This is a genomic window from Ectopseudomonas chengduensis, assembly GCF_900102635.1.
GTDB classification, from domain to species: Bacteria; Pseudomonadota; Gammaproteobacteria; order Pseudomonadales; family Pseudomonadaceae; genus Aquipseudomonas; species Aquipseudomonas chengduensis.
In genome coordinates, this window is sequence record NZ_FMZQ01000018.1 from 1 (window position 1) to 57,311 (window position 57,311).

The following is a 57,311-nucleotide window of genomic DNA, read 5'->3' on the forward strand; positions in this document are numbered from 1 at the left end:
ACTCGCCCGTAAGGGGCGAAACCCATCAGGCCAGGCGGCGTGCTAATGGAGAGTGCCAGGTCATCGACAGCTAACACTTAATTGCCAGTCCGGTGCCAACCCGCACTTTCCACAAACTATGCGAAGAACTTTTTATTGCCTGTTCCGGGCGCTGGCTGGCAGCACCCGGTAATAGCTCAATCCTGACTCACCGCGCCGATCTTGTGGATCGACAGGTCGGCGCCGTTGTATTCCTCTTCCTGACTCAGGCGAATGCCCAGCGACGCCTTGAGCAGGCCGTACACCACGAAGCCACCGACCAGCGCGACCACCACGCCCAGCGCAGTGCCGATCACCTGGCTGGCCAGGCTGACGCCACCCAGGCCACCGAATGCTTCGAGGCCGAAGATGCCGCAGGCGATGCCACCCCATATGCCGCACAGGCCATGCAGCGGCCAGACGCCGAGCACGTCATCGATCTTCCACTTCACCTGGGTCGCGGTGAATGCCCAGACGAATAGCGCACCGGCAATCGCGCCAGTGACCAGGGCACCAATCGGATGCATCAGGTCCGAGCCGGCGCATATCGCTACTAGGCCAGCGAGCGGGCCGTTATGCAGAAAGCCTGGGTCATTGCGCCCCACCAGCAGCGCGGCGACGGTGCCACCGACCATGGCCATCAGCGAGTTGACCGCCACCAGGCCACTGACGCCCTCGAGCGTCTGCGCACTCATTACGTTGAAGCCGAACCAGCCGATGATCAGGATCCACGAGCCCAGTGCCAGGAATGGAATGTTCGACGGCGCCATGGCCACCAGCTTGCCGTCGCGATAGCGACCATTGCGGCGCCCCAGCAGCAGCACCGCGCCGAATGCCAACCAGCCGCCCATCGCATGCACCACCACCGAACCGGCGAAGTCATGAAAGCCCGCGCCGAAACGAGTCTCGAGCCAGGCCTGGAAGCCGTAGTTGCCGTTCCAGATCATGCCTTCGAAGAAGGGATAGACGAACGCCACGATCAATGCAGTGGCGCATAGCTGCGGGCCGAACTTGGCGCGCTCAGCGATACCACCGGAGATGATTGCCGGAATCGCCGCGGCGAAGGTCAGCAGGAAGAAGAACTTCACCAGACCGTACCCGTGGTTCTCCGTCAGCACCGCCGCCGGCTCGAAGAAGTTGATGCCATAGGCGATCCAGTAGCCGATGAAGAAATACGCCAGGGCGGAAATGGCGAAATCCGAAAGAATCTTCGATAGCGCATTGACCTGGTTTTTCTGCCGCACCGTTCCCACTTCGAGGAAGGCAAACCCGGCATGCATGGCCAGGACCATGATTGCACCCAGCAGGATGAACAGGGTATTGGAGCCATGGATCAGCGTGGCCACGGCACTGTTGATGTTTTCCATCGAGAAAGAAAACTCCGGAGGCAGAAGAAAAAGCACCAAACAAAGGCACAAAACCGAAAATACGCACCACAATGCAGCCAGCACATGCAGCGCGCCCTCGAAAAGTGCCGTTTGGCGGCCCCAAAATGGCGCCACCAAAGATCGACTGATCGATGCTTATTTCTTGTTAATCAAATGGTTATTCGCGAAATTGACCATCCTGAGCCGCATCGAGAAGGCCCCATCACAGGGCATTTCGCGACCTTCGCGCACCAGCAAAATGCAATCGCTATACCAAACACCAAACCGGTCACTTCACGACTATTCTTGCGGAACCCTCACGCTGCAGAGCACTCGTAAACAGTACATACCCAACGCAGAGGACTGCTCACCATGCCACGCAAAGCCGCTACTCCAAGCACCAAGGACGCCCTGCTGGATGAATTCCAGGCTCTGGTCAGCGACACCGAGAAGCTCCTGCAACATTCCGCCAGCCTGGCTGGTGAACAGGCCGAAGCGCTGCGCGATGACATTCGCAGCAGTCTTGACCGTGCCCGTGACACCTTGCACAAAGCCGAGTCCGGCCTGCGCGAACAGGGCAAGATCGCCGTCGACGCCACCGAGGATTACGTGCACAAACACCCGTGGCAGGCGCTCGGCCTGTCGGCCGCTATCGGCCTGGTGCTCGGCCTGCTGATCAGCCGCCGTTGACAGCGCCCATGTCCAACGGCCCCTCGCCACGGCGCCTGGGAGCAGCCCTGCTGGGCCTGCTCCAGGGCCACGTGGCGCTGCTGGCGCATGAACTCGAAGACCAACGCGACCAGGCACTGCGTGCGCTGCTCCTTGGTGGTCTGTGCCTGGCCTTCGCCCTGCTCCTGCTGATAGGTCTGTCCGCTCTGCTGCTGATCGTTTACTGGGATACGCACCGCCTGGCAGTCGCCACCGGCCTGTGCCTGTTCTACGCTTTTGGCCTGCTCGGTTGCGGCGCCTGGCTGCTGACCAGTCTGCGCAACGCCGAGCCGCCGTTCAGCGCCAGCCTTGAAGAACTGCAACGTGACCGCGAGCAACTGCTGCCATGACGCCGACCCTGCCTCCAGGCGCCTCGCGCCGTGAACTTCGTAAAGCCGTGCTGCGCATGCGCCTGGAAATGCATCGCCAGGAACTGCGTCATGAAATCCTGCAGATCACTCATCCACTGCAACAGGTACGCGAGTACGGGCAGCGGCTGCGCAAAGGCAACGCACCATTTTTGCTCACTGGCGGGGTGCTGGCTCTGGCCGGGCTGCTTGGCCGCAAACGCGGCTGGCGCCGCTGGCTGCGCCTGGCGTTGATCGTCATGCCGCTGCTGCGGCGCGCGCAACATGGTACGCGCGGGCGTTCACCTTTGGTCTAGACCTGGGCTGGCCGCGATCTTGCTAGGTTGAGCCACTCTGCCACCATCTGGTGGCTCAACCGCTGAGCGCTAAGGAAATCCCAGGTGATCGACGGACTGCCTTTTGCCGTCTTCCAACCCTTTATCGACACCGCCACTGGCCGGATCGCGGGCGTCGAGGCCTTGGCGCGACTACGCGATGCCGAGGGCCAGGTGCGCTCGGCCGGGCCGCTGTTCGCCGACCCGAAAACACCGCCTGCAGCCCTGCGCCGCCTCGACCGACAGGTACGCGAGGATGCCCTGCAGCGCTTCCACCAGGCTCCGGCGGACTGGTTCCTGAGCCTGAACATTTCACCACGCTGGATCAGCCGCCTGCGCCCGGCACAGCCACTGCCCAGCCTGATTCAACTGCAGCGCAGCGGTATCGACCCTGCGCGCATCGTCTTCGAGATCACCGAGCTGGGCGGTGCCAGCCAGCGCTTACCCGACGTGGTGGCGCGCTACCGCGACGCCGGCGCGCGCATCGCTATCGACGATTTCGGCGCTGGCTATTCGCAGCTCGACCGCGTGCTGGCGCTGCAACCGGACATCCTCAAGCTGGACATGCGCCTGTTCCAGGAAGCCGCTCGCGGCGGCCCTAGCGGCGAAGTGGTCAAGGCGCTGGCCCAGATGGCCGAAAAGACCGGTTGCTGGATCATCGCCGAAGGTGTGGAAACCGAAGCCGAGTTGAACTTCGCCCTGGAGTGCGGCGCCCGTTACGTCCAGGGATTCCTGTTCGCCAGGCCGGAGGAGGAACTGTTCGCCAGCGACGCCTTCGTCGGCCGTTTCGCACGTCTGCGTGACAGCTACGTACAGCAGAAACTCGCCGAGCGCGCGCGCCTGGTCAGCCTGCGCCAGCAACTGGCCGAATTGATGTCCGAACTCCGCTTCTGGGCCGAAAGCGGCGCCCCGGCAACGAGCCTTAACGCGCCGGACAACTATCCCTGGCTGTTGCGCATCTATCAGTGCGACCGCCACGGCACCCAGCTCACACCCAACCTGCAGTGGCGCCAGAACATCTGGCAGGCCGATGACCGCTACCTTGGGCATAACTGGTCATGGCGCCCCTACTTCTATCAACTGCTGGCCGAAGGCTGGGAAGAGCGGCGCCTGACGCTCTCCACCACCTACCGCGACGCCACCACCAACCAGTACTGCCTGACCGCCGGGCAGTTCATCGACAATGGTCGTCGCCTGCTGCTGGTGGACATCGACGCCGCCGGTTTCTGAGTACGCAGCTAGGCTTAGCAACAGGCTATTGGACTTCTCTCGGTACAGTCGAACAAGGCGCGCCTCGAGCCAGGCGCTTCTCGGATACATCCGTGCCCACAGAAGCCTCGCGCCGAACGGCTGAATGATCTGCCCCAGTCTTCGAGGCTGCGCTTATGCTCTGGCTAGCCCTGCGCCTGTTCATCCCGCTGCTGCTCAGCGCCAGTGTGCTGGCCGCCGCATCCCCGACCTACCACGACGACATCGCTCCGCTACTGGCCAACCGCTGCCTGGTTTGCCACAGCGGCGCGCAGGCCCCGCTGGGCCTGCGCCTGGACAGCCTGGAGAATCTGTTGCGCGGCAGCCAGCGCGGGCCGGTGGTCCACGCTGGCGATGCTGCCGGCAGCGAGTTGCTGCGTCGCCTGACGGGCAGCAGCCAACTGCGTATGCCGCTGAGCGGCCCACCCTTTCTCGAAGCCGCCGAGATCGCCATGGTAGAACGCTGGATAAATGCCGGCCTACCAGCAGGCCGCGAAAGCGCAACCCAGCCTACCGCCGCCGTCTCAAGCCTCAACGGGGTGGTCGACTACCGCCACGTCGAAGCCATCTTGCTGCGCCGCTGCGCTACCTGCCATTCCGCCAGCGGCCTGATGGGTCCGGCTCCCGAGGGTTATCTGCTGTCGAGTTACGCCGCGACCCTGGCCAGCGGCGAACGCGCCCGCGTGGTGCCCGGCAACCCTGCAGCCAGCGAGCTGGTGCGGCGCATTCGTGGCCAGGCGCGCCCCCGCATGCCGTACGACGGTCCGCCCTATCTCACGGATGCGGAAATCGACCTGATCGTGGCCTGGATCGAACAAGGCGCACGCGATGCTGCCGGACAACCAGCCCCCGTGCCGGTGGGCGCCCGAGTACGTCTGCATGGCCGCCTAGATGATGCCGGCAGGCTGGACGGTCTGGCGCTACTGATCGACGCACGCACACGCCTGGATGATGCGCCGCATCCCGGCGCCTACGTGCAGGTACGCGGCCGCCTCGATGCCAGCGGCCGCGTGCAGGTAGAACGTCTACGCCTGCGCTAACTGCTCGGCAGGCGCCTCACTCGGGCGATAGGCGGTGTGCACCACCTTGCTATCGACATGATTGATGGTAGACAGGATCTGCGCGGCATCGGTCAGCGACGGCGCCATCGTCCAGCGATCCAGTGCAGCGTTGCCGATGCGCAGCATGCCGGTATGGCTCAGATCGTTGAGGTCCACCACCGGGTCGACGTCGTAGAAACCCAGGGCGCGGCGCAGTTGTTCGATATCGGCGCGCGCGCCGGTGAGAAACTGCCAGCCGGGACCGATATGGTGGCGCTCGACGTACTCGCGCAAACGCTCGGGGCTGTCCAGCTCCGGCTGCAGCGTCAGCGAATACAGGTGCACATCGCGCCCGGCGCGCTCGCCGAGCATCTCCTGCACCAGACGCAGGTTGGCAGTGGTAGCCGGACAACTGTTGCTGCACTGGGCATACATCATGTTGATCGCCACCACCTTGCCACGCACCAGGTCGTCATAGAAGCGCACTTCACGACCCTCGTGGGTCAGCAGCGGGACATTGGGAAAACGTGCACCGCCCACCCCGGCCAGCGGCGCAGCCGGTTGCTGCAGGCTGCTGCCCGAGCGCCAGGCGGCCCAGCCGAACGCAGCGACGCCCAGCCCTGCCAGTACCTTTCTTCGCGTATTCATGGCAAACCTCCGGCTGGCTCAGACGATGTCAAAACGCAGCATCATGGCGTGGTCTTCGTGGATCAGGTTGTGGCAGTGCATCACGTACTTGCCCTTGTAGTCGCGAAAACGCATCAGCACGCGAAGGACAGTACGATCAGTGATATTGAATACGTCCTTGCGTCCCTTCTCATGCGCAGCAATCGCCACATTCCTGCCATCGGTGGTCTTGCTCAGCAGACGGCCCTCCTCGAAATGGATATGAACGGGGTGATCCCAGCCGTCATCGACGCTGTACAGCTCCCAGATCTCCATGGCCCCCATGGGCACCAGGGCGCGCGGAGTATTGAGATTGATGAACTGACCGTTGATTGCCCACATGTTCTGTCGGCGCTCGAAGAGGAACTTGCGCACCGGCAGCGCCGCCAGCTGGGCGGTCGTCGGCAGCGGCGGCAGCGGCCGCAGATTGGCCGGCACCTGGCTCAGGTCCTGCTCCGGCGGCTCGCGGTCGACCACTATCTTCAGCACCCATTCGCCGGGTGCCACCACCTGATAGGGGCGACGGGTGTCCTCAGGGCGATGGGTCAGGCGGTTGGCCAGATACAGCTCGGTGCCCACCGGGTAGCGCGAAAAATCCACCACGATATCGGCCCGCTCGGCCACACCCAGGCGCACGTTGGTCTGATTGAGCAGCGGTTTGTCCAGCAGGTTGCCGTCGTTGGCGATGTAGGTGAAGGGCTGGATCACGTTGTTCGGCCGCACCAGGTAGAACTGGTAGAAGCGGCTCGGCCCACCGTTAAGCAGACGCAGGCGGTACTTGCGCCGAGCCACCCGAAGCACCGGCTGGATTTTGCCGTTGACTATGGTCTTGTCGCCGAGGATGCCCTCGGGGCTGACCTGGTCGTAGTAAAGGATGCCGTTGGGGTCGAAACGCCGGTCGCAGAAGCTCAGCGGGTAATCATAGGGGTGACTGGGCAGACGCAGGGCAGCCGGGTTGGGGTCCTTCTCATTGCCTGAGTCGAGATGATCGAACAGCAGGAAGAAACCCATCAGCCCGCGGACGATGTTGGGCGCGGTGAAGTCCAGGGTGTGGTCATGGTAGAACAGGGTGCCAAGAGCTTCGCGGTAGTCGCCGATGCCGTTCTGCAGCTCGTCGTAGCCAGCGTAGATATTGGAGTAAAGGTGGTCCTTGAAACCGCCTGGCGCGGTCAGGCTGGGCCCGGCCTTGGTGGGGCTGTAGTAGTCGCCGGGAAAGCCATCACTCTCCGACCCGACGTGAGCGTTGTGCAGGTGGGTACTGATCTCTGGCGTACCAAAACCGGTGTGGTTGGCCGGCAGGTCATTGTAGATGCGGCAGATCATCGGATGGCCGTAGTGCGAGTGCACCACCGGACTGAGCACGGACAGATCCGCAACGGCGGCCTGGAAGGTCCATACCGGTTGTGGTGGATAGGCTGGGTTGAACACCCAACCCTCGCGCTGCGCCGCATGCAACTCGTAGTGCTCGGCCTGCGGGCCGAACTCGGCCCAGCGCTGATGCGCCGGCCGCCCGGCCTCGCCGGCGGCGGTGTTGGCCAGCTCGGTAGGCGGCGGATTGAGCGTGCTGCCGTAAAGCAGCGCCGGCTCATTGGGCAGAAATTCCTGCCAGGCAATGGTTGGCGGGCTAGGCGGTACAACTGCCTCGCTGCGACTGGGCGCCAGGATCAGCGGCGCCGCGGCCAGCGCAGCACTACCTTGAAGAAAACTGCGTCGTGATAGCTGCCCAGGCGGCGCAAGCTCTCCATCAGCGGGGCACACAGTGCCCTGTGCCTCGTTCGGGCCCGAACTGGGTGATAAAGGTTTCATACTGCATCTCCCCGACGCCCGACTGTCGATCCTGCGTGTACGCGTTAAGCCGCACACGGGCGATATACGCACGTCGTCTGAAAAACGGTCGACTCGACTGAGGCCTCCAGGCCGAGACAACTACCAACGACCAGACAGCCCATAGGGGCAGCACGCCAGAGCGAGTCGACTCGGCTCCAGCAAGGTCGGTGCACGGGAAATAGGCAGATGAACAATGAAGGCGTGGCAACTGCGCCTCGCTGATACGGGGTGCATGGTCCGGCACAACGGCAAGCTGTCCATGACGTTCTCCCTAGCAACCTCTACTACCGGTATGCGGAGCCCTCTCCTTCACCACACACCGTCAAATAACAAGCAACCACAGATGTCACTTAAGCTCGCCAATCACAAAAAGTCAAATACACGTCACTTTATATAAATGACTCCAATATGCTCGATAAGTATATGCATAAAAGCCAATTTATTGACCAACCCATTATTCATCATCCTTGCCTCGGGTTGCGCAGCGCTGCGCGAACGCCGAAGCTAGGAGACTTGGATCAACTTGGCGAGGATCGGCCTTGGATTGGCACACCCTGCTCACCCGCGAACGTCTCGGTAAACCTGCGCCCAGCTCTGCAGAGCTGGGACGCAGTCCCTTCCACAAGGATCATGACCGCATCATCTTCTCCGGTGCCTTCCGCCGCCTGGGACGCAAGACCCAGGTGCACCCGGTGTCGAGCAACGACCATATTCACACCCGCCTGACCCACTCCCTGGAAGTCAGCTGCGTCGGCCGTTCGCTGGCCATGCGCGTTGGCGAGATGTTGCGTGACGACCTGCCCCACTGGTGCACGCCGAGCGACCTGGGCATGGTGGTGCAGTCCGCCTGCCTGGCCCATGACATAGGCAACCCGCCGTTCGGCCACTCCGGCGAAGACGCCATTCGCCACTGGTTTCAGCAAGCCGCCGGACGCGGCTGGCTGGATGCGATGAGCGATGCCGAACGCGGCGATTTTCTCAATTTCGAAGGTAACGCCCAGGGTTTTCGCGTGCTCACCCAGCTGGAGTACCACCAGTTCGACGGCGGCACACGGCTGACCTACGCCACCCTCGGCACCTACCTCAAGTACCCCTGGACGGCCCGCCACGCGGACGCACAGGGCTACAAGAAACACAAGTTCGGCTGCTACCAGAGCGAGCTGCCACTGCTCGAACAGATCGCCGCCAAGCTCGAACTGCCGCAACTGGAAACGCAGCGCTGGGCGCGTCACCCGCTGGTCTATCTGATGGAAGCGGCGGACGACATCTGCTACGGCCTGATCGACCTGGAAGACGGCGTGGAAATGGAGCTGCTCGACTACACCGAAGTCGAGGCGCTGCTGCTCGATCTGGTAGGCGATGACCTGCCGGAGACCTATCGCCAGCTCGGCCCCAAGGACTCGCGCCGGCGCAAACTGGCGATCCTGCGCGGCAAGGCCATCGAACACCTGACCAACGCGGCTGCCAGTGCCTTCGTCGAACAGCAGCAGGCCCTGCTGGACGGCGGCCTGCAGGGCGATCTGGTCGAACACATGCATGGCGCCGCCAAGCACTGTGTGCAGAGCGCAAAGTCACTGGCGCGCGAGAAGATCTTCCACGACAAGCGCAAGACGTTGCATGAGATCGGCGCCTATACCACGCTGGAAATCCTCCTCAACGCCTTCTGCGGTGCGGCACTGGAGCTGCACAGTGGGCGTGCGCTGTCGTTCAAGCACCGGCGTATTCTCGATCTGCTCAGCTACTACGCGCCTGAACCGGGTTGGCCCCTGTATCGCTCGTTCATGCGGGTGATCGACTTCATCGCTGGCATGACGGACAGCTACGCTACGGAAATGGCGAGGGAAATGACGGGCCGTTCGAGCCCGCTCTGACGAAAAGAGCGCATGAAGAACCTGATTCGCAACAGTTTCACCTGGCATGCCGGCCCGCCGGCCTGGGGGCCGGCCGTGGTCGCTGGGCTGGGCTGCGCTTTGCCGCTGGTGCTCGGCCTGTTCACCGCTCACAGTGGTTTTCTCTGGGCATCGGCCGGTGCCTTTCAGGCCGCACAGGCGAACCCGCTGCACCGCTTCGGCATGCTGCGCATGCTGCTGCTCACCGGCCTCGGTGCCTGCAGCGCCGGCCTGGGTTTCTGGGCCGCCAGCCACCCGCTGATCAGCCTGGGCATTTTCGCTGCTTTCGGCCTGCTGCTGGCCTGGCTGCAACGCTTCGGCAGCGAAGCCGGCAAGCTGGGTATCGGTCTGTGCATCTGCCTGTGCCTCGGCCAGGGACAATTCGGCATCGGCAACCTGCACAACCCTTATGCGGTGGCCATGCTGTTCATACTCGGCGGGCTCTGGGTGATGCTGCTGGCCTTCGGCCTGCGCGGCCTGCACGGCCTGCGCATGTGGCCGTACATGCCGCGCTTCCTGGCCATTCTCAAGGTACTCAAGCGCCACGCGCAGCGCCTGCCTCGCCAGCAATGGCGTCTGCATGCGCTGGCCTGCATGCTGGCGTTTGCCGCGTCAGGGCTGATCGTCAATCTGGCCGGCCTGTCGCGCGGTTACTGGCTGACGCTGACCGTCATCACCACGCTACAGCTGGAATTCCAGGGCAGCCTGGTGCGAGCGCTGCAGGCGAGCCTGGCCAGCCTCGCTGCCGCCGGCCTGCTAATCGTCTTCGGTCACAGCCTGCAAAGCCCCCCGACGATGGTCATGACCTTGCTGGTGCTGGTGATTCTCAGCCGCGCGCTGCAGGCCAATCACTACGGCTTGTTCGTGCTGCAGACCAGCCTGTGCTTTGTGCTCCTGGCCGAGAGCCTTGCTCAGGACTGGCACCTGGCGGAGGTGCGCCTGCTCAACGCGCTGATCGGCGTGGCCTTGAGCCTGACCGTGGCGCTTCTGGTCCATGGCCTGCGCCTGCAACTGAACAAACCGAGCAAAGCCGCGGACAATTCTCGGCAGCCTTTATAACGTTTCGGCAGATTCGCCCACTCTTCACTATGCTGTGGAAGCCTGCAGCGCCCGCAAGGAGTGAAGTGCGATGCTCAATACCGCCGTTCCCGGAGAACGCCGTTTCCCCCTGCACGTTCATATCAGTGTCCTGTTCACGCTTCTGCTGCTGTTCACCGGTGTCGTGCTGGGGTTGTTCAATTACCAGCAGACCAGCCGGCTGATCTTCTCCAGCAGTTCGACACTCTTCGAGCGCATCCAGCACGACGTACAGAGAGATCTGGACAATACCTACCGCCCCATACGCCACCTGCTCAGCCTGCTGGCGCTGCACCCGGCCACAGAGGCCGACACGCTCGATGAACGCCTGGAAATGCTGCCGCTGTTCGTTCAGGCCCTGCGCGACAACCCCAAACTGGCCTCGATCTATCTTGGCTATGAGGATGGCGACTTCTTCATGGTCAGACCGCTGCGCAGCGACATGCTCAAGCAGCGTTTCGACGCGCCGAACAAAGCGGCTTATCAGGTCTGGGCCATCGACCGCAGCAGCGCCGGGACCGACAGCGATTACCTGTTCTATGACGGCTCACTGAACCAGCTCAGCCGCCGGCAGAAACTCAGCGAACCTTACGATCCCAGGCAGCGCGACTGGTTCAAGCGCGCGCGCGGCGATGGCGGACAGATCACCACCGCGCCCTATCTGTTCTTCTCCACCCAGGAAATCGGCACCACATTGGCCAGGCGCAGCGGCCTGACCACCGTGATTGGCGCCGACCTGACGCTCGACGATCTCTCGGCCACCTTGGCCAGCCACCGCGTCACCCCCAACAGCCAGGTGGTACTCGCCGACAACGATGGCAATGCCGTGGCCTACCCCGAGAGCAGCCGCCTGCTCAAGGAGGTCGATGGCAAGGTATCGCTGGTCAAGGTCAGTGAACTCAATCCGGCTCTGGGTGAACTGCTGTCCGGCCAACTGAACGAACGAGACGAGGGCATCGTCGAACTGGCCAAGCAGCGTTGGGCCATGGCTCACCGGCACATTCAGGAGGGCGGCCCACAGGGGTTGCATCTGGCCCTGCTGGTGCCCGAGCAAGAGCTGCTGGCAGAGGCTTATCGCATCCGCTGGCAGGGCGCGCTGATCACTCTCACCACCCTGCTGCTGTGCCTGCCGCTGGGCTGGCTGACTTCACGTCTGGTGGTCAAACCGCTGCGCAGCCTGGTGCAGGAGGCGCAGGCCATCCGCCGTTTCGACTTCGCCCATCCGGCCAGCGGTCGCTCGCCGATTCTCGAGGTCGACCAGCTAGCGGTGTCGATGAGCAGCATGAAGGACACCCTGTCGAGCTTTCTCGACATCGCTGCCAGCCTCTCGGCGGAAACCCAATTCGACGCGCTGATCAAGCGCGTGATGGACGCCACCGTCTCCATCAGCGCGGCCCAGGGCGGCCTGCTTTATCTGCTGGACAATGACAGCGGCCGCCTGGAGCCACAGGGGTTGGTGATCGACGGCCAGAGCCGCAGCCTCGCCGATCTGGGCATCCACGGACTGGCCCATGATGACCCAACCTTACCCAGCTGGCTGCAGCGTCCGGCCAGCGGCGGCGACAGTGTCGCCACCTCCATCGGCTTCGATCAGGCGGGTAAATTTCAAGGGCTGCTGTCGGCCATGGACAGTCCGCGCCTGCACTTGATCGCTGCCGGCCTGCATAACCGTCAGGGCGACACCGTTGGCGTGCTAGTACTGTTGCAACGCGATACCGGCGAGGATAACGAAAGCATGCTCAGCCCGGATCGCGTCGCCTTCGTCGACGCCGTCTCAGGCAGTGCAGCCCTGTGCATCGAGAGCCAACGCCTGCTGGCCAGGCAGAAGCAGTTGCTCGATGCCTTCATCCAGCTGATCGCCGGCGCCATCGACGCCAAGAGTCCCTATACCGGCGGCCACTGTCAGCGCGTACCGGAAATCACCCTGATGCTGGCCCGTGCTGCAGCCGAGAGCGACGCCCCCGAGTTTCGTGACTACAACCCCAGCGACGAGGAGTGGGAGGCGCTGCATATCGCCGCCTGGCTGCACGATTGCGGCAAGGTCACCACACCCGAGTACGTGGTGGACAAGGCGACCAAGCTGGAAACCCTGTACGACCGCATCCACGAAATACGCATGCGCTTCGAGGTACTCAAGCGCGATGCCTGGGTCGCCTATTGGCGTGGTCGTGCCGAAGGTGGTGAGGAAAGCGCACTGGCGGCTCTGCGCGACCAGCTGCTGAGCGATCTGGACGACGAATTCGCCTTCATCGCGCGCATCAATCTGGGTGGCGAGGCCATGGCCGATGACGACCAGGCTCGCCTCAAGCAGATCGCCGAACGACGCTGGCTACGCACACTGGACAATCGCCTGGGCGTTTCCTGGGAGGAAGCCAAGCGCCTGGAACACTCGGCCCCCAGCAGCCTGCCGGTGGAGGAGCCGCTGCTCGCTGACCGCCTCGACCATCTGATCGAGCGCGCCGACCAGGAGGTGATCGCGCCAGACAATCGCTGGGGCTTCAAGCTGGAAGTGCCGCAGTACAAATTCAACCGTGGCGAACTGCACAACCTGAGCATCGCCCGCGGCACGCTGACGGCCGAAGAGCGCTACATCATCAACCACCACATCGTGCAGACCATCCTGATGCTCGACCGCCTGCCCTTCCCCAAGCATCTGCAGAATGTCACCGAGATCGCCGGTGGGCACCACGAGAAGATGGACGGCACGGGCTATCCCAAACGCCTGACGCGCGAACAGATGAGCCTGCCGGCACGCATGATGGCGATCGCCGATATCTTCGAAGCCCTGACGGCAGTGGATCGCCCCTACAAGAAGGGCAAGACGCTGTCGGAGGCACTGAACATCATGGTCGGCATGTGCAAGGGTGCGCACATCGACCCGCAGCTGTTCGCTCTGTTCATTCGCGCAGGCATCTACCGGCGCTACGCCGAGCGTTTCATGCAGGCCGAACAGATCGATAAGGTAGACGAACAAGCGCTGCTGGAAAAAGCTGGAGCTCTGTAGGGGCGCTCCGCGCACCGAGCTTCGATATCAGGTCAAACGCTGGGTGCGCGCGGCGCACCCTACCTGATGACTGGCGCCAGAGAACCCGGCGCCGAGTAGCGATCAAGCCTGGTTGATCGGGTTTTCCGGGTACCAGACGTCCTGCAACGGGCTGAGTTCGAACTTCTCCAGTTCGTCGCGGCCTTTCAGCCAGGCCTCGACGGCAGCACGCTGCTCCTCGTTGACCGAGCCACGCTTGGCCAGGCAGACCAGACCGAAGTCTTCGCCACCTACGTAATCCAGACCATTGCCGGCGATGGCCTGATCGAGGAACTGATCGACGAAATCGTCGAGGGTCTGGTCGCTCAAGTCGGCCTTGAAGTTCAGGGTCAGCTCGAAGCCCAGCTCCTGGAATTCATCGACACAGAGCTTCTTGCGCAGACGGCGGGAACGGTTGGTCGCCATGAAACAATCCTCAAAGGTAATAACGCGCGGCACTCTAGCAGTTTCGCCGCCAGAGCGCCCGTTTTGTATCGTCCTGCCGGCCCTTCGAACATGTTGAACGCCAGCTGTTTGCAGTGACTGTTTTTAACCCGGCGGGGCCGACTGCGAGCAGAATCTTGCGGCATAATGCCGGCAACTTTTCCCCGAGTCGGACTGTCGTTTGTCTGTCTCCCACGTCACTCCCGCCTGACTGCGGAAGGTTCCTGTCGATGATTCAGCGGTTTCGCCAACTGGCGCTGAGCGCCCTGCTTCTCCCCCTCGCCCTGTCCTGCCACGCTGCCAGCGCCGCACTCCCTGCCAAGGTCGAGCAGGCGCTGAAGGCCAACAAGATTTCCAACAACTCGCTGTCGGTAATGACCGTGCCTCTGGGCGGGCAGGCTGGCGGCCTGCAGTTCAATGCCGATATCTCGGTCAACCCGGCCTCCACCATGAAGCTGGTGACCACCTACGCCGCCCTGGAATTGCTGGGGCCCAACCATCAATGGAAGACCGAGTTCTATGCCGATGGCCCGCTGAAGGATGGTGTGCTGCATGGCAACCTCTACCTCAAGGGTGGCGGCGACCCGAAACTGAACATGGAGAAACTCTGGCTGCTGCTGCGCGATCTGCGCATCAACGGCGTGCGCCAGGTTCAAGGCGATCTGGTGCTCGATCGCAGCTTCTTCGTTGCCCCGCAGTTACCGGCGTTCAATGATGACGGTGGCGATGCCAACAAACCCTTCCTGGTCAAACCCGACTCCCTGCTGGTCAACCTCAAGGCGCAGCGTTTCATCACCCGCGCCGAAGGCGGCAAGGCGCATATCGCCATGGACCCACCAATCGCCACTGTCCGTATCGACAATCAGGTTCGCGTGCTCAAGGCTGCAACCTGTCCGGCCTGGCCCGATATCCGCTACAACGCGGTGGAGCAGTACGACGGCACGACCCTGATCGTCAGCGGCCAACTGGCTGAAGGCTGCAGTGCGCAGACCTACCTGTCGCTGCTCGACCATCCCAGCTACGCCGCCGGCGCGGTACGCGGTATCTGGCAGGAGCTGGGCGGCAAGATTCTTGGCAAGGACCGTCTGGGCCCTGTTCCGGAAAAAGCCCGCATGCTGGTGCGCGCCTTCTCCCCGGATGTGGTGGAGATCGTCCGCGACATCAACAAGTACAGCAACAACACCATGGCTCGGCAGCTGTTTCTCAGCATCGGCGCACAGTTCCGTACGGAAGCCGACAAGGATGACGCCATGGCCGCGCAGCGTGTCATTCGCAGCTGGCTGGCGCGCAAGGGCATCACGGCGCCGCATCTGGTGATGGAGAATGGCTCCGGCCTGTCGCGCGCCGAACGCATCAGCGCACGGGAAATGGCGCTGATCCTCCAGGCGGCCTGGCGCAGCCCTTACGCTGCCGAGTTCCGCAGCTCGATGCCACTGGTGGCAATGGACGGCACCATGCGCCGGCGCCTGCAGCGCACGCCGCTGGTGGGTGAGGCACACATCAAGACCGGCACCCTGAACAATGTGCGCGCCATTGCCGGCTACAGCCGCGACAGCAACGGCCAGGACTGGGCCGTGGTGGCCATCCTCAACGACCCGAAACCCTGGGGCGCCACCTCGATCCTCGATCAGGTGCTGCTGGAAACCTACAAGCAGCCCAAACGCTGACCACGCTGTAGCCCGGATGCAATCCGGGGCTTAGGTTCAAAAGAGCCCCCGGATTACATCCGGGCTACGCTATCAGCGTGCAGTGAAACGCCAGGCGCGGTGGATCTTCGGGTTGCGGACGAAGTCCGGGTCCAGCGTCTGCGCGCTGATCTCTTCGACCTGATAGCGCGCCACCAGGCTTTCATCGAGCTGGAACTTGCGGAAGTTGTTGGAGAAATACAACACACCGCCACGGGCCAGACGCGCCATGGCCAGATCGAGCAGTTCGACGTGGTCACGCTGCACATCGAACACGCCTTCCATGCGCTTGGAATTGGAGAAGGTCGGCGGGTCGATGAAGATCAGCTCGTACTCACCGCGATCCTCTGCCAACCAGGTCATCACATCGCCCTGCTCCAGACGGTGCTTGTCGGAAAAACCGTTGAGCGCGAGATTACGCCGCGCCCAGTCCAGGTAAGTTTTCGACAGATCCACGCTGGTGGTGCTGCGCGCGCCACCCTTGGCCGCATGCACGGTAGCCGTCGCGGTGTAACAGAACAGGTTGAGGAAGCGCTTGCCAGCGGCCTCGCGCTGCAGACGCAGGCGCAACGGACGGTGATCGAGGAACAGCCCGGTGTCCAGATAGTCGGTGAGGTTGACCAGCAGTTTGACCCCGCCTTCATTCACCTCCATGAACTCGCCCTGTGCGGCCTGACGCTGATACTGCTTGGTACCCGCCTGACGCTCACGACGCTTGATCACCACGCGGCTCTGCGCCACGCCCAGCGCCTGCGGGATCGCGGCCAAGGCATCGAGCAGGCGCGCCTGAGCCTTGTCCGGATCGATTGAGCGCGGCGCGGCATATTCCTGAACATGTACGTAGTCGCGGTACAGATCGACTGCCACGGCATACTCGGGCATGTCGGCATCGTACAGCCGATAGCACTCGACGCCTTCGCGGCGTGCCCACTTGCCCAACTGCTTGAGGTTCTTCTGCAGGCGGTTGGCGAACATCTGCCCGCCTTCGGACAAACGTGCCTGTTGCGGCGCATCCTGCGCTGGCTCTTGATCGTCCTCGCGCGCACGCCGCTCACCGGTAACGAACTGCTCGGTCTGCACCCTGATCAACAGCAGTTTGCAGGGCAGTGCGCCGTTCCAGAAGGCGTATTGCTTGTGGCTGCGCAGGCCCATGCGCTTGCCCAGTTCCGGCGCGCCGGTGAATACCGCTGCCTCCCAGCCCAGGCAGGTCTGACGCAGACGCTCACCGAGGTTCTGGTAGAGGTACAACAGGCTGGCTTCGTCGCCCAGGCGTTCGCCGTATGGCGGGTTGCTGATCACCAGGCCCTTCTGATTCTGGTCCGGGCGCGGCTCGAAACTGCCCAGCTCGCCCTGATAGATCTTCACCCAGTCGGACAGGCCGGCGCGCTCGACGTTATTGCGCCCAGGCTGGATCAGGCGCGGGTCGGCTTCATAACCACGAATCCACAGCGGCGGCTTGGCCAACCCCACCGCGGCACGCTGCTCGGCCTCGGCATGCAGCTTCTTCCAGATTGCCGGCACATGGCCCAGCCAATTGGAGAAGCCCCAACGCTCACGCTTGAGGTTGGGGGCGATATCGGCAGCCATCAGCGCTGCCTCCACCAGGAAAGTACCCACACCGCACATCGGGTCGGCCAATGCACCGCCCTCGGCAGCAATGCGCGGCCAACCGGCACGGATCAGCACTGCCGCCGCCAGGTTCTCTTTCAGCGGCGCCGCTCCCTGCTGCAGGCGGTAACCACGCTGGTGCAGGCTGTGGCCGGAGAGGTCCAAAGAAAGCACCGCCTCACCGCGATCCAGACGCAGATGCACGCGCAGGTCCGGGTTGAGCTTGTCGATGCTGGGACGCTCGCCGCCGGCCGTACGCAACCGGTCGACAATCGCATCCTTGACCTTGAGTGCACCGAAGTGGGTGTTGTCGATGCCCGAACCGTTGCCGCTGAATTCCACTGCCAGGCTGCCGGACGGCTCCAGATGGTCGCGCCAGTCCACTGCCTGCACGCCGTCATAAAGCTCGTCGGCGTTGTTCATGGCAAAGCGCGACAGCACCAGCAGCACGCGGTTGGCCAGGCGCGACCACAGGCACAGTCGATAGGCCACCTCGATTTCGGCATGACCGCGAACCGCGGCCGTTTGCTCGCGCGCATCTTCCAGCCCAAGCCCCCGGGCCTCTTCCAGCAACAGGCCCTCGAGCCCCTTGGGGCAGGTCAGCACGATTTCGTAACGATCAGACATGGATGTTCCACTGCCTATGGCAATCAGGGAGGTGCAGCGGCGCACCTCGACTCAAAATAAGTGACAAAAGGTCACAACGCGACCCTTCGTCGGAATAAGCAAGCACTCTCATTTGCACTAGCAAAATGACGGTATCGGCTCGCATAGCCAGATACGACGGCGTCTGGCTGAAAGGTGCTGGACGTATCTCCAGCGTCCTTATGGCCTCACCTGCATTTAGGTTACGCCCTTATGACAAATCGATCATTCACAGGCCCCAGTGCATTCGTTAGAACACTACTTAAGGCTTTCGCCGCAACGGCGCAGGCACAGAAAGTTCGCCACGCCGGCAGCGGACTTTCGTAGGCAGAAGATTTCTGCCCGGCCTTGCCACAAGGCCAACGGGACATAACAGTCAACAGTGAGGGCAACACCCTATGAGAAGACTTAAGCGTGATCCGTTAGAAAGAGCTTTTTTGCGCGGCTATCAGTACGGCATCAATGGTAAATCCCGCGAACTTTGCCCCTTTACCCTACCTTCGGTTCGTCAGGCCTGGCTCAATGGCTGGCGTGAGGGCCGTGGCGATAACTGGGATGGGCTGACCGGCACGGCCGGTATTCATCGACTCAACGAACTTCACGCTGTCGGCTGATCAGGATCACACCCGACTTCACCATGCCGACCCCCTCCGGGCGGCGGGCGCAAGCCCAGGGGCTCCTTCGGGAGCCCTATTTATTTATGCGGCTTATTTACGCAGCGCGGCAATCGCATCCACCGCCTCGCGAATCAGCGCCGGCCCCTTGTAGATGAAACCCGAATAGATCTGGACCAGGCTCGCACCCGCGGCGATCTTCTCGGCCGCATGCTTGCCCTCGGTAATACCGCCCACCGCAATGATCGGCAGACGACCCGACAGTTCACCCGCCAGCACCTTGACGATATGCGTACTCTTGTCGCGTACCGGAGCGCCCGACAAGCCGCCGGCCTCATCCCCATGGGCCAGACCTTCGACACCTTCACGGCTGAGCGTGGTATTGGTGGCGATCACCGCATCCATATCGGCGCCCAGCAGCGCTGATGCCACCAGCGCGGTTTCTTCGTCACTCATGTCCGGGGCGATCTTGATCGCCAATGGCACGCGCTTACCGTGCTCCTGAGCCAGATCCTCCTGACGACGACGCAGCGCCTCGAGCAACTCCTTCAGCGAATCGCCGAACTGCAGACTGCGCAGCCCCGGTGTATTGGGTGAGCTGACGTTGACCGTGACGTAGCTGGCGTGGGCGTATACCTTGTCCAGGCAGGCCAAGTAATCGTCTACCGCCCGCTCGACTGGCGTATCGAAGTTCTTGCCGATATTGATACCCAGCACACCCTTGAACTTCGCTGCCTTGACCCGCTCGAGCAGGTGATCGACACCATGGTTGTTGAAACCCATGCGGTTGATCACCGCCTCGGCCTCCGGCAGACGAAACAGGCGCGGTTTGGGGTTGCCCGGCTGCGGACGCGGGGTAACGGTGCCGATCTCGACGAAACCGAAGCCGAGCTGGGCGAAGCCATCGATGGCATCGCCGTTCTTGTCCAGCCCTGCCGCCAGACCGACCGGATTGGCGAACTGCAAACCCATCACGTTTACTGGCAGGCTGGTCGGCGCCTTGGTCAGCAAGCCATTGAGCCCCAGCCGGCCACCTGCACCGATCAGATCGATGGACAGCTCATGAGAGGTTTCCGGGGACAGTTTGAACAGCAGCTCGCGGGCCAGGGAGTACATGATCAGGCTCAGCTCGACAGGTAGAGGGTTGGCAGCCGGCGATTATAGCCGCGCAGGCGTCGTCGGCGCGAGGCAAGCGCGCCAGATCAGTCCAAAGGGCGTAAACTCAGCAGCTCGCCGGAGTTACTGAATTCCAGTACGAAGGAACCAAAGATACCGGCGTGAGTCAGATACGGCCGCAGATGGTGGGCCGGCAAACTGACGCGGCGCCCATCCCGGCTTTGCGCCATAATCCGGTTGGCCTGGCCACGATAGATGGCCTGCAATCGTTCGGCCGATAACGCAATATCCAGCACCAAGCTGGGCATGGAGGCACCCTCGCAAATGAATGCGGCTATTTTGCCACAGACCCGCAACGCGACAGGCACTCCCGCGCCGCGCTACGCTATATGGGCAATAGCCATCCGCGTCTGCCACACTGCAGCAGACGCTTCAGGAGCGATCTGCCGGCCATGAGCCTGTCCGAATCCTCAACTCTCAGCAGCCGCCTGGCAGCCCTGGCCCAGCGCATGGGTCTGCTCGGCCGTAGCTCACGACAGATATTCGCCAGAGCCAGCGCCCTGCGCCTGCCATTCAAACCGTTGCCTACAGCGGTCGAAAGTATTGGTTGGCATGACGGCCCGCAATTGCAGCTTCTGCTCAACCTGCCTCGCGGTGCGCTCTCCGGCCCGGTACAGGAAGACAAAGCACAGGCCCATTGCGCACTGACTCAAGTAGTGGAAGCGCAAATGCAGCAACTGCAGTCTTTCGATCTGCGCCTGATCGACGGCTTCGCCTACCCTTGCCCTGCGCCAGGCTACGTGAGCTTCGAAGACTACGCAGCAAGCGAACATTGCAAGCAGGTGCGCATCATCAGCTACAAGGATTTCGTCAAAACCATCGGCCTGGCGTTGCCGCGTTTTCTCGCTGGCGAACCGATCGAGCTGCGTCAGGCCAACTGGCGCGGCTCGCGCACCTTCTGGTCAGGGGATGTGCAAGGCGAAGCCTTCGCTGGAGCAATCGCCTATGCGCGCAGACGCGAACTGGAAGTGCTACTGCCAGCCAATCTGGCTCGCTATCGCTTGAATGAAGCGGGCCTGGACAACCTGCAAAAGCGCTATCACGTACTGGCCATGCCAGAAGCGGCTTGGAGCGACCCCAGCTTCATGGGGCTGCTACTGGACAACGGCATACCCTATGCACGCCTGTCACTACTGAAGAAAGCCGGCACCCCAGAGTTCCTCCTCCTGCCCAAAGAGCATCAGGAAGCCACTGCGCTTGGCGAGGGACTGCGCCTGGCCGGCGCACCAGACGTGCCGAGCCATCTACGTCAGCTGGCCGTCCAGCCAGTCTGAGCAGACTGACGAGCTATTCGTCGCAACCGCGCAACAGACGCCCAATCATATCCAGCGAATAGCCACGGTAGGCCAGGAACCGGCCTTGTTGAGCACGCTCACGAGCATCACCCGGAAGCCGACCGGCAAACTTGCGCTGCCAGGTTTCACGCAACTGCTCGAACCAGTCGATACCGCTTTCACGCAGAGCCTGATCAATATCACCACGCGCGAGCCCACGCTGGCCGAGTTCCTCGCGAATACGCAGCGGACCGTAACCAGCACGCGCACGATAAGCGACGAAGCTTTCCAGATAGCGGGCCTCGGATAGCAAGCCCTCCTCTGACAGCCGCTGCAAGGCCACGTCGATCATGTCTTCGGGGGCGCCACGCTTGCGCAACTTGCGCGTAAGCTCGACACGCCCATGCTCACGTCGCGCCAGCAGATCCATGGCCGCCCGCCTGACGGCGAGCGGGTTATCCAGTACGACGGTCATGCTCTAATAGCTTAGAAGTCTACTTCAGCATCAGCCAGATCGGCAGCCGGAGCCTTTGCCGGAGCGCTGCTGACCAGCAACTTCTCGCGAATCAGACCTTCGATTTCGCGCGCCACTTCCTGGTTGTCTTCCAGGTACTTGGCTGCATTGGCCTTGCCTTGACCGATCTTGTTGCCCTTGTAGCTGTACCAGGCACCCGACTTCTCGACCAGGCCCTGCTGCACGCCGAGATCGATGATCTCGCCATTACGGTAGATGCCCTTGCCATACAGAATCTGGAACTCGGCCTGGCGGAACGGTGGCGCGACCTTGTTCTTGACGATCTTCACTCGGGTTTCGCTACCCACGACCTCTTCGCCTTCCTTCACCGCGCCGGTACGACGGATGTCCAGGCGAACCGAGGCATAGAACTTCAGCGCGTTACCACCGGTGGTGGTTTCCGGGCTACCGAACATCACACCGATCTTCATACGAATCTGGTTGATGAAGATCACCAGGCAGTTGGCGTTCTTGATGTTACCGGTGATCTTGCGCAGCGCCTGGCTCATCAGGCGCGCCTGCAGACCGACGTGCATGTCACCCATTTCGCCTTCGATTTCCGCCTTGGGCACCAGAGCCGCCACGGAGTCGACGATGATCACGTCAATGGCATTGGAGCGCACCAGCATGTCGGTGATTTCCAGCGCTTGCTCACCGGTGTCCGGTTGCGATACCAGCAGGTCATCGACGTTGACGCCGAGCTTGCCGGCATAATCCGGATCCAGTGCGTGCTCGGCATCGACGAAGGCACAGGTGGCGCCAAGCTTCTGCGCTTCGGCGATCACCGATAGGGTCAGCGTGGTCTTACCGGAGGATTCCGGGCCGTAGATCTCGACGATACGGCCTTTTGGCAAACCGCCGATGCCCAGCGCAATATCCAGCCCCAGCGAACCGGTGGAGATGGCCGGAATGGCCTGACGCTCATGGTCGCCCATGCGCATGACCGCACCCTTGCCGAACTGCTTCTCGATCTGACCCAGGGCAGCCGCCAAAGCGCGCTTCTTGTTCTCGTCCATTACCATCCTCACGTATTAACAAGGGCCTCGAGGGCCGCCAACAACTGTATAAGTAGCCAGTATTATTCCACAGGGCAAGTCGCCCGCCTACCCCACAAGCGGATTTTCCTCCGCCAACAGGCGCAGAAGCCCCGCCAGAGCGGCCTCGACCGTTTGTCGGCGCACCTCATCGCGGTTACCAGCGAACTGCTTGCGCATACTGAAAAGACGCTCGCCATCGCCCCAGGCCAACCAGACGGTACCGACCGGTTTCTCCACGGAGCCACCGTCCGGCCCTGCCACCCCACTGACAGCCACTGCATAGCGCGCCCCGCTATTGGCCTGAGCGCCACGCACCATCGCCTCGACCACCTCTCGGCTAACGGCGCCCACACTGGTGAAAAAGTCGGCACATACAGCCAACTGCTTGGTTTTCTGGACGTTGGAGTACGTCACATAGCCAGCCTCGAACCAGGCCGAGCTGCCGGGGATACGAGTGATCGCCTCGGCGATACCGCCGCCTGTACAAGACTCTGCAGTGGTGACCTGGGCAGCTTGCGCCTGCAATGCTGCACCCAGTTGTTCGGCCAGTTGGCTGATTCTGTCCATATCCACTCCTCACTCATCGAACGGCAAACCCTACACAGCTTGCCTGCCAGTGGAAACGGCAAAGTTCGTCTACTGTTATCACGGGCTAGGGTGCAATAGGAGGCACTGCGATGTGGCTTTCACGGAACAAGGAACACAAGGACGCGCAGGATCAGGGAGCGGCAGAGCTACAGGCCATTCGCCAATCGATGGCGATGATCGAGTTCACCCCGGACGGCATCATCCTCGACGCCAACCCAGCCTTCCTCGGCATGGTGAATTACCGCCTGGAAGAGATCGTCGGCAAGCACCATCGTCTGTTCTGCTCCCGCAACCTGAGCGAGAGCCTCGCCTATCAACAGTTCTGGCAGCGCCTGCGCCAAGGCGAGCACTTCAGCGATCGCTTTCCAAGGCTGACGCAAGACGGCAAGGAGGTCTGGCTGGAAGCGACCTACATGCCAATCCGGGATGATCATGGCTCGGTGACCAAGGTAATGAAGATCGCCACCGACATCACCCGCCAGGTAGCGGCCGAACATATGCACGAGAGCTACATCAAGGCCATCGACCGCTCCATGGCGGTGATCGAGTTCAACCTCGAGGGTGAGGTAGTGAGTGCCAACCAGAACTTCCTCGATCTGATGGGCTATCGCCGCGACGATGTGATCGGCCAGCATCACCGGCTCTTCTGCCTGGCCGAGGACAGCCGCAGCGATGACTACCGTCAGTTCTGGGCTCGCTTGAACAAAGGCGAGTTCATGTCCGATCGTTTTCGCCGCGTGACCAAACAAGGCCAGCAGGTCTGGCTGCGTGCCACCTACAACCCCCTTTACGACGCCAACGGCCGCGTCTATGGCGTAGTGAAATTCGCCAGCGACATCACCGCCCAGGTCGAGCGCCGCGACTCGGAGGCTGCCGCTGCCCAGCTGGCTCATGACATCGCCAAGGAGACCGATGTTTCCGCCGATCACGGCACGCGCACAGTGGCCCAGACCGTTGCGGTGGTCGCCGATATTGCCAGTGAACTGGCTCATGTGGCCGAACAGATAGAAGGCCTTAACAAACAATCCGAGCAGATCACCAGCATCGTTCAGGTAATTCGCAGTATTGCCGACCAGACCAATCTGCTGGCACTCAACGCAGCCATCGAAGCGGCGCGTGCCGGTGAACAGGGTCGCGGCTTCGCCGTAGTGGCCGATGAAGTGCGTCAACTGGCCTCGCGAACCAGCCAGGCCACCCAGGAGATCAATGGCGTCGTTCAGCAGAACCAGAATCTTACGCGCAACGCAGTGGCCAGCATGGCAACCACGCGAGAGCGTGCACGTACCGGCGTAGACCTGGCCAACCAGGCTGGTGAAGTGATCCGCGAGATACGCAGCGAATCGCAGCGCGTGGTCGAGGCGGTGGCTCAGTTCTCGGTGACCTTCACCGACTGAAGAGTAATTGCGTCAGATTCGCAGCCCACGCGAGGGACGAAGTATGGGAAAATTCCCGGCTTCGTCACACCCACCGCACGTAAGGCCCGGCATGACCGATCTCTCCGCTCACACCCCGATGATGCAGCAGTACTGGAAGCTGAAGAACCAGCACCCGGATCAGTTGATGTTCTATCGCATGGGTGACTTCTACGAGATTTTCTACGAAGACGCGAAGAAAGCAGCCAAGCTGCTCGACATCACCCTGACCGCACGCGGCCAGTCGGCCGGCCAATCGATCCCCATGTGCGGCATTCCTTTCCATTCGCTCGAGGGCTACCTGGCCAAGCTGGTCAAGCTCGGCGAATCGGTGGTGATCTGCGAACAGATCGGCGACCCGGCCACCAGCAAGGGGCCGGTGGAGCGTCAGGTGGTGCGTATCATCACCCCCGGCACCATCAGCGACGAAGCCCTGCTCGATGAGCACCGCGACAACCTGCTTGCTGCAGTCCTCGGTGATGAGCGCCTGTTTGGTCTGGCCGTGCTGGACATCACCAGCGGCCGCTTCAGCGTGCAGGAGATCAAGGGCTGGGAAAATCTGCTGGCCGAACTGGAGCGCCTCAGCCCCGCCGAACTGCTGATCCCGGACGACTGGCCGCAGGGCCTGCCCGCCGAGAAGCGCAAGGGCTCGCGCCGCCGCGCCCCCTGGGATTTCGACCGCGACAGCGCCTTCAAGAGCCTGTGCCAGCAATTCAGCACCCAGGATCTGAAAGGCTTCGGCTGCGAGAACCTGACCCTGGCCATCGGCGCCGCCGGCTGCCTGCTCAGCTATGCCAAGGAAACCCAGCGCACCGCCCTGCCCCACCTGCGCAGCCTGCGTCACGAGCGCCTGGACGACACGGTGATCCTCGATGGTGCCAGCCGCCGCAACCTGGAGCTGGACATCAACCTCGCCGGCGGCCGCGACAACACCCTGCAATCGGTGATGGATCGCTGCCAGACCGCCATGGCCAGCCGCCTGCTGGGCCGTTGGCTGAACCGTCCGTTGCGTGACCGCGCGGTGCTGGAGGCACGCCAGGACGCCATCGCCCGCCTGCTCGATGGCTATCGCTTCGAAACGCTGCAGCCGCAGCTCAAGGAAATCGGCGACCTGGAGCGCATCCTCGCCCGTATCGGCCTGCGCAACGCCCGCCCACGCGACCTTGCCCGCCTGCGCGACGCCCTGGCGGCACTGCCCGAGCTGCAGCTGGCGATGACCTCGCTGGATACCCCGCACCTGCAACAGCTGGCCAGCAGCATCTCCACCTACCCGGAGCTGGCCGACCTGCTGGCCCGCGCCATCATCGACAACCCGCCGGCGGTGATCCGTGACGGCGGCGTGCTGAAGACCGGCTATGACGCCGAGCTGGACGAACTGCAGGCCATGAGCGAGAACGCCGGACAGTTCCTCATGGATCTGGAAGCACGGGAGAAGGAGCGCACCGGCCTAGCCAACCTCAAGGTCGGCTACAACCGCGTGCACGGCTACTTCATCGAACTGCCGACCAAGCAGGCCGAGTCGGCGCCGGCTGACTACATCCGCCGGCAGACACTCAAAGGTGCCGAGCGCTTCATCACCCCCGAACTGAAAGAGTTCGAGGACAAAGCGCTGTCGGCCAAGAGCCGCGCCCTGGCCCGCGAAAAGATGCTCTACGACGAGTTGCTCGAGCGCCTGATCGGCCATCTGGCGCCGCTGCAGGACAGTGCCGCAGCCCTCGCCGAACTGGACGTGCTGAGCAACCTGGCAGAGCGCGCGCTGAATCTCGACCTGAACCGCCCACGCTTCGTCGACGAACCGTGCATGCGCATCGACCAGGGCCGTCACCCGGTGGTCGAGCAGGTGCTAACCACGCCCTTCGTGGCCAACGACCTGGATCTCGACGACAACCGGCGCATGCTGGTCATCACCGGGCCGAACATGGGTGGTAAATCCACCTACATGCGCCAGACCGCACTGATCGTGCTGCTGGCCCATATCGGCAGCTTCGTGCCGGCGGCGGCCTGCGAACTGTCGCTGGTCGACCGCATCTTCACCCGTATCGGCTCCAGCGATGACCTGGCCGGCGGCCGCTCCACCTTCATGGTGGAGATGAGCGAAACAGCCAATATTCTGCACAACGCCAGCGAGCGTAGCCTGGTACTGATGGACGAGGTCGGACGTGGCACCAGCACCTTCGACGGCCTGTCGCTGGCCTGGTCGGCGGCCGAGCACCTGGCGCGCCTGCGCGCCTTCACCCTGTTCGCCACCCACTATTTCGAGCTGACCGTGCTGCCGGAAAGCGAGCCGGTGGTAGCCAACGTGCACCTCTCGGCCACCGAGCACAACGAGCGTATCGTCTTCCTCCACCACGTTCAGCCAGGCCCCGCGAGCCAGAGCTACGGCCTGGCCGTAGCGCAACTGGCTGGTGTACCCGGCACGGTGATCAGCCGCGCACGCGAGCACCTGGCGCGCCTGGAGGCCACCAGCCTGCCGCACGATCTGCCACGCCAGGCGCCCGGCCAGCCGCAAGCGCCGATGCAGAGTGACCTGTTCGCCAGCGTGCCGCACCCACTGCTGGAGCAATTGCACAAGATCAACCCGGATGATCTGACTCCGCGCAAGGCGCTGGAGCTGTTATATACATGGAAGACGCAGATCTAACGTTCAATACAACAAACTGCTAGAATCGCGCGCAATTTTACGACCGCCCGGTTTACAGCCTGAGCCGCGGCCACATACAGAGCGCCTGGCAGCCCTTCATAGAAAGGGCCCAAGCCGCCGCCCGAGGAGAGAATCAGACATGACCTTCGTCGTCACCGACAACTGCATCAAGTGCAAATACACCGACTGTGTGGAAGTCTGCCCGGTCGACTGCTTTTACGAAGGCCCGAACTTCCTGGTCATTCACCCGGATGAGTGCATTGATTGCGCCCTGTGCGAGCCGGAGTGCCCTGCGCAGGCGATCTTCTCGGAAGACGAGGTACCAGAGGATCAGCAGGAGTTCATCGAACTGAACGCCGATCTGGCCGAAGTGTGGCCGAACATCACCGAGAAGAAAGATGCACTGCCGGACGCCGAAGAGTGGGATGGCGTGAAGGACAAGCTGCAACACCTGGAGCGCTGAGTTCGCCCTGAAACACAAAGACCCGCCAAGTGCGGGTCTTTTACTTTCAGGCTCCGGGCCGACTGCCCGCCAGGCTGGCGCCACAAACAGCACGCGCAAAAAAGGGGCGGCTTGCGCCGCCCACTTTTATTCCCTAATCCCTTTATTTCCCAACTCATCATCCTGATGAATCGCTTCTTGCGATGTTCCTGATCATCATCCTGATGATCTGTGCTTGTCCCTGAGCACGGGTGTGATATTAGCTGTTACGGGCAGCGGCACAACCCGGCCAAAATTTATACCGCCTGTTCACTTATCTTATAAAAACCTTATAAAACAATAATTTAAAAACAAATTCAGTAAAAGAGCTGGGTTTTCAACACAAACACTGACAACACCTGTAAGCGATGACTTACATGGGTTCGCATAAAAAACCCGGCCGGAGCCGGGTTCATGATCGAAGCGAAACCTCACTGGAACAAGGCGTCGCTGGACAAGCCGTTCTTCTCCAGGATTTCCCGCAGACGCTTGAGCGCCTCAACCTGAATCTGCCGCACCCGCTCGCGGGTCAGGCCGATCTCCTGCCCCACTTCTTCAAGGGTACAACTTTCATGGCCGCGCAGACCGAAGCGACGCACAACAACTTCCCGTTGTTTGTCGGTCAGGTCGGAGAGCCACTGATCAATGCTCTGCGACAGATCATCGTCCTGCAACAGTTCGCAGGGATCGGTCGGGCGATCATCGGTCAGGGTGTCGAGCAGCGTCTTGTCCGAATCCGGACCAAGCGAGACGTCCACCGAGGACACTCGTTCGTTGAGGCCGAGCATGCGCTTGACCTCGCCCACCGGTTTTTCCAGCAGGTTGGCAATTTCTTCCGCAGAAGGCTCATGGTCAAGCTTCTGGGTCAGTTCACGAGCTGCACGCAGGTATACGTTGAGCTCCTTGACCACATGAATCGGCAAACGGATGGTTCGCGTCTGGTTCATGATGGCGCGTTCGATGGTCTGGCGGATCCACCAGGTTGCATAGGTCGAGAAACGGAACCCCCGCTCCGGATCGAATTTTTCCACGGCGCGAATCAAGCCGAGGTTGCCCTCCTCGATCAGATCGAGCAGAGAGAGACCACGGTTGACGTAACGCCGAGCGATCTTCACGACCAGGCGCAGGTTGCTCTCGATCATGCGTTTGCGCCCGGCAGGATCGCCCTTCTGCGCCAGACGCGCGAAGTGCACTTCCTCTTCGGGAGTGAGCAAGGGAGAGAAACCGATTTCGTTGAGGTAAAGCTGAGTGGCGTCTAGCGCCCGGGTGTAGTCGATGTATTTGTGCTGCTTGGAGGGGGTGGCGTTCTTGGCCTTGGTACGTGCGACCGGTGCTTCCACCTCATCGCCCTGAACCTCGCCGAAAACGATGCCTGGCTCCATGAGGAGCAGTTCATCGTCGACGTCAAACTCCGGCGCTTCTTTTTTGATGAGAGCCATTGTTGTTGTCCCTAGCTGAGTTCGACAACAGACTCTGGCGGAACCGTCCTGGCCACACCTGAGCCCGTCCCTCCTACGTGATGGAACGGGTCAGCGACGGATCAACGACGTGGCAGATATTGCAGCGGATCGACAGGTTTACCTTGGCGGCGAATCTCGAAGTGCAGCTTCACCCGGTCGGCCCCTGTGGACCCCATTTCGGCAATACTTTGCCCGGCTTTGACCTGCTGCCCCTCCCGTACCAACAACCTGCGGTTATGACCGTAAGCACTTACGTAGGTATCGCTGTGTTTGATGATGATCAACTCGCCGTAGCCCCGCAAACCACTCCCGGCGTACACCACTGATCCATCAGACGCAGCTAAAACAGGCTGGCCTAATTGCCCTGCGATATCAATGCCTTTATTCAAACTACCGTTTGAGGAAAAACGACTGATCACTGTGCCCTCGGTTGGCCAGGACCAACCACTGGCCGAGCGACTCACTGGTGTTACTGGCGTAGTCGCTGGCGTGTTGGCTACCGGCGGGCGGGCGGGCTGAGTTGCAGGCGGCGCAGTCACGGCAACCGGCGGACGACTGGGCACTGGCTGAGTGACAACGGGCGAGGTGGCCGCAGGCGGTGCCGAAACGACCGGCTGACTGCTGCCCACCGGGCGGTTGTCGAAACGGATCGTCTGACCCACGCGGATCAGATAGGGATCGCGCAAACCGTTATGAGCAGCGAGTGCCTTCCAATCCCAGCCGAAACGAAAGGCGATCGAATAGAGGGTATCGCCACGCTGCACCACATAGTGGCCATCACGTACGGGCTGACGCTGAACCACCGGGGCACGCCCCTGATTCTGGCCACGGTCGACCACCTGTACGCCACCCGGTGGCGAGCTGACGCAACCGGCCAACGCGGAGGCGGCAAGCATGGCGAGCGGCAGGCGAAACGCTGCAACTGCGCGGACTAGCACGTGAAGGACGGTGAAACTCACCCAACTGCTCCCTGAATGATTCCGAGTACGGCGCCCATTGTGCCGTATTTATTCGGTGCGACCAGTATCGAGCGCCTGACGACCAGCCAGCCACTCCAGGCCAAGCACCAAGGCGATACCGCCGATTGCCAATACCACGGCAAGCAAGAGCTGTGGGTCCTGGCCACTGATTTCTGCAAAATGCCCCGGTAGCAGATTGCTCTGCAGCAGCGGCACCTGCTCACCTTTACTGTCGATACGCCAGCTCAGGGTCTCCTTCCAGGGCCAGACCTTGTTCAGCGAACCCAGCATCAGGCCGACCAGAAACGCCAGACTGAGGTCACGCCAACGTGACAGCAGCCAACTGAGCAGACGCGCGAAACTGAGAATGCCAACCAGGCAGCCGCTGGCGAACACCGCCATGACCAGCAGATCGAGGTCCTTGACCGCACCCAGCACCACCGAATAGAGGCCGAGCAGAAGCAGGATGAAGCTGCCCGAGATACCCGGCAGAATCATCGCGCAGATGGCGATGGCACCGGCCAGGAACAGGGTTGGCAGATCACTACCCCACTGCATCGGAGCGGCAACGGTGATCCAGTAGGCGAAAGCCAGGCCAAGCAGAAAACTCACCGCCCGGCTCCAGTTCCAGCGAATGATCTCTCGCCCGACCATATAGGTAGACACCAGAATCAGGCCGAAGAAGAACGACCATACCGGAATCGGATGGTACTCAAGCAGATAGGTGATCAGCCGCGCGAGTGTGAGAATGCTGGTCAGGATGCCGCACAGCAGCACCAGCAGGAACGTCGCGTTGGCCATCTGCCAGGCATCCTTGATGCGGCCCCGCAGCAGCAGCAGGAACGCTTCGGGAATGCTGGCGATGGAGCGCAGCAGCTCGTCATAGATACCACTGATAAAAGCGATGGTGCCGCCGGAAACGCCGGGCACGACATCTGCAGCGCCCATCGCCAAGCCCTTGGCATAGAGCAGAAAATATTTCTTCATGGATCCTTCCGCTGCGAAAAAGCGATCAAGCCAGCGGCCCGTTGAGTAGCGGCACGAAGCGCACCGCATCGAGCACGTGACGGGAAAAACCACCCTCTTCACGCACGATCAGCAGCAGTTGCTGCACATCGCCACTGCCGACCGGAATGACCAGACGTCCGCCTGGAGCCAGTTGATCGAGCAAGGCCTGCGGCACTTGCGCGGCGGCGGCGGTGACAATGATGCCGTTGTACGGACCGAGCGCGTTCCAACCTTCCCAGCCATCACCCCAGCGAAAGACCACGTTGCGCAGCTTGAGTTCGGCCAGACGCTCCTTGGCACGGTCCTGCAGCACCTGAATACGCTCGACCGAAAACACTCGCTCGACCAATTGCGCCAGCACGGCGGTCTGGTAACCAGAACCGGTACCGATTTCCAGCACCTTGTCCAGCGGGCCCGCCGCCAACAGCAGCTCGGTCATGCGCCCAACCATGTATGGCTGGGAAATGGTCTGGTTATGGCCGATGGGCAGCGCGGTGTCTTCATAGGCGCGGTGCGCCAGGGCTTCGTCGACGAACAGATGACGCGGCGTACGGCGGATCACTTCCAGTACCCGCGCGTTGGACAGCCCTTCCTCATAGAGACGCTGGATCAATCGTTCGCGGGTGCGCTGCGAGGTCATGCCGATCCCGCTGCGCTGCATCTCGTCCTGTCCGCGCATCAGAAGATGCCCTCCAGCCAGCCATCCATAGTTTCGAGGGCCTCATTGAACGTGCGATCGAGCCGTAGCGGCGTGATCGATACATAACCTTGCATCACGGCATGAAAATCGGTGCCCTGACTGCCATCCTCGACATCACCGGCGGCGGAAATCCAGTAACCTTCCTTGCCACGCGGGTTGACCACCTTGACCGGCGCCGCCGCACGCGCGCGATGACCGAGTCGGGTCAGCTGCACACCACGGATATGTTCCAGCGGCAGGTTCGGCACGTTGACGTTGAGTACGGTACGCGGTGGCAGTTCGAGTCGCTCGTGCGCCTCCACCAGTTTGCGGGCGAAGTAGGCCGCAGTCGGCAGATTGTCGGACAGGCGCGAAAGCAGCGAAAAGGCGAACGCCGGCTTGCTCAGGAAACGTCCCTCGAGCGCGGCGGCGACGGTACCGGAATAGAGTACGTCATCGCCCAGATTAGCGCCCAGGTTGATGCCGGAGACGACCATATCCGGCGTCTGCTCGAGCAGACCGTTGAGCCCCAGGTGCACGCAATCGGTCGGTGTGCCATTGAGGCTGATGTAGCCATTGGCCAAAGCCATGGGATGCAGCGGACGATCGAGCGTCAGCGCACTGCTGGCACCGCTCCTGTCTTCGGCAGGGGCGATCACCACGCACTCGGCATAGTCGGCCAGCGCTTGGTGCAACGCAGCGATACCGGGCGCGTTCACCCCGTCGTCGTTGGAAATCAGAATTCGCATGGAGTATCCGTCTGCCCTGCTGGCACCAAATCGAGCAATTCGCGCACCACCACGGTGGCGAAACACCCGGCCGGCAGGACGAATGCAAGTTGCAGAATATCGGGTTCGGGATAATGCCATGACAGGCCGCCGATGGGGAGGCGCAGAATTCGCCGTTCGTGCGCCATGTCCGCCTTGATCAGCCATTGCACCAGTTGCGCAGCCTCATCGGCTACTTCCTGCTCCAGCTGTCGGGTCTCACCAGCGGTCGGCAAAGGCCCGTCGCCCCACAGCGGCCCGGTGGGATGCAGGTCAAGAATGGCCAGGCGCGGGTCAATGCACTCGGTCTCACCGGCCATGAAGAAGCTGCGGCTGGCAGTGAAGGCCAGCAAGTCACCGATCTGCGCCTGGTTCCAGGTACCAGCGGCCACGCGCTTGGCCAACACTTGATTGAACAGATAGCTGCGTGCCGAAGAGAGCAGTCGCGAGCGCAGGTTGCGCTGCACCGGCAACTCCAGGCGCGCGGCAAAATCGCGGGCCTGCTCGACATTGCCGCCATCGAAGCCAAAACGCTGCAAGCCGAAGTAATTGGGCACGCCTTGCGCGGCGATACGTTGTAGACGCTGCTCCAGCGCATCGCGATCCGCTTCGAGGGCAGTCAGGCGCAAGGTGAAACCATTGGCGGCATGGGCGCCACGCTGCAATTTGCGGTTGTGCCGCTGGCTGCGCTGGATGACCAGATCATCGCCCTGCGCAGCCGCCAGATCGGGATCGGCCTTGCCCGGCAGGTGCAGGCTGAACCACTGGCGGGTCAGCGCCTGACGATCCTTGAGTCCCGCGTAACTGACCGCCTTGAGCGGCAGGCCGGCAGCGCGGGCGATACGCCGAGCGGCCTCCTCGGTATTCAGGCCGCGTTTTTCCACCCATAGCCAGAGGTGCTCACCCTGGCCAGTGAGCGGGATGTCGAGCACCTCGTCGACCTGGAAGTCCTCGGCCGTGGCCTTGAGCACCGCGCGCCCACAGGCCTCGCCGTGGGCGCGCGGCCCGAGCAGTTGCAGCTCGTTCATGCCTTGACCAGCAGGGCCACGGCGTGCACCGCGATACCTTCCTCACGCCCGGTGAAACCCAGCTTCTCGGTGGTGGTGGCCTTGACGTTGACCTGATCCAGCTCGATGCCCAGATCCTCGGCAATGCGCTCGCGCATGCTCTGAATGTGCGGAGCCATCTTCGGCGCCTGGGCGATGATAGTGGCGTCGACGTTACCCACCGCGTAGCCCTTGCCCCGCACCAGGCCCATCACATGGCGCAGCAGGGCGCGGCTGTCAGCGCCCTTGAGGGTCGGATCGGTATCGGGGAAGTGCTTGCCGATATCGCCCAGCGCCACGGCGCCAAGCAGCGCATCACTCAGGGCGTGCAGCAGCACGTCACCGTCGGAGTGAGCGACAAGACCGAATTTATGGGGAATCCGTACGCCGCCGAGGGTGATGAAATCGCCTTCGCCGAAGCGGTGTACGTCATAGCCATGACCGATACGCATAAAGAACAACGCCCTGAAAAAGTCAGGGCGTGATTCTAACCGCATTGCCCCGTAGCCCGGATGAAATCCGGGGAGCGAATTTCTCGGATTTCATCCGGGCTACGACTACCGCAAAGCGGCAGCGTGATGACGCAGGTGATCGTCGATGAAGCTGGCGATGAAGTAGTAGCTGTGGTCATAGCCCGGCTGCATGCGCAGCGTCAGCGGATGAGCGGCCGTCTTGGCAGCAGCCTGCAACGCCTGCGGCTTGAGCTGGCCTTCGAGAAAATCGTCACGATCGCCCTGATCGACCAGGATCGGCAGTTTCTCGCTGGCTTCGGCGATCAGCACGCTGGCATCCCACTCACGCCAACGCGAACGCTCCTCGCCCAGGTACAGGGAAAAGGCCTTCTCGCCCCACGGGCAGTTCATCGGATTGCTGATCGGTGAGAACGCCGATACCGACTGATAACGCCCCGGATTCTTCAGCGCACAGATCAACGCACCGTGACCGCCCATGGAATGGCCGGCGATGCCGCGCTTGTCCGAGACGGGGAAGTTGGCCTCGATCAGCGCTGGCAACTCCTGCACCACGTAGTCGTACATGCGGTAGTGCCGCGCGAAGGGCTCCTGGGTGGCATTGACATAGAAGCCTGCACCCAGACCGAAGTCATAGGCGCCGTTGGCGTCATCGGCCACGCCCTCGCCACGCGGGCTGGTGTCCGGCGCGATGATGATCAACCCCAGTTCGGCTGCCATGCGCTGAGCGCCAGCCTTCTGCATGAAGTTCTCGTCGGTGCAGGTCAACCCGCTCAGCCAGTACAGCACCGGCAGCTTGGCACCCTGCTCGGCCTGAGGCGGCAGATAGACGGCGAACACCATGTCGCAGTTGAGGCTGCTGGAGCGATGGCGGTAGCGCTTGTGCCAGCCGCCGAAACTCTTGTTGCTGGAAACGATTTCGAGGGTCATGACCACTCCTTAGGGTGCGCCATGCGCACCAAGAGTTAGCGGTGCGTGCAGCCCAGGCGGCCCGCGCACCCTACGAAAGAATCCGCACGACCATCAGCCGTGCGGCGCGCCATCAAAAATGGATGACGGTACGGATGCTCTTGCCCTCGTGCATCAGCTCGAACGCTTCGTTGATCTCGTCCAGCCCCATGTTGTGGGTGATGAAGGTGTCCAGCGGAATCTCGCCGCTCTGCGCCTTCTCGACATAGCTCGGCAGCTCGGTACGACCCTTGACGCCACCGAAGGCACTGCCGCGCCAGACGCGGCCGGTCACCAGTTGGAATGGGCGGGTGCTGATCTCGGCACCGGCCGGCGCAACGCCAATGATGGTCGACTCGCCCCAGCCCTTGTGGCAGCACTCCAGCGCGGCGCGCATCAGTTGCACGTTGCCGATGCACTCGAAGCTGTAGTCGACGCCACCGTCGGTCATCTCGACGATGACTTCCTGGATCGGCTTGCTGTGATCCTTCGGATTGACGAAGTCGGTGATGCCCAGCTCACGTGCCACGGCTTCCTTGGCCGGATTGATATCGATGCCGATGATGCGCGAAGCCTTGGCCATCTTGGCGCCGATGATCGCCGCCAGTCCGATACCGCCCAGGCCGAAGATGGCCACAGTGGAGCCCTCGGTGACCTTGGCGGTGTTGAGCACGGCACCAATACCGGTGGTCACGCCACAACCGAGCAGGCAGACCTTCTCCAGCGGCGCCTCCTTGGGGATCTTGGCCAGGGAGACTTCCGGCAGCACGGTGTACTCGGAGAAGGTCGAGCAGCCCATGTAGTGATAGATCGGCTCGCCGTTGTAGGAGAAGCGGCTGGTACCGTCAGGCATCAGACCCTTGCCCTGGGTGGCGCGCACCGAGCTGCACAGGTTGGTCTTGTTGGATTTGCAGAATTTGCACTCGCCGCACTCGGCGGTGTACAGCGGGATCACGTGGTCGCCGACCGTCAGCGAGGTGACCCCCTCGCCCACCGCCTCGACGATGCCACCACCTTCGTGACCGAGAATGCAGGGGAACACGCCCTCGCTGTCCTGGCCGGACAGGGTGTAGGCGTCGGTGTGGCAGACGCCGGTCGCGACGATACGCACCAGCACCTCGCCGGCCTTGGGCGGCGCCACATCGACTTCGACGATTTTCAGGGGTTCATTCGGGGCGAAGGCGACGGCGGCACGAGACTTGATCATGACAGTTCTCTCAGGGGAGCGTGGACAGTGGTCGGCAGTCTAGTTCATGTCCAATACGAGATAATCAGCAGAAGAGCAAAACATTATTGCTGTACAGGGATAATATTGGGTCTCCTTACATTGCCCGCAAGCGGGCTCCTACAGGGGCAGCCGGATGCAATCGGCAGCACAGGAGAAGAAGCATCGATGAATCGCTGGGAAGGACTCGACGAATTCGTTGCCGTCGCCGAATGCGGGCAATTCAGTGCCGCCGCCGAGCGCCTGGGATTGTCCACCTCGCAGGTCAGCCGCCAGGTCGCACGCCTGGAAGAGCGCCTGCAGAGCCGCCTGTTCTACCGCAGCACCAGACGGGTCGCGCTGACCGAGGCCGGCCAGTTGTTTCTACAACACTGCCAGCGCCTGCAGGATGCCCGCGAAGAAGCGCTGCGAGCAGTCGGTGATCTCGGCGCTGAACCCAAGGGGCTGTTGCGCATGACCTGTGCGGTGGCTTACGGCGAGCGCTTCATCGTACCGCTGGTCAACGACTTCATGGCGCGGCATCCGCAATTGCGCGTGGAGATCGAACTGTCCAACCGTCAGCTCGACATGCTGCACGAAGGCCTGGACCTGGCCATCCGCCTGGGGCGCCTGCAGGACTCGCGTCTGATGGCCGCACGCCTGGCACCTCGCGAAATGTACCTGTGCGCAGCCCCCGACTATCTGCAGCGCTACGGGCGTCCGCACTCGTTATCCGAGCTAGCCCGACACAACTGCCTGGTAGGTAGCAGCGACCACTGGAGCTTTGCCCAGAACGGCCGTGAAACCCAGGTGCGCATACAGGGTAACTGGCGTTGCAATAGCGGCCAGGCCGTGCTCGACGCAGCGCTGCGCGGTTTTGGGCTGTGTCAGTTGCCGGACTATTACGTATTGGAACACCTGCGCAGCGGCCGGCTGATCTCCCTGCTGGAGCAGCACCGCCCACCCAACACAGCCGTCTGGGCACTCTATCCGCAGCAGCGACATCTCTCGCCCAAGGTACGTCAGTTGATCGACTCGCTGCGCCAGGGACTTGGCCAACGCGCCGAATACCTCGATCACTCCTGAGGTTCTGCAACAACCTTGTCACCCAGCTGAACGGTCATGGAATGTCACAAGCCGGGGCGAAACTTGAGCGAGACGACCGCGTCACAACCCATGCACCCCGCCCAAACGGGGCCTCACGAACTCAGCTACATGAGGACATGGTTATGCAGGTTCTGGTCAACAGTGGTAAGCACGTCACCTCCTCGATGGACTTCAAGGACGACATTCGCAGTCGCATCCGGGACAAGCTCCAGCGCTACGAGGACCACCTCACCCGGATCGAAATTCATCTCTCCGACGAGAACGCGCTCAAGAGTGGCCCACAGGACAAGCGCTGCAAGGTCGAGGCACGAATGAAAGGACGCGATCCACTGACGGTCTCCCACGATGCCAGCGAACTGCAGCAGGCGATCGACGGCGCCATGAACAAGCTGACCAACGCGCTGGATCGCAACCTGGGCAAAGATGCCAAGCGCTGGACACACTGATGCGACAGTTCTAGTTCAACGGCCTTGCGACCATACGGACTGTAGATAATGCAAATCTTCCGGGCGGGTAACCTTGAGGTTGTCCGCCCGGCCTTCGATGAGCCGGGGCGACTGCCCTGCCCACTCCATGGCCGAGGCTTCATCGGTCACTGCCACACCTTCTTCCAGCGCTTGCGCCAGTGACTCGCGTAACGCCCCCAGGCGGAACATCTGCGGTGTGTAGGCCTGCCAGATCACGCTACGATCCACGGTCTCCAACACTCGACCATCGCTGCCGACACGCTTGAGCGTATCGCGCACCGGCACCGCCAGCAGGCCGCCGACCGGATCATCGGTCAGACTGTCTAGTAGGCGATCCAGGTCCGCAGGGGTGAGATTGGGACGCGCGGCGTCGTGCACCAGCACCCAATCATCGCTATCGGCACCACCGGCCAGTAACGAGTCCAGCCCGGCCAGCACCGAGTCGGCGCGCTCACGCCCGCCAGGCGCACGGCGGATGCGCAGATCACGCGCCAGTGGCAACTGCGGCCAGAACGGGTCATCCACGGCAACGCATACCACCGCGCCCAACAGGCCGGGATGATCGAGAAAACAATGCAGGGTATGTTCGAGAATGCAGCGGCCGGCGATCTGCAGGTACTGCTTGGGGCGGTCGGCGGCCATCCGCGCGCCGACGCCAGCGGCCGGGATCACCAGCCAGAATTTCGTGGTCATTCGGTCAGCAGATAGAGGGTTTCACCCTCTTTGAGCATGCCCAACTCGTGACGCGCGCGCTCTTCCACGGTTTCCATACCGCGCTTGAGCTCCATCACCTCGGCCTCGAGAATACGATTGCGCTCCAGCAACCGCTCGTTCTCGCCCTCCTGTTCGGCGATCTGCTGTTGCAGACGGCTGGCAGCAGCCAGGCTGCCGTCGCCAATCCACAGTCGATACTGCAGACCGACCAGCAACAGGATCAGCACGATAAACAGCCAATACGGACTACGCATGGAGCGGCTCGCAGATTGAGTCATCGGCATGGTAGGGGCTGCGTTCATGCTTGAAAAGAAGCCGTCTGATGAGTGACATGGGGTTTCGGTACCTGCATCCGTGCATTGGTTCCCTGGGATCGACGAAGCGTCCACGAAAAAGGCCATGCCCGCAATGACGCAGCCTTTGTAGGAGCGGCTTCAGCCGCGAAAATTCGCGGATAAATCCGCTCCTACAGCATGCAGCACCAACGCTGGGATAACCACGAAAAAGGGCGACTTGCGTCGCCCTTTTCAGTCTACACGACGGTTAACCGCGGAACTCGGCACGGCCCTTGTATGGGGCTTTGGCGCCCAGCTGCTCTTCGATACGCAGCAGCTGGTTGTACTTGGAAACGCGGTCGGAACGGCACAGCGAACCGGTCTTGATCTGACCGGCGGCAGTACCCACGGCCAGGTCGGCGATGGTGCTGTCCTCGGTTTCGCCACTGCGGTGCGAGATCACGGCGGTGAAGCCAGCAGCCTTGGCCATCTGGATGGCTTCCAGGGTCTCGGTCAGCGAGCCGATCTGGTTGAACTTGATCAGGATCGAGTTGCCGATCTTCTCGTCGATGCCGCGCTTGAGGATCTTGGTGTTGGTGACGAACAGGTCGTCGCCAACCAGCTGTACCTTGGCACCGATCTTGTCGGTCAGGACTTTCCAGCTGGCCCAGTCGGACTCGTCCATGCCGTCTTCGATGGAGATGATCGGATAACGCTCGGTCAGGCCCGCCAGGTAGTCGGCGAAACCTTCACCGCTGAATACCTTGCCTTCGCCGGCCAGGTCGTATTGACCGTCCTTGTAGAACTCGCTCGATGCACAGTCCAGCGCCAGGGTCACGTCGTCACCCAGCTTGTAGCCGGCGTTGGCAACGGCTTCAGCGATGGCGGCCAGAGCGTCTTCGTTGGAGGCCAGGTTCGGTGCGAAGCCGCCTTCGTCACCTACAGCGGTGTTCAGGCCACGGGCCTTGAGCACGGCCTTGAGGTGATGGAAGATCTCGGCGCCCATGCGCAGCGCCTCGGCGAAGCTCGATGCGCCAACCGGCTGCACCATGAACTCCTGGATGTCGACGTTGTTGTCGGCGTGCTCGCCGCCATTGATGATGTTCATCATCGGCACCGGCATGGAGTAGACGCCCGGGGTGCCGTTCAGATCAGCGATGTGCGCGTACAGCGGCACGCCCTTGGCCTGAGCAGCGGCCTTGGCGGCAGCCAGGGACACGGCGAGGATGGCGTTGGCGCCCAGCTTGGCCTTGTTCTCGGTACCGTCGAGTTCGATCATCGCGCGGTCCAGGGCCTGTTGATCGGTCGCGTCCTTGCCCAGCAGCAGGTCACGGATAGGGCCGTTGATGTTGGCGACGGCTTTCAGCACGCCCTTGCCCAGGTAACGGCTCTTGTCGCCGTCACGCAGCTCCAGCGCTTCGCGCGAGCCGGTGGAAGCGCCGGACGGAGCGCACGCGCTGCCGACGATACCGCCTTCCAGAATTACATCCGCTTCCACGGTGGGGTTGCCGCGGGAGTCGAGAACCTCACGACCCTTGATGTCGACGATCTTTGCCATTCTTGATAACGCTCCAAAGGTTGACGATAAGACGGCAGCAGCAGGCTGCACTGGGCCGTCGCTGCCGGAGGGCAGATCGACGGCTCACTCTGACTCACGGGTCAGGGGGATTTTTCTCGGGCGGCACTTTACCGGATTACGACCGGCTCAGGCAGTCTCGATCGGCGGAAAACTCTTGATCAGGTCATCCAGCTGCTTGAGCTGAGTGAGGAACGGCTCCAGCTTGTTCAGGCGCAGGGCGCATGGACCGTCGCACTTGGCGTTTTCCGGATCCGGATGGGCTTCGAGGAACAGGCCTGCCAGGCCCTGGCTCATGCCGGCTTTGGCCAGATCGGTAACCTGGGCGCGGCGACCGCCAGCAGAGTCAGCGCGGCCACCCGGCATCTGCAGAGCGTGGGTCACGTCGAAAAACACCGGGTACTCGAACTGCTTCATGATGCCGAAGCCGAGCATGTCCACCACCAGGTTGTTGTAACCGAAGGAGCTGCCGCGCTCGCAAAGGATCAACTGATCATTACCAGCCTCTTCACACTTGGTGAGGATGTGCTTCATTTCCTGCGGAGCGAGGAACTGCGCCTTCTTGATGTTGATCACCGCGCCGGTTTTGGCCATGGCCACCACCAGATCGGTCTGCCGCGAGAGGAAGGCCGGCAACTGGATGATGTCGCACACCTCGGCCACTGCAGCCGCCTGGTGCGGTTCGTGAACGTCGGTGATCACCGGCACGCCGAAGGTCTTCTTCACTTCCTCGAAGATCTTCATGCCCTCTTCCAGGCCCGGGCCGCGGAAGGAGGTGATGGAAGAGCGATTGGCCTTGTCGAAGCTGGCCTTGAACACGTAGGGGATGCCGAGCTTCTCGGTCACCCGCACGTATTCCTCGCAAGCCTGCATGGCCAGGTCGCGCGACTCGAGCACGTTAATGCCACCGAACAGCACGAACGGCTTGTCGTTGGCGATCTCGATGCCGCGAACCTTGATGATCTTCTGTGCCATGCGTTAAGCCTTCTTCGCTTTCTGCGCCAGAGCGGCGTTGACGAAACCGCTGAACAGCGGGTGACCGTCACGCGGCGTTGAAGTGAATTCCGGGTGGAACTGGCAAGCGACGAACCACGGATGATCCGGCGCCTCGACCACTTCCACCAGCGCGCCGTCGCCGGAACGACCGGTGACCTTCAGGCCAGCCTCGGTCAGTTTCGGCAGCAGGTTGTTGTTCACCTCGTAACGGTGACGGTGACGCTCGACGATCACGTCCTTGCCGTAGCAGTCATGCACCAGCGAACCGGCCTGCAGCTGGCAATCCTGCGCCCCCAGGCGCATGGTGCCGCCCAGATCGGAGCTCTCGCTACGCTGCTCGACGCTGCCTGCGGCATCCTGCCACTCGGTAATCAGACCCACTACCGGGTGAGCGCTGGCCATGTCGAATTCGGAAGAGTTGGCGTCGGTCCAGCCCACCACATTGCGGGCGTACTCGATCACTGCCACCTGCATGCCGAGACAGATACCCAGGTAAGGGATCTTGTTCTCGCGGGCGTACTGCACGGTCTTGATCTTGCCTTCCACGCCACGCAGACCGAAGCCGCCCGGCACTAGGATGGCATCGACACCTTCGAGCAGCGCGGTGCCCTGGTTCTCGATGTCTTCGGAGTCGATATAACGCAGGTTGACCTTGGTACGGTTCTGGATGCCGGCATGGCTCATCGCTTCGATCAGCGACTTGTACGCATCGAGCAGCTCCATGTACTTGCCGACCATGGCGATGGTGACTTCTTTTTCCGGGTTGAGCTTGGCATCGACCACGCGATCCCACTCGGAAAGATCGGCGCCGCCACACTCCAGGCCGAAACGCTCGACGACGAAGTCGTCCAGACCCTGGGCATGCAGCACACCCGGAATCTTGTAGATGGTGTCGACGTCTTCCAGGCTGATCACCGCACGCTCTTCGACGTTGGTGAACAGGGCGATCTTGCGCCGCGAGGACACATCGATCGGATGGTCGGAACGGCACACCAGCACGTCCGGCTGCAGGCCGATGGAGCGCAGCTCCTTGACCGAATGCTGGGTCGGCTTGGTCTTGGTCTCGCCGGCGGTGGCGATATACGGCACCAGAGTCAGGTGCATCAGCATGGCGCGCTTGGCGCCCACTTCCACACGCAGTTGGCGAATGGCTTCGAGGAACGGCTGCGACTCGATATCGCCGACGGTGCCACCAATTTCCACCAGGGCCACGTCGGCATCGCCGGCACCCTTGATGATGCGACGCTTGATCTCGTCGGTGATGTGCGGAATGACCTGAATGGTCGCGCCCAGGTAATCACCACGGCGCTCCTTGCGCAGCACATCTTCGTACACCCGACCGGTGGTGAAGTTGTTGCTCTTGCTCATCGTGGTACGGATGAAGCGCTCGTAGTGGCCCAGGTCGAGGTCGGTCTCGGCGCCGTCGTGGGTGACGAACACCTCACCGTGCTGGAACGGGCTCATGGTGCCCGGATCGACGTTGATGTAAGGGTCCAGCTTGAGCATGGTGACCTTCAGGCCCCGCGCCTCCAGGATGGCCGCCAGTGAAGCCGAGGCGATGCCTTTCCCCAATGAAGAAACAACACCACCCGTGACGAAGATGTAGCGCGTCATGAAAAACCCTAGAAGTCTGCGTTTAAGCGGTCAGTGCCGCCGGGGAAAGCGAAGGAGCGCCATCAGTACGAACAATGGCAAGCTCGCCAAGCTCCCTGAGGGAGTCGGCAAAAGCTGTAGTAAGACGGGAGCGTAGTCTACCGGAAAGGCCTTACCAGCTCAAACCTTGCGCGCCGATCGGCGGCGACCAGTGCAGACGCACCCCGCTGGCCTGGATTTCTGACGACTGCGACAGGTTCGCCACCGCCATCAGCTCATCACCAGCGAACAGCAGGGGTAGCCGTGGGCGCACGAATGCCGGCACGCGCAGTTCGTTGAGCAGACGCTTGAGATCGCGCCTGCCACGCCCCGGCAACTGCAGCGACTCACCGCCCTGGCGGTAACGCAAATGCCAGCGACCTTGCGGCAACTTGCCCTGTAGATGCACATGACCATTGTCGGGAAGTTCGACCGATTCGGAAAACGAGTCGCAGGCTAGATCGAGTGGATCGAGCGGCCGCAGCCACTCGCCACTGAGCCACCAAAGCCGACCATCGGCACGGTGCAACTCGCCATCGGTCAGCTTCCAGATAGGCGCCGCATCCGTGGCGGCATCACGCAGGTCACACCAGCCGGCCCAGTGGTCGCTATCGGGCAGGCGCGTCAGCGGCGCCAGCCAGTGGCGCAGCAGATTACGCTGACGTGCATTGCTCAGAGCGCTCACTGCCGACAGGTCCAGAGACGGTAGAGTCAGCCAGGGGCATGCCGAAACGCCATGAACAGTCGCCAGGTCCATCTCGGCCAGCTCACCCAGCAATTGCTGAGCTTCGCCCAGATACCTGGCGCTACGCGCGATATTTGCCGTGACCTGCGGCCAGCGCTCGGCCAGCAGCGGCAACACCCGCCTGCGCAGGAAATTGCGACTGAAACGTTCGTCGGCATTGCTCGGGTCCTCGATCCAGGCAAGGCCATGACTCTGCGCATATTCACGCAACTCAGCTCGAGAGCTGTCGAGCAACGGCCGAAACAGACCGCCCCGCCCCAACGGCCGACTGGCCGGCATAGCCGCCAGCCCACGCACGCCGGCACCGCGCAACAGACGAAACAGCAGCGTTTCGGCTTGATCGTCGCGATGCTGGGCACTTAGCAACACTTCGCCCGGTCTCAGCCGCTCGCAGAAAGCTTGGTAACGCGCGCTTCGTGCAGCCTGTTCAAGGCTGGCACCTGGCGTGACCTGAACCCTGACGACTTCGAGAGCAATGCCCAACTGCTCGCAGACACGTGCGCAATGTTCCGGCCAGGCGTCGCCGGCCGACTGCAGCCCATGATGGACATGAATGGCGTAAAGCGGCGGCAGCTCCTCGTGCCGCGCCCAGTCGGCGAGCAGATGCAGCAGCACACTGGAATCCAGGCCACCGGAGAAGGCAATACGCCAGGCAGGGGCCGCACGCCAGGGCTGCAGGGCCTGGCGCAGGCGAAGTTCGAGAGCAGTCATCATTCAAGCTTAAACAACAACGGGCCCGAAGGCCCGTTGATATATGCGTAGAAAAGACTCAGGCGATGCCGTAGCTCATCAGACGGTCATAACGACGCTTGAGCAGCGTCTCGGTGTCATGCTTCTGCAGGCTGGCCAGTTGCTTGGTCAGCTCCTGGCGGATCGACTCGGAAGCCGCCGCCGGGTCGCGGTGCGCGCCGCCCAGTGGCTCGGCGATGACCTGATCGACGATGCCCAGATCCTTCAGGCGCTCGGCGGTGATGCCCATGGCCTCGGCAGCGTCCGGCGCCTTCTCGGCAGTACGCCAGAGAATCGAGGCGCAGCCTTCCGGCGAGATCACCGAATAGGTGGAGTACTGCAGCATGTTCAGCTGGTCGCAGACACCGATAGCCAGTGCACCACCGGAACCACCTTCACCGATGACGGTGGCGATGATCGGGGTTTTCAGGCGCGCCATCACGCGCAGGTTCCAGGCAATTGCCTCGCTCTGGCCGCGCTCCTCGGCATCGATACCTGGGTAGGCACCGGGGGTGTCGATGAAGGTGAGAATCGGCATCTTGAAGCGTTCGGCCATTTCCATCAGGCGGCAGGCCTTGCGGTAGCCTTCCGGGCGCGGCATGCCAAAATTGCGGCGCACCTTCTCGCGCACCTCACGGCCTTTCTGGTGGCCGATGATCATCACCGGCTGGTCGCCCAGACGGGCAATGCCACCGACGATAGCGGCGTCGTCGGAGAAATGACGATCACCATGCAGTTCGTCGAACTCGGTGAAGATGTGCTGGATGTAATCCAGGGTATACGGGCGGCGCGGATGGCGTGCCAACTGGGCGATCTGCCAACTGGTCAGGTTGCCGAAGATGCTTTCGGTCAGGGTGCTGCTCTTGTCCTGCAGGCGGGCAATCTCATCGCCGATATTCAGCGAGTTGTCGTTACCAACCAGGCGTAGCTCTTCGATCTTGGCTTGCAGGTCGGCGATCGGCTGTTCGAAATCGAGGAAATTCGGGTTCATAGTCATCCGTCTTGCGTCGACGGCCAAGTGGCCGGGGAGCTGTATCCATTAGGCGCCCTACCTTAAGGGATAGGACGCAGCGGGTCGACACCCGCAGGTGTCGATGCCAACACAAAGGGGTATTTTCCCCTCTTGCGTCAGCGGTAGTGCAAAAAGACGTTGTCGCGCCCGAACTGGTCACGCAATGCCTGAATCAAAGTGTCGGCCGGGTCGATTCGCCAGGCGTCGCCAAATTGAAGCAAGGCGCGTGCCTCCTCGCCACTGTAGTCCAGCGTCACCGGGCAGGCGCCCTTGTGCTTGCTGCACAGTTCGGCCAGCCAGCGCAGGCGATCACCCTTCAATGCCTCACTGGCGACCTTCACTCGCAGGCTGTCGGCCAGGCCCGTGCGCGCCTCTTCCAGGCTCATCACGCGCTTAGCACGCAGACGCAGGCCACCAGAGAAGTCGTCGTTACTGACCTCGCCCTCGACCACCACCAGCGCATCGTTCTGCAGCAGCGCCTGGTTGCTGGCGAAGGCGTCGGCGAACAAGGACGCCTCGATGCGCCCGGAGCGGTCGTCGAGGGTGATGAAGCCCATCTTGTCGCCCTTCTTGTTCTTCATCACCCGCAGGTTGACGATCATCCCGGCAATGGTCTGGGTATCGCGCGCCGGCTTGAGCTCGACGATGCGCTGGCGGGCGAAACGGCGAATCTCGCCTTCGTACTCGTCGATGGGGTGGCCGGACAGGTAGATACCCAGGGTGTCCTTCTCGCCTTTCAGACGCTCCTTGATCGGCAGCTCGCGGGCCTTGCGGTGGTTGGCGTAGACGTCCGCCTCAGGCTCGGCGAACAGGCCGCCGAACAGGTCCATGTGGCCGCTCTCGGCGCTGCGCGCAGTCTGCTCGGCGGACTGCACGGCCTCTTCCATGGACGCCAGCAGCACGGCGCGGTTCTTGTCGACACTGGCCTGGTAGGCCTTGAGCTCATCCTGATAGTACGGCCCGAGGCGATCCAGCGCGCCGCTGCGGATCAGAGCTTCCAGGGTGCGCTTATTGATGCGCTTGAGGTCGACGCGATTGCAGAAGTCGAACAAATCCTTGAACGGACCACCCTCGGCGCGGCATTCGACGATGGCCTCGACCGGCCCCTCGCCGACGCCCTTGACCGCGCCCAGGCCGTAGACGATACGGCCGTCGTCGTTGACGGTGAACTTGAACTCGGAGACGTTCACGTCTGGCGGTTCGATGCGCAACTTCATGTTGCGGCACTCTTCCACCAGGATCACCACCTTGTCGGTGTTGTGCATATCCGCCGAGAGCACGGCCGCCATGAACGGCGCCGGGTAATGCGCCTTGAGCCAGGCAGTCTGGTAGGAGACCAGACCGTAAGCGGCCGAGTGCGATTTGTTGAAACCGTAACCGGCGAACTTTTCCACCAGATCGAAGATGTTGCCCGCCAGGTTGGCGTCGATGCCGTTGTTGGCGCAACCTTCGATGAAGCCGCCGCGCTGCTTGGCCATTTCCTCGGGCTTCTTCTTACCCATGGCACGACGCAGCATGTCCGCCTGTCCCAGGGTGTAGCCACCCATGACCTGGGCGATCTGCATCACCTGCTCCTGATACAGGATGATGCCGTAGGTGGGCTTGAGCACCGGCTCGAGGCCGGCGTACTGGTAATCCGGGTGCGGGTAGGACAGCTCGGCGCGGCCGTGCTTACGGTTGATGAAGTCGTCCACCATGCCGGACTGCAGCGGGCCCGGGCGGAACAGCGCCACCAGTGCGATCATGTCTTCCAGGCAGTCGGGCTTGAGCTTCTTGATCAGCTCCTTCATGCCACGCGATTCAAGCTGGAAGACCGCGGTGGTCTCCGCCTTCTGCAGCATGTCGTAGGTTTTCTTGTCATCCAGCGGGATGAAGTCGATGTTGACCAGATCCTCATCCGGCGCACCGTCGCGCTTCTGGATGCGGTGGACGGTTTCCAACGCCCACTTGATGATGGTCAGGGTACGCAGACCGAGGAAGTCGAACTTGACCAGGCCAGCCTGCTCGACGTCGTCCTTGTCGAACTGAGTCACCAGGCCACCGCCCTCCTCGTCACAGGCGATCGGCGAGAAGTCGGTGAGCTTGGTCGGCGCGATCACCACACCACCAGCGTGCTTACCGGTACCGCGCACCACGCCTTCGAGCTTGAGCGACATGTCCCAGATTTCCTGGGCTTCCTCGTCGTTCTTGAGGAACTCGCGTAGCGGCTCCTCCATCTCGTAGGCTTTCTCCAGGGTCATGCCCACTTCGAAGGGGATCATCTTCGACAGACGGTCGGCCAGGCCGTAGGACTTACCCTGCGCCCGGGCGACGTCGCGCACCACCGCCTTGGCCGCCATCGAGCCGAAGGTGATGATCTGGCTCACCGCGTTGCGTCCGTATTTCTCGGCCACGTAGTCGATCACCCGGTCGCGGCCGTCCATGCAGAAGTCGACGTCGAAGTCGGGCATGGAAACCCGCTCGGGGTTGAGGAATCGTTCGAACAGCAGGTCATAGGCCAGCGGATCGAGGTCAGTGATCTTCAGCACGTAGGCCACCAGCGAACCGGCACCCGAACCACGGCCCGGGCCGACCGGCACGCCGTTGCTCTTGGCCCACTGGATGAAGTCCATCACGATCAGGAAGTAACCGGGGAAACCCATCTGAATGATGATGTCGAGCTCGAAGTTGAGGCGGTCGATATAGACCTGCCTCTTGGCCTCGTAATCCGGCGTATCCTTGGGCAGCAATACCTGGAGACGCTCTTCCAGCCCCTCGAAGGAGGCGTGGCGCAGGTAGTCGTCGATGCCCATGCCATTGGGCGTGGGGAAATCCGGTAGAAAGTATTTGCCGAGTTGCACATCGATGTTGCAGCGTTTGGCAATCTCGACGGTGTTCTCCAGTGCCTCGGGCAGGTCGGAGAACAGCTCCCACATTTCCTCGGCGCTTTTCAGGTACTGCTGATCGGAGTAATGCCGCGGCCGGCGCGGGTCGTCCAGGGTACGGCCTTCACCGATGCAGACGCGGGTTTCATGCGCCTCGAAATCACCCTGCTTGATGAAGCGCACGTCGTTGGTCGCCACCAGCGGCGCCTCGACGCGATCGGCCAGGGCCACGGCGGCGTGCAGGTATTCCTCGTCACCGACGCGGCTGGTGCGCTGCACCTCCAGATAAAAGCGATCCGGGAACACTGCCATCCATTCACGCAGGCGCACTTCGGCCAGCGTTTCGTCACCGGCCAGCAGCGCCTGGCCGACTTCGCCTTCACGCGCACCGGATAGCGCGATGAGGCCCTCGGCGGCGTCCTTGACCCAGTCACGCTGAATGATCACCAGGTCGTTGCTCTGCCCTTCGGCCCAGCCACGAGAGATCAGTTCGGTAAGGTTGCGGTAGCCCTTGGCGTTCATCGCCAGCAGGGTTAGGCGCGTCAGCGGGCCGTCTTCCTCGGCGCTGGCCATCCAGATATCGGCACCACAGATCGGCTTGACCCCGGCGCCCATGGCCGCCTTGTAAAACTTCACCAGCGAGCACATGTTGCTCATGTCGGTGACTGCAACCGCCGGCATGCCGGCCCCGGCCACGGCCTTGATCAGCGGTTTGACCCGCACCAGGCCATCGACCAGTGAGTATTCGGTGTGCAGACGCAGGTGGACGAAAGCTTGGGTCATGGGCGGCCTTGCAGGTGAAAACGACAAAGCGCGGATTGTAGCCTAAGCGGGTCTGGCTGAGGGCCAGAGGTTCAGACTGTAGCGGCGATACAATCGACAGCTACAGGCTCGAGCAATGCGCGCACCGGTGCGAAGGAACGCCGATGAATAGGCGTCGGCCCCAGGCGCTGCAGGGCTTCTAGGTGAACGGGCGTGGGATAGCCCTTGTGGCCAGCGATGCCGTAACCAGGATAGAGACGATCCATCTCGACCATCTCGCGGTCGCGACTGACCTTGGCCAGGATCGAAGCCGCGGCAATTGCCGGCACCCGGCTATCGCCCTTGACCACCGGCGCACTCAGCACCGCCAGCTTTGGACAGCGATTGCCGTCGATCAATGCCAGTCTGGGTGTCACGCTCAGCCCTTCGACGGCGCGCTGCATGGCCAGCATGGTGGCATGCAGGATATTCAACCGATCGATCTCCTCCACCTCGGCGCGGGCGATGCACCAGGCCAGGGCCTTTTCGCGAATCTCGTCGAACAGCGCTTCACGACGCGCCTCGGAGAGTTTCTTCGAGTCGTTCAGGCCGATGATCGGCCGCGCCGGATCGAGGATCACCGCAGCCGTGACCACGGCACCGCAGAGCGGGCCACGGCCAACTTCGTCAACACCGGCCACCAGTTCTTCGACCAGGGTAAAATCGAGGCCCAGCTGCATCAGCCACGCCCCGCCAGTTTCAACACCGCGTCAGCCGCCGATACCGAGGCATCACGGCGCAGCGCGCGATGGATCACGTCGAAGCCCTCGGTCTGCACTTGCCCACCGTCGATCAACGGCGCCACGGCCTGGGCCAGAGCCTCTGGCGTCGCTGCATCCTGAATCAGCTCAGGCACCAGCAGACGCTCGGCCAGCAGGTTAGGCAACGAGATATAGGGGCTCTTCACCAGACGCTTGAGGATGCGATAGGTCAGCGGCGCTACGCGGTACGCCACCACCATCGGCCGCTTGTACAACAGCGCTTCCAGGGTCGCGGTACCCGAAGCGATCAACACCGCATCGCAGGCAGCCAACGCCTCGTGGGAGCGGCCATTGAGCAGCGTCAGCGGCAAATCACGCCCGGCCAGCATCTGTTCCAGCTGCACGCGACGCTCGGGTGTGGCGCAAGGCAGCAGGAAACGAATGCCAGGGCGCAGTGCACGCAGACGAATCGCCGCATCGAGAAACAGCTCACCGAGACGCGCGACTTCACCACCGCGACTGCCGGGCATCAGGGCCACCACGGGCTCATCCTGCGGCAGATCCAGCGCCTCGCGCGCAGCAGCACGATCAGCTTGCTGCGGAATCGCATCGGCCAGCGGATGACCAACGAAGCGCACCGGCACCTGATGCTCATCGTAGAACTGCGCCTCGAACGGGAACAGGGTCAGCATCAGGTCGCAGGCTTCGCGGATCTTCAGCACCCGCTTCTGCCGCCAGGCCCAGACCGAGGGGCTGACGTAGTGCACTGTCTTGATGCCGGCACGGCGCAGCTTGAGCTCCAGGCCCAGGTTGAAATCGGGCGCATCGATACCGATGAAAACATCAGGTTGCGCGGCGATCAGATCGCGAGCCAGTTGCCGACGGCGCCCCAGTAACTCGAACAGACGGCCCAGTACCTCGACCAGGCCCATCACGGCCAGGCGCTCCATCGGGAAATAGGATTTAAGGCCCTCGGCTTCCATGCGCGCACCGCCAACACCGATGAACTCGGCACCCGGATGGCGCTGCTTGATGGCCTGCATCAGGCCGGAACCGAGGATGTCACCGGACGCCTCACCGGCGACCAGTGCGACGCGAATAGGTCTGCTCATAGGTATCAGCGCGTGATGCCGCGCGTGGAGGCCTGAATCGAATCACGGAAAATCGCCACTTCCGGGAACTGAGCAGCGGACTCGGCCAACTCGGCCAGCGCCTGCTCGACGGTCAGCCCCTGGCGATAGACCAGCTTGTAGCCCTTGCGCAGGGCAGCGATGGCCTCAGCGGAGAAACCACGCCGGCGCATGCCCTCGAAGTTCATGCTGCGCGCCTCGGCCGGGTTACCGAACACGGTAACGAAAGCCGGAACATCCTTGCCAATCGCGGTGCCCATGCCCGAGAAGCTGTGTGCGCCAATGCGGCAGAACTGATGCACCAGGGTATAACCGGACAGAATCGCCCAGTCATCGACCCAGACATGCCCAGCCAGTGCCGTGTTGTTGACCAGAATGCAATGATTGCCGATCACACTGTCATGGCCGATATGGGCATAGGCCATGATCAGGTTATGGTTGCCAATGGTGGTTTCGCTGCGATCCTGCACGGTGCCACGGTGAATGGTGACACCCTCACGAATCGTGTTGTGATCACCGATCACCAGGCGCGTCGCTTCGCCCTTGTATTTCAGGTCTGGCGTGTCTTCACCGACCGAAGAAAACTGGTAGATGCGGTTGTGCTTGCCGATCACGGTCGGCCCCTTGAGCACGACGTGCGGGCCGATGACTGTACCCTCGCCGATTTCCACATCGGCCCCGACAATGCTCCAAGGGCCAACGACGACGTCGTCGGCCAATCTGGCACTGGGGTCGATGATCGCGCGGGGGTCAATCAAACTCATAGCTTGCGTTCCGCACAGATGATTTCAGCAGCGCAGACTTCCTTGCCATCGACGGTGGCGCGGCACTCGAATTTCCAGATGCTGCGACGATCGCTCAGGTATTTGGCTTCCAGCGTCAGTTGATCGCCCGGCAGCACCGGCGAACGGAAACGCAGTTTGTCGGAGCCGACGAAGTAATAGAGGGTGCCATCGGCCGGCTTCACGCCCATCATCTTGAAGCCGAGGATACCGGCAGCCTGGGCCATGGCCTCGATGATCAGAACGCCCGGCATGATCGGGTGCTCGGGGAAGTGACCGTTGAAGAACGGCTCATTGATGCTGACATTCTTATAGGCGCGAATCTGCTTGCCTTCGACGTCCAGGTCCACCACGCGGTCCACCAGCAGGAACGGATAGCGGTGCGGCAAATATTCACGAATTTCGTTGATGTCCATCATGTCCGGTTAAGCCTGTAAGAAAAGAAAAGAGCACGGCCACGCCGTGCTCAGGCATCAGATGAGACGTTTGCCGTCTGGGTCACGGCGGCCAGCTGTTTTTCCAGCTCACGCAGTCGCTTGGCCATATCGTCCAACTGACGAATACGGGCTGCACTCTTCTTCCACTCACCCGCCGGTTGCATGGCAGTCCCTGAAGAATAGGCGCCCGGCTCGGTGATCGAACGAGTCACCATGGTCATACCGGTGACGAACACGTTGTCGCACACCTCGATATGGCCAACCATGCCCACACCGCCGGCGATCATGCAGTTCTTGCCGATCTTGGTGCTGCCGGAAATACCGCAGCAGCCCGCCATGGCCGTGTTGTCACCGATCTGCACGTTGTGCGCGATCATGATCTGGTTATCCAGCTTCACGCCATTACCGATCAGGGTATCGGACAGCGCACCGCGATCCACAGTGGTGTTGGCGCCGATCTCGACGTCATCACCGATGGTCACCCCACCGATCTGTGCGATCTTCTGCCAGACGCCCTTTTCGTTGGCGAAACCGAAGCCTTCGCCACCGATCACCGCGCCGGACTGGATCACTACACGCTTGCCGATCTGCACATCGTGGTACAGCGTCACGCGCGGAGCCAGCCAACCACCCTCACCGATCACGCTACGCGCGCCCACCACGCAGTGCGCACCGATGCTCACATCAGCACCGATGCGAGCACCGCTTTCGATGACCGCAAAGGCGCCGATACTGGCGCTCGGATCGACCTGAGCATCGCCTGCAACCTGCGCAGTGGCATGAATGCCGGGAGCCGCCTTGGGCTTGCGGTCGAACATATGCGAAAGCTGGGCATAGGCCAGATAAGGATTGGCAACGATCAAGGCATCGCCAGCATAGCCTTCAGCATCGGCTGCGGTGAGCAACACGGCACCGGCCTGGGTCTGCGCCAGAAACTTGCGGTACTGGGCATTGGCCAGGAAGCTCAATTGTTCGGGCCCGGCCTCCTGTAAGGTGGCCAGGCCCGTGATGACCTTAGCTTCGGCGCCACGCAAGGTGGCGCCCAGGCGCTCGGCCAGCTGGCCGAGGGTAAATGTCGCAGTCATGCTTAACGCATCTGATTCATGCGCTCGATGACCTGGCGAGTGATGTCGTACTGAGGTTTGACATCGATCACCGCACCGCGCTCGAGCACCAGGTCGAAGTTACCGTTCTTGATCACTTCTTCGACGGCCTTGTCCAGGTTCGGCTTCAGCTTGCCCAGCATCTCGCGGTCAGCGATGGCCTTGGCTTCGTTCAGCTCCTTGGACTGGAACTGGAAGTCACGAGCCTTCTGCTTGAATTCAAGCTCGAGGCGCTCGCGTTCGGCCTGCTGCATCTTCTCGCCGTCCTTGACCATACGATCCTGAATGCGCTTGGCGTCGCTTTCCAGGGTCTTGAGCTTGTTCAGCTGCGGGCCGAACTTCTTCTCGGCATCGACGGCGTAGCGCTTGGCTGCATCCGACTCGAGCAGCGCCATCTGATAGTTCAGCACGGCCACCTTCATCTCGGCGAACGCCGGAGTGGCGATCAGGGCGGCGGTGAACAGAACCAGTTGAGTCAACTTACGCACAATGCACTCCTGCAACAAAACTGTTGGCTTTCTGTGAAACGAACTTAGAAGGTTTGACCCAGGGAGAACTGGAATACCTGGGTATCGGCATCATCCGGCTTCTTGATCGGCATGGCCAGACTGAAACTCAGCGGGCCCAGTGCGGTGATCCAGGTCAGGCCGACACCCACGGAACTGGCCATGCTGCTGAAGTCGATATTGCAGCTGTCGCTCAGCCTCTTCTGGCTGGAGCTGCAGTTGGTATCGAAGACGTTACCCACATCCCAGAACAACGCGGTACGCAGCGAGCGCTGATCCTTGACGAACGGCAGCGGGAAGAGCATCTCGACACCACCCTGCACCAGCACGTTACCACCGAACGGCAGCGGGTCCTGATCCGGGTCGCGCAAGGTGCCCGGTTTGGCACCGCTACTCGGCGTACTGCGTGGCCCAAGGCTGCTGTCTTCGAAACCACGTACTGAGTTGAAACCACCCGCGTAGTAGTGCTCGTAGAACGGCAGCTCAGCCGTGGAACCGTAGCTGTCGCCATAACCCAGCTGGGTATGGAAGCGCAGGGTGTAAGTGTCGCTGATCGGGGTGAAGACCTGACCACGGTAGTCGAGCTTGTAGAACGACAGATCGCTACCTGGCAGCGTGGTTTCCAGCACCAGGCTCTGCGAATGACCACGGTTGGCCAGTACACCACGGTTCAGGGTCGACTCGGACCAGCCGATGGAACCCTTGAAGTTCAGGTAGTTATCGCCCTCAGAGTCGATGAAATCAAAGATCTCGTCGACGGTATAACGACCGGTATCGATGGTGTCCTGCTGCACGGTCAGACCGTAGGTCAGACGCGCGGTTTCGCTGATCGGGTAGCCAATGTTGACACCTGCACCCAGGCTGTCGACCGAGTAGCTGGATACGTCGACATCGAGCTCATCGTAGTCGGTGGTGCGGTAGAAGGCGTTGTAACCCAGGCTGACACCGTCGACGGTCCAGTAGGGGTCAACAAAGCCGAAGCTGTATCGGGTCTGGTATTCGCTACGGGTCAGGCCGATGCTGACGCGGTTACCGGTACCCAGGAAGTTGTTCTGGCTGATCGAGCCACCGAGGATCAGACCGGCGTTCTGGGCGAAACCGACGCTGGCGGTGATGGAGCCCGACGGCTGCTCTTCGACGCTGTAGTTGACGTCGATCTGGTCGTCGGTACCCGGTACCTGCGGGGTTTCGACGTTAACCTCCTTGAAGAAGCCCAGACGCTCCAGACGCACCTTGGACTGGTCGATCAGGTAGGTCGAGGCCCAGCCACCTTCCATCTGACGCATTTCACGACGCAGCACCTGGTCTTCGGACTTGGTGTTGCCGCGGAAGTTGATGCGGTTGACGTAGGCGCGCTTGCCCGGATCGACGAAGAAGGTGATCGAGACGGTGTTGTCCTCGTCGTGAGCTTCCGGCACGCCGTTGACGTTGGCGAAGGTATAGCCTTCGTTACCCAGGCGGCGGGTGATCAGCTCACTGGTGGTGGTCATGATCTTGCGCGAGAAGACCTGCCCTTCCTTGACCAGCAGCAGTGCACGCACGTCTTCTTCCGGCACCTTGAGGTCACCGGACAGTTTCACGTCGCGAACGCTGTACTTCTCGCCTTCTTCGACGTTGACGGTGATGTAGACGTGCTTCTTGTCCGGGGTGATGGATACCTGGGTGGAGCTGATATCCATGTTGATGTAGCCGCGATCCAGGTAATAGGAGCGCAGGCGCTCGAGGTCACCGGACAGTTTCTCGCGGGCATACTTGTCGTCGTTCTTGAAGAAGGACAGCCAGTTGGTGGTCTTCAGCTCGAACAGATCGACCAGATCTTCATCGGAGAACACGGTGTTGCCGACCACGTTGATGTGGGAGATGGCGGCAACGGTGCCTTCGTTGATGGTGATTTTCAGCGCCACGCGGTTACGCGGCTGCGGAATGACTTCGGCTTCGATCTCGGCCGAATAGCGACCCTGAGCGACATACTGGCGCTGCAGCTCGTTACGCACGCCTTCGAGGGTGGCGCGCTGGAAGATTTCGCCCTCGGCCAGACCGGACTGGTTCAGGCCCTTGAGCAGGTCTTCTGTAGTGATGGCCTTGTTGCCTTCGATCTCGATACCGGAGATGGAGGGACGCTCGACCACGGTAACCACCAGCACGTCACCATCGCGACCGAGCTGGATATCCTGGAAGAAGCCGGTACGGAACAGGGAGCGGGTGGCATCGACCAGTTGGCGATCATCTACCTGCTCGCCCACGTTGAGCGGCAGCGCGCCGAATACGCTGCCTGCGGAAACCCGCTGCAGGCCATTGACGCGTATATCGGAGATGGTGAAGGACTCGGCGTGAACTTCGGCGATCATCAATGCGGACAGTACCGCAGGTAGCAGCAGACGTTTCATGAAGTCCTTTCTTATTCCAACTGACGATAAAAACTGCCGCTTAAGCGACACTTCTTTTAAATCTCAAGAACGTATTCAGCAATGCTTACAGGCGGCTGAGGTCGTTGACCAGGGCAAGCAACATGACCCCGATGACCAGACTGATGCCGATCTGCATCCCCCAACCCTGAACCCGCTCAGACAAGGGGCGACCACGCACCCACTCGACCAGGTAAAACAGCAGATGCCCACCATCCAGTACGGGAATGGGCAGCAGATTGAGAACCCCCAAGCTAATACTCAGATATGCAAGGAATTTCAGGAAATCCCCCAGCCCTGACTCAGCTGAAGCGCCCGCCACTTTAGCAATGGTTATCGGCCCACTCAAGTTTTTTACCGAGAGCTCACCGAACAGCATTTTCTTCAGTGAATCGAGGGTCAGCAGGCTCATGGACCAGGTTTGACGCATGCCTTCGACAACGCCATCGAGCGGACCGTAGCGCACCTCGCGGAGCATCTCCGGCGGCCATTCGACGCCCTGCACACCGGCGCCCAGGTAGCCGCTGCGGGCCTCTCCTTCACCGCGCGACGCCAGGGTCAGCTGCACATCCTGCGCTTGCCCGGCGCGTTCGAAGCGCAGCGTGACCGCCTCGCCCGGCAATGCCCGGACGCGATCGACCAGATCCTGCCAGTCGGCCAGGGGCTCGCCATCGAGCGCCAGCAACCTGTCCCCTGCCTGCAGCCCTGCGGCGTGGGCAGGCCCCTTGGAATCAACTTCAGCCAGAACCGGCTCCAGCACCGGACGCCATGGACGAATGCCCAGCGAACCAATCGGGTCCGGCTCGTCGACGCCACGCAGCCAGTTGTCCAACTGCACCTGTTTTGGCGTTTCAACGGTGGAGCCAGGCTCCAGCACGCGCAGATCGAGCGTACCGCTCTCGCCCAGACGCCTTACCAGCTGCAGATTGACCGCCGCCCAACCACTGGTAGCCTCGCCGTTGACCGCAACGATCTCCTGCCCCGCACGCAATCCGGCCACTTGCGCCAGACTGTCCGGCTGCACCGCGCCGATAACCGGGCGCACCTGCTGACTGCCGAGCATGGCGACGAACCAGAAGAACAGCAGCGCCAGCAAGAAATTGGCCAGCGGGCCCGCAGCCACGA

Annotated in this window: 51 protein-coding genes (1 of these 51 running past the window's edge); 16 read left to right on the forward strand and 35 right to left on the reverse strand. The window is 62.0% G+C overall.

Translation table 11 applies throughout. From position 1 onward, the window contains the following. Positions 1 to 176: 176 nt before the first annotated feature. Positions 177 to 1,385, reverse strand: coding sequence for an ammonium transporter (locus BLS08_RS22610; protein ID WP_017679321.1), 1,209 nt, complete (start codon positions 1,383 to 1,385; stop codon positions 177 to 179). 372 nt (positions 1,386 to 1,757) lie between these two features. Here BLS08_RS22610 and BLS08_RS22615 point away from each other — a divergent pair, with 372 nt between their 5' ends. The 5 genes from BLS08_RS22615 to BLS08_RS22635 all read left to right on the forward strand — a co-directional run bounded on the left by BLS08_RS22615 (position 1,758) and on the right by BLS08_RS22635 (position 5,063). Then, positions 1,758 to 2,075 (forward strand): ElaB/YgaM/YqjD family protein, encoded by a 318-nt coding sequence (locus BLS08_RS22615; protein ID WP_003461988.1) that lies wholly within the window; start codon positions 1,758 to 1,760, stop codon positions 2,073 to 2,075. 8 nt (positions 2,076 to 2,083) lie between these two features. Next, positions 2,084 to 2,443: a phage holin family protein gene (locus tag BLS08_RS22620; protein WP_017679320.1), complete on the forward strand. Its 360-nt coding sequence runs from the start codon at positions 2,084 to 2,086 to the stop codon at positions 2,441 to 2,443. Further along, entirely contained in the window at positions 2,440 to 2,757 is a 318-nt protein-coding gene (locus tag BLS08_RS22625; RefSeq protein ID WP_017679319.1) for a hypothetical protein, read from the forward strand. The genes BLS08_RS22620 and BLS08_RS22625 overlap by 4 nt, the downstream gene beginning before the upstream one ends. 84 nt (positions 2,758 to 2,841) lie before the next feature. Then, positions 2,842 to 4,005 (forward strand): EAL domain-containing protein, encoded by a 1,164-nt coding sequence (locus BLS08_RS22630; RefSeq protein WP_017679318.1) that lies wholly within the window; start codon positions 2,842 to 2,844, stop codon positions 4,003 to 4,005. Between the two features lie 155 nt (positions 4,006 to 4,160). Next, complete coding sequence (locus BLS08_RS22635) at positions 4,161 to 5,063, forward strand: c-type cytochrome domain-containing protein (RefSeq protein WP_017679317.1); 903 nt, start codon at positions 4,161 to 4,163, stop codon at positions 5,061 to 5,063. Here BLS08_RS22635 and BLS08_RS22640 read toward each other — a convergent pair. Both BLS08_RS22640 and BLS08_RS22645 read right to left on the reverse strand, forming a co-directional pair. Next, positions 5,049 to 5,711, reverse strand: a complete 663-nt coding sequence (locus BLS08_RS22640) for an SCO family protein (protein ID WP_017679316.1) — start codon at positions 5,709 to 5,711, stop codon at positions 5,049 to 5,051. The genes BLS08_RS22635 and BLS08_RS22640 overlap by 15 nt on opposite strands. Positions 5,712 to 5,729: 18 nt before the next feature. Then, on the reverse strand, positions 5,730 to 7,535 hold the full coding sequence (locus BLS08_RS22645; RefSeq protein ID WP_122958666.1) for a multicopper oxidase family protein: 1,806 nt from the start codon (positions 7,533 to 7,535) through the stop codon (positions 5,730 to 5,732). Positions 7,536 to 8,095: 560 nt separating this feature from the next. On the opposite strand from BLS08_RS22645, the gene BLS08_RS22650 reads away from it, so the two are divergent. The 3 genes from BLS08_RS22650 (at position 8,096) to BLS08_RS22660 (ending at position 13,526) form a co-directional block, all read left to right on the forward strand. Then, the gene (locus tag BLS08_RS22650; RefSeq protein WP_045735173.1) at positions 8,096 to 9,427 is read left to right on the forward strand and encodes a deoxyguanosinetriphosphate triphosphohydrolase; all 1,332 of its coding nucleotides are present in this window, start codon (positions 8,096 to 8,098) and stop codon (positions 9,425 to 9,427) included. A 12-nt stretch (positions 9,428 to 9,439) separates the two neighbouring features. Beyond that, on the forward strand, positions 9,440 to 10,504 hold the full coding sequence (locus BLS08_RS22655) for an FUSC family protein (RefSeq protein ID WP_017679313.1): 1,065 nt from the start codon (positions 9,440 to 9,442) through the stop codon (positions 10,502 to 10,504). 70 nt (positions 10,505 to 10,574) lie between these two features. Further along, positions 10,575 to 13,526, forward strand: a complete 2,952-nt coding sequence (locus BLS08_RS22660) for an HD domain-containing phosphohydrolase (RefSeq protein ID WP_090337564.1) — start codon at positions 10,575 to 10,577, stop codon at positions 13,524 to 13,526. 102 nt (positions 13,527 to 13,628) lie between these two features. Here the strand turns inward: BLS08_RS22660 and BLS08_RS22665 are convergent, their stop codons facing one another. Beyond that, positions 13,629 to 13,970: a YggL family protein gene (locus BLS08_RS22665; protein WP_045735171.1), complete on the reverse strand. Its 342-nt coding sequence runs from the start codon at positions 13,968 to 13,970 to the stop codon at positions 13,629 to 13,631. Between the two features lie 248 nt (positions 13,971 to 14,218). Here BLS08_RS22665 and dacB point away from each other — a divergent pair, with 248 nt between their 5' ends. Beyond that, a complete protein-coding gene (dacB, locus tag BLS08_RS22670) occupies positions 14,219 to 15,655 on the forward strand; it encodes a D-alanyl-D-alanine carboxypeptidase/D-alanyl-D-alanine endopeptidase (RefSeq protein WP_021489783.1) in 1,437 nt (478 codons plus the stop codon). Positions 15,656 to 15,727: 72 nt separating this feature from the next. Here dacB and rlmKL read toward each other — a convergent pair whose 3' ends face one another. Beyond that, entirely contained in the window at positions 15,728 to 17,908 is a 2,181-nt protein-coding gene (gene rlmKL / locus BLS08_RS22675; protein ID WP_055985189.1) for a bifunctional 23S rRNA (guanine(2069)-N(7))-methyltransferase RlmK/23S rRNA (guanine(2445)-N(2))-methyltransferase RlmL, read from the reverse strand. A 416-nt stretch (positions 17,909 to 18,324) separates the two neighbouring features. On the opposite strand from rlmKL, the gene rmf reads away from it, so the two are divergent. Next, complete coding sequence (gene rmf, locus BLS08_RS22680) at positions 18,325 to 18,540, forward strand: ribosome modulation factor (protein WP_003244273.1); 216 nt, start codon at positions 18,325 to 18,327, stop codon at positions 18,538 to 18,540. 93 nt (positions 18,541 to 18,633) lie between these two features. Here rmf and BLS08_RS22685 read toward each other — a convergent pair whose 3' ends face one another. Next, positions 18,634 to 19,656: a quinone-dependent dihydroorotate dehydrogenase gene (locus BLS08_RS22685; protein WP_003462008.1), complete on the reverse strand. Its 1,023-nt coding sequence runs from the start codon at positions 19,654 to 19,656 to the stop codon at positions 18,634 to 18,636. Between the two features lie 86 nt (positions 19,657 to 19,742). Then, complete coding sequence (locus tag BLS08_RS22690; RefSeq protein WP_003462010.1) at positions 19,743 to 19,964, reverse strand: DUF2835 domain-containing protein; 222 nt, start codon at positions 19,962 to 19,964, stop codon at positions 19,743 to 19,745. Positions 19,965 to 20,108: 144 nt separating this feature from the next. On the opposite strand from BLS08_RS22690, the gene BLS08_RS22695 reads away from it, so the two are divergent. Continuing rightward, positions 20,109 to 20,990, forward strand: a complete 882-nt coding sequence (locus tag BLS08_RS22695) for a DUF6685 family protein (RefSeq protein ID WP_055985192.1) — start codon at positions 20,109 to 20,111, stop codon at positions 20,988 to 20,990. A 13-nt stretch (positions 20,991 to 21,003) separates the two neighbouring features. Here the strand turns inward: BLS08_RS22695 and recX are convergent, their stop codons facing one another. The 3 genes from recX to BLS08_RS22710 form a co-directional block, all read right to left on the reverse strand. Then, complete coding sequence (gene recX, locus BLS08_RS22700; protein ID WP_055985195.1) at positions 21,004 to 21,465, reverse strand: recombination regulator RecX; 462 nt, start codon at positions 21,463 to 21,465, stop codon at positions 21,004 to 21,006. An 11-nt stretch (positions 21,466 to 21,476) separates the two neighbouring features. Then, positions 21,477 to 22,520: a recombinase RecA gene (gene recA, locus BLS08_RS22705; RefSeq protein WP_021489788.1), complete on the reverse strand. Its 1,044-nt coding sequence runs from the start codon at positions 22,518 to 22,520 to the stop codon at positions 21,477 to 21,479. Positions 22,521 to 22,607: 87 nt separating this feature from the next. Then, entirely contained in the window at positions 22,608 to 23,108 is a 501-nt protein-coding gene (locus BLS08_RS22710) for a CinA family protein (RefSeq protein ID WP_021489789.1), read from the reverse strand. Between the two features lie 110 nt (positions 23,109 to 23,218). Here BLS08_RS22710 and BLS08_RS26750 point away from each other — a divergent pair, with 110 nt between their 5' ends. The 3 genes from BLS08_RS26750 (at position 23,219) to fdxA (ending at position 27,645) form a co-directional block, all read left to right on the forward strand. Continuing rightward, positions 23,219 to 24,523, forward strand: a complete 1,305-nt coding sequence (locus BLS08_RS26750; protein ID WP_055985197.1) for a methyl-accepting chemotaxis protein — start codon at positions 23,219 to 23,221, stop codon at positions 24,521 to 24,523. A 91-nt stretch (positions 24,524 to 24,614) separates the two neighbouring features. Continuing rightward, positions 24,615 to 27,182 carry a DNA mismatch repair protein MutS gene (gene mutS, locus BLS08_RS22720; RefSeq protein ID WP_055985201.1) on the forward strand — a complete coding sequence of 856 codons (2,568 nt, stop codon included), beginning with the start codon at positions 24,615 to 24,617 and terminating at the stop codon, positions 27,180 to 27,182. 139 nt (positions 27,183 to 27,321) lie between these two features. After that, positions 27,322 to 27,645 carry a ferredoxin FdxA gene (gene fdxA, locus BLS08_RS22725; RefSeq protein ID WP_013716392.1) on the forward strand — a complete coding sequence of 108 codons (324 nt, stop codon included), beginning with the start codon at positions 27,322 to 27,324 and terminating at the stop codon, positions 27,643 to 27,645. A gap of 449 nt (positions 27,646 to 28,094) precedes the next feature. On the opposite strand, the gene rpoS is transcribed toward fdxA, so the two are convergent. From rpoS to BLS08_RS22770, 9 genes are all read right to left on the reverse strand, one after another. Continuing rightward, positions 28,095 to 29,102 (reverse strand): RNA polymerase sigma factor RpoS, encoded by a 1,008-nt coding sequence (gene rpoS, locus BLS08_RS22730; protein ID WP_004424060.1) that lies wholly within the window; start codon positions 29,100 to 29,102, stop codon positions 28,095 to 28,097. A gap of 101 nt (positions 29,103 to 29,203) precedes the next feature. Beyond that, positions 29,204 to 30,082, reverse strand: coding sequence for a peptidoglycan DD-metalloendopeptidase family protein (locus BLS08_RS22735; protein ID WP_082469370.1), 879 nt, complete (start codon positions 30,080 to 30,082; stop codon positions 29,204 to 29,206). A gap of 48 nt (positions 30,083 to 30,130) precedes the next feature. Then, positions 30,131 to 31,069, reverse strand: a complete 939-nt coding sequence (locus BLS08_RS22740) for a polyprenyl-phosphate transporter (protein ID WP_055985203.1) — start codon at positions 31,067 to 31,069, stop codon at positions 30,131 to 30,133. Between the two features lie 25 nt (positions 31,070 to 31,094). After that, the gene (locus BLS08_RS22745; RefSeq protein WP_017674762.1) at positions 31,095 to 31,769 is read right to left on the reverse strand and encodes a protein-L-isoaspartate(D-aspartate) O-methyltransferase; all 675 of its coding nucleotides are present in this window, start codon (positions 31,767 to 31,769) and stop codon (positions 31,095 to 31,097) included. Continuing rightward, entirely contained in the window at positions 31,769 to 32,518 is a 750-nt protein-coding gene (gene surE, locus BLS08_RS22750; RefSeq protein ID WP_055985207.1) for a 5'/3'-nucleotidase SurE, read from the reverse strand. Before surE ends, BLS08_RS22745 begins: the two co-directional genes overlap by 1 nt. Further along, positions 32,506 to 33,564, reverse strand: coding sequence for a tRNA pseudouridine(13) synthase TruD (truD, locus tag BLS08_RS22755; RefSeq protein ID WP_017674764.1), 1,059 nt, complete (start codon positions 33,562 to 33,564; stop codon positions 32,506 to 32,508). The genes surE and truD overlap by 13 nt, the downstream gene beginning before the upstream one ends. Beyond that, a complete protein-coding gene (gene ispF / locus BLS08_RS22760) occupies positions 33,561 to 34,034 on the reverse strand; it encodes a 2-C-methyl-D-erythritol 2,4-cyclodiphosphate synthase (protein ID WP_017674765.1) in 474 nt (157 codons plus the stop codon). Before ispF ends, truD begins: the two co-directional genes overlap by 4 nt. Positions 34,035 to 34,139: 105 nt before the next feature. Further along, positions 34,140 to 34,982, reverse strand: a complete 843-nt coding sequence (gene fghA, locus BLS08_RS22765; protein ID WP_017674766.1) for an S-formylglutathione hydrolase — start codon at positions 34,980 to 34,982, stop codon at positions 34,140 to 34,142. Positions 34,983 to 35,094: 112 nt separating this feature from the next. Further along, complete coding sequence (locus BLS08_RS22770; protein WP_017674767.1) at positions 35,095 to 36,207, reverse strand: S-(hydroxymethyl)glutathione dehydrogenase/class III alcohol dehydrogenase; 1,113 nt, start codon at positions 36,205 to 36,207, stop codon at positions 35,095 to 35,097. A 186-nt stretch (positions 36,208 to 36,393) separates the two neighbouring features. Between BLS08_RS22770 and BLS08_RS22775 the strand changes: the two genes are divergently transcribed. Both BLS08_RS22775 and BLS08_RS22780 read left to right on the forward strand, forming a co-directional pair. Continuing rightward, positions 36,394 to 37,290: a LysR substrate-binding domain-containing protein gene (locus BLS08_RS22775; protein WP_017674768.1), complete on the forward strand. Its 897-nt coding sequence runs from the start codon at positions 36,394 to 36,396 to the stop codon at positions 37,288 to 37,290. 143 nt (positions 37,291 to 37,433) lie between these two features. Then, the gene (locus BLS08_RS22780; protein ID WP_017674769.1) at positions 37,434 to 37,757 is read left to right on the forward strand and encodes an HPF/RaiA family ribosome-associated protein; all 324 of its coding nucleotides are present in this window, start codon (positions 37,434 to 37,436) and stop codon (positions 37,755 to 37,757) included. A gap of 15 nt (positions 37,758 to 37,772) precedes the next feature. Here BLS08_RS22780 and ispD read toward each other — a convergent pair whose 3' ends face one another. The 16 genes from ispD to rseP all read right to left on the reverse strand — a co-directional run. Beyond that, the gene (gene ispD, locus BLS08_RS22785; protein ID WP_055985210.1) at positions 37,773 to 38,471 is read right to left on the reverse strand and encodes a 2-C-methyl-D-erythritol 4-phosphate cytidylyltransferase; all 699 of its coding nucleotides are present in this window, start codon (positions 38,469 to 38,471) and stop codon (positions 37,773 to 37,775) included. Further along, the gene (locus tag BLS08_RS22790; RefSeq protein ID WP_017674771.1) at positions 38,468 to 38,746 is read right to left on the reverse strand and encodes a septum formation initiator family protein; all 279 of its coding nucleotides are present in this window, start codon (positions 38,744 to 38,746) and stop codon (positions 38,468 to 38,470) included. The genes ispD and BLS08_RS22790 overlap by 4 nt, the downstream gene beginning before the upstream one ends. 289 nt (positions 38,747 to 39,035) lie before the next feature. Further along, entirely contained in the window at positions 39,036 to 40,325 is a 1,290-nt protein-coding gene (gene eno, locus BLS08_RS22795) for a phosphopyruvate hydratase (protein WP_055985213.1), read from the reverse strand. 147 nt (positions 40,326 to 40,472) lie between these two features. Next, a complete protein-coding gene (gene kdsA / locus BLS08_RS22800) occupies positions 40,473 to 41,318 on the reverse strand; it encodes a 3-deoxy-8-phosphooctulonate synthase (protein ID WP_004424035.1) in 846 nt (281 codons plus the stop codon). A 3-nt stretch (positions 41,319 to 41,321) separates the two neighbouring features. Then, positions 41,322 to 42,953 carry a CTP synthase gene (locus BLS08_RS22805; protein ID WP_021489800.1) on the reverse strand — a complete coding sequence of 544 codons (1,632 nt, stop codon included), beginning with the start codon at positions 42,951 to 42,953 and terminating at the stop codon, positions 41,322 to 41,324. A gap of 151 nt (positions 42,954 to 43,104) precedes the next feature. Further along, a complete protein-coding gene (gene tilS / locus BLS08_RS22810) occupies positions 43,105 to 44,427 on the reverse strand; it encodes a tRNA lysidine(34) synthetase TilS (RefSeq protein ID WP_055985216.1) in 1,323 nt (440 codons plus the stop codon). A gap of 58 nt (positions 44,428 to 44,485) precedes the next feature. After that, positions 44,486 to 45,436 carry an acetyl-CoA carboxylase carboxyltransferase subunit alpha gene (locus BLS08_RS22815; protein ID WP_017674776.1) on the reverse strand — a complete coding sequence of 317 codons (951 nt, stop codon included), beginning with the start codon at positions 45,434 to 45,436 and terminating at the stop codon, positions 44,486 to 44,488. A 137-nt stretch (positions 45,437 to 45,573) separates the two neighbouring features. Then, positions 45,574 to 49,104, reverse strand: coding sequence for a DNA polymerase III subunit alpha (dnaE, locus tag BLS08_RS22820; RefSeq protein ID WP_055985219.1), 3,531 nt, complete (start codon positions 49,102 to 49,104; stop codon positions 45,574 to 45,576). 71 nt (positions 49,105 to 49,175) lie between these two features. Continuing rightward, the gene (gene rnhB / locus BLS08_RS22825) at positions 49,176 to 49,802 is read right to left on the reverse strand and encodes a ribonuclease HII (protein WP_055985222.1); all 627 of its coding nucleotides are present in this window, start codon (positions 49,800 to 49,802) and stop codon (positions 49,176 to 49,178) included. After that, the gene (lpxB, locus tag BLS08_RS22830; RefSeq protein ID WP_055985225.1) at positions 49,802 to 50,935 is read right to left on the reverse strand and encodes a lipid-A-disaccharide synthase; all 1,134 of its coding nucleotides are present in this window, start codon (positions 50,933 to 50,935) and stop codon (positions 49,802 to 49,804) included. Before lpxB ends, rnhB begins: the two co-directional genes overlap by 1 nt. A gap of 5 nt (positions 50,936 to 50,940) precedes the next feature. After that, positions 50,941 to 51,717, reverse strand: a complete 777-nt coding sequence (gene lpxA / locus BLS08_RS22835) for an acyl-ACP--UDP-N-acetylglucosamine O-acyltransferase (protein WP_004424022.1) — start codon at positions 51,715 to 51,717, stop codon at positions 50,941 to 50,943. After that, on the reverse strand, positions 51,714 to 52,154 hold the full coding sequence (gene fabZ, locus BLS08_RS22840; protein WP_017674781.1) for a 3-hydroxyacyl-ACP dehydratase FabZ: 441 nt from the start codon (positions 52,152 to 52,154) through the stop codon (positions 51,714 to 51,716). The genes lpxA and fabZ overlap by 4 nt, the downstream gene beginning before the upstream one ends. Positions 52,155 to 52,201: 47 nt before the next feature. Further along, complete coding sequence (lpxD, locus tag BLS08_RS22845; protein WP_055985229.1) at positions 52,202 to 53,257, reverse strand: UDP-3-O-(3-hydroxymyristoyl)glucosamine N-acyltransferase; 1,056 nt, start codon at positions 53,255 to 53,257, stop codon at positions 52,202 to 52,204. A 2-nt stretch (positions 53,258 to 53,259) separates the two neighbouring features. Beyond that, positions 53,260 to 53,763 carry an OmpH/Skp family outer membrane protein gene (locus BLS08_RS22850; protein ID WP_021489806.1) on the reverse strand — a complete coding sequence of 168 codons (504 nt, stop codon included), beginning with the start codon at positions 53,761 to 53,763 and terminating at the stop codon, positions 53,260 to 53,262. Between the two features lie 44 nt (positions 53,764 to 53,807). Next, positions 53,808 to 56,168 (reverse strand): outer membrane protein assembly factor BamA, encoded by a 2,361-nt coding sequence (bamA, locus tag BLS08_RS22855; RefSeq protein WP_017674784.1) that lies wholly within the window; start codon positions 56,166 to 56,168, stop codon positions 53,808 to 53,810. Positions 56,169 to 56,253: 85 nt separating this feature from the next. Beyond that, on the reverse strand, positions 56,254 to 57,311 hold the 3' portion of the coding sequence (rseP, locus tag BLS08_RS22860) for a sigma E protease regulator RseP (RefSeq protein WP_017674785.1). 295 nt of this gene lie beyond the right edge of the window; the window shows 1,058 of its 1,353 coding nt (coding positions 296–1,353); the start codon falls outside the window, past its right edge — the gene reads right to left on this strand; its stop codon occupies positions 56,254 to 56,256.

Excerpts from the sequence above, each read along its gene's own strand:
- BLS08_RS22615 (WP_003461988.1), top strand. The coding sequence starts at position 1,758 with ATGCCACGCAAAGCCGCTACTCCAAGCACCAAGGACGCCCTGCTGGAT.
- BLS08_RS22690 (WP_003462010.1), bottom strand. The coding sequence starts at position 19,964 with ATGCCCAGCTTGGTGCTGGATATTGCGTTATCGGCCGAACGATTGCAG.
- BLS08_RS22685 (WP_003462008.1), bottom strand. The coding sequence starts at position 19,656 with ATGTACTCCCTGGCCCGCGAGCTGCTGTTCAAACTGTCCCCGGAAACC.
- rmf (WP_003244273.1), top strand. The coding sequence starts at position 18,325 with ATGAGAAGACTTAAGCGTGATCCGTTAGAAAGAGCTTTTTTGCGCGGC.
- BLS08_RS22815 (WP_017674776.1), bottom strand. The coding sequence starts at position 45,436 with ATGAACCCGAATTTCCTCGATTTCGAACAGCCGATCGCCGACCTGCAA.
- BLS08_RS22805 (WP_021489800.1), bottom strand. The coding sequence starts at position 42,953 with ATGACGCGCTACATCTTCGTCACGGGTGGTGTTGTTTCTTCATTGGGG.
- BLS08_RS22635 (WP_017679317.1), top strand. The coding sequence starts at position 4,161 with ATGCTCTGGCTAGCCCTGCGCCTGTTCATCCCGCTGCTGCTCAGCGCC.
- eno (WP_055985213.1), bottom strand. The coding sequence starts at position 40,325 with ATGGCAAAGATCGTCGACATCAAGGGTCGTGAGGTTCTCGACTCCCGC.
- fdxA (WP_013716392.1), top strand. The coding sequence starts at position 27,322 with ATGACCTTCGTCGTCACCGACAACTGCATCAAGTGCAAATACACCGAC.
- BLS08_RS22640 (WP_017679316.1), bottom strand. The coding sequence starts at position 5,711 with ATGAATACGCGAAGAAAGGTACTGGCAGGGCTGGGCGTCGCTGCGTTC.
- BLS08_RS22645 (WP_122958666.1), bottom strand. The coding sequence starts at position 7,535 with ATGAAACCTTTATCACCCAGTTCGGGCCCGAACGAGGCACAGGGCACT.
- BLS08_RS22665 (WP_045735171.1), bottom strand. The coding sequence starts at position 13,970 with ATGGCGACCAACCGTTCCCGCCGTCTGCGCAAGAAGCTCTGTGTCGAT.
- bamA (WP_017674784.1), bottom strand. The coding sequence starts at position 56,168 with ATGAAACGTCTGCTGCTACCTGCGGTACTGTCCGCATTGATGATCGCC.
- dacB (WP_021489783.1), top strand. The coding sequence starts at position 14,219 with ATGATTCAGCGGTTTCGCCAACTGGCGCTGAGCGCCCTGCTTCTCCCC.
- rpoS (WP_004424060.1), bottom strand. The coding sequence starts at position 29,102 with ATGGCTCTCATCAAAAAAGAAGCGCCGGAGTTTGACGTCGACGATGAA.
- BLS08_RS22610 (WP_017679321.1), bottom strand. The coding sequence starts at position 1,385 with ATGGAAAACATCAACAGTGCCGTGGCCACGCTGATCCATGGCTCCAAT.
- BLS08_RS22660 (WP_090337564.1), top strand. The coding sequence starts at position 10,575 with ATGCTCAATACCGCCGTTCCCGGAGAACGCCGTTTCCCCCTGCACGTT.
- BLS08_RS22710 (WP_021489789.1), bottom strand. The coding sequence starts at position 23,108 with ATGGACAGAATCAGCCAACTGGCCGAACAACTGGGTGCAGCATTGCAG.
- BLS08_RS22770 (WP_017674767.1), bottom strand. The coding sequence starts at position 36,207 with ATGATCAAGTCTCGTGCCGCCGTCGCCTTCGCCCCGAATGAACCCCTG.
- BLS08_RS22695 (WP_055985192.1), top strand. The coding sequence starts at position 20,109 with ATGAGCCTGTCCGAATCCTCAACTCTCAGCAGCCGCCTGGCAGCCCTG.
- mutS (WP_055985201.1), top strand. The coding sequence starts at position 24,615 with ATGACCGATCTCTCCGCTCACACCCCGATGATGCAGCAGTACTGGAAG.
- BLS08_RS22775 (WP_017674768.1), top strand. The coding sequence starts at position 36,394 with ATGAATCGCTGGGAAGGACTCGACGAATTCGTTGCCGTCGCCGAATGC.
- ispF (WP_017674765.1), bottom strand. The coding sequence starts at position 34,034 with ATGCGTATCGGTCATGGCTATGACGTACACCGCTTCGGCGAAGGCGAT.
- BLS08_RS22745 (WP_017674762.1), bottom strand. The coding sequence starts at position 31,769 with ATGCGCGGACAGGACGAGATGCAGCGCAGCGGGATCGGCATGACCTCG.
- BLS08_RS22625 (WP_017679319.1), top strand. The coding sequence starts at position 2,440 with ATGACGCCGACCCTGCCTCCAGGCGCCTCGCGCCGTGAACTTCGTAAA.
- kdsA (WP_004424035.1), bottom strand. The coding sequence starts at position 41,318 with ATGGCACAGAAGATCATCAAGGTTCGCGGCATCGAGATCGCCAACGAC.
- lpxD (WP_055985229.1), bottom strand. The coding sequence starts at position 53,257 with ATGACTGCGACATTTACCCTCGGCCAGCTGGCCGAGCGCCTGGGCGCC.
- ispD (WP_055985210.1), bottom strand. The coding sequence starts at position 38,471 with ATGACCACGAAATTCTGGCTGGTGATCCCGGCCGCTGGCGTCGGCGCG.
- BLS08_RS22620 (WP_017679320.1), top strand. The coding sequence starts at position 2,084 with ATGTCCAACGGCCCCTCGCCACGGCGCCTGGGAGCAGCCCTGCTGGGC.
- BLS08_RS26750 (WP_055985197.1), top strand. The coding sequence starts at position 23,219 with ATGTGGCTTTCACGGAACAAGGAACACAAGGACGCGCAGGATCAGGGA.
- recA (WP_021489788.1), bottom strand. The coding sequence starts at position 22,520 with ATGGACGAGAACAAGAAGCGCGCTTTGGCGGCTGCCCTGGGTCAGATC.
- rlmKL (WP_055985189.1), bottom strand. The coding sequence starts at position 17,908 with ATGTCTGATCGTTACGAAATCGTGCTGACCTGCCCCAAGGGGCTCGAG.
- tilS (WP_055985216.1), bottom strand. The coding sequence starts at position 44,427 with ATGACTGCTCTCGAACTTCGCCTGCGCCAGGCCCTGCAGCCCTGGCGT.
- BLS08_RS22790 (WP_017674771.1), bottom strand. The coding sequence starts at position 38,746 with ATGCGTAGTCCGTATTGGCTGTTTATCGTGCTGATCCTGTTGCTGGTC.
- truD (WP_017674764.1), bottom strand. The coding sequence starts at position 33,564 with ATGAACGAGCTGCAACTGCTCGGGCCGCGCGCCCACGGCGAGGCCTGT.
- fabZ (WP_017674781.1), bottom strand. The coding sequence starts at position 52,154 with ATGATGGACATCAACGAAATTCGTGAATATTTGCCGCACCGCTATCCG.
- BLS08_RS22740 (WP_055985203.1), bottom strand. The coding sequence starts at position 31,069 with ATGAAGAAATATTTTCTGCTCTATGCCAAGGGCTTGGCGATGGGCGCT.
- BLS08_RS22655 (WP_017679313.1), top strand. The coding sequence starts at position 9,440 with ATGAAGAACCTGATTCGCAACAGTTTCACCTGGCATGCCGGCCCGCCG.
- lpxA (WP_004424022.1), bottom strand. The coding sequence starts at position 51,717 with ATGAGTTTGATTGACCCCCGCGCGATCATCGACCCCAGTGCCAGATTG.
- BLS08_RS22780 (WP_017674769.1), top strand. The coding sequence starts at position 37,434 with ATGCAGGTTCTGGTCAACAGTGGTAAGCACGTCACCTCCTCGATGGAC.
- surE (WP_055985207.1), bottom strand. The coding sequence starts at position 32,518 with ATGCGAATTCTGATTTCCAACGACGACGGGGTGAACGCGCCCGGTATC.
- rnhB (WP_055985222.1), bottom strand. The coding sequence starts at position 49,802 with ATGCAGCTGGGCCTCGATTTTACCCTGGTCGAAGAACTGGTGGCCGGT.
- dnaE (WP_055985219.1), bottom strand. The coding sequence starts at position 49,104 with ATGACCCAAGCTTTCGTCCACCTGCGTCTGCACACCGAATACTCACTG.
- recX (WP_055985195.1), bottom strand. The coding sequence starts at position 21,465 with ATGACCGTCGTACTGGATAACCCGCTCGCCGTCAGGCGGGCGGCCATG.
- fghA (WP_017674766.1), bottom strand. The coding sequence starts at position 34,982 with ATGACCCTCGAAATCGTTTCCAGCAACAAGAGTTTCGGCGGCTGGCAC.
- lpxB (WP_055985225.1), bottom strand. The coding sequence starts at position 50,935 with ATGAGCAGACCTATTCGCGTCGCACTGGTCGCCGGTGAGGCGTCCGGT.